Annotated in this window: 57 protein-coding genes (2 of these 57 only partly in view); 24 read left to right on the top strand and 33 right to left on the bottom strand. The window is 62.3% G+C overall.

Annotated elements, in window-relative coordinates; translation table 11 throughout:
- The 3 genes in view from glgX to ligD are tightly spaced (at most 15 nt apart) and all read left to right on the top strand, a layout consistent with a single transcriptional unit that may run on beyond the window.
- Positions 1–1,517: the 3' portion of a glycogen debranching protein GlgX gene (gene glgX / locus GR197_RS22050; RefSeq protein ID WP_164013381.1), read on the top strand. The gene continues 640 nt to the left of window position 1, outside the view; the window shows 1,517 of its 2,157 coding nt (coding positions 641–2,157); the start codon falls outside the window, past its left edge; the stop codon is at positions 1,515–1,517.
- A gap of 15 nt (positions 1,518–1,532) precedes the next feature.
- On the top strand, positions 1,533–2,540 hold the full coding sequence (locus GR197_RS22045) for a DNA topoisomerase IB (protein ID WP_164013379.1): 1,008 nt from the start codon (positions 1,533–1,535) through the stop codon (positions 2,538–2,540).
- Complete coding sequence (gene ligD, locus GR197_RS22040; RefSeq protein ID WP_164013377.1) at positions 2,537–3,433, top strand: non-homologous end-joining DNA ligase; 897 nt, start codon at positions 2,537–2,539, stop codon at positions 3,431–3,433. The genes GR197_RS22045 and ligD overlap by 4 nt, the downstream gene beginning before the upstream one ends.
- Before the next feature lies 1 nt (position 3,434).
- Here ligD and GR197_RS22035 read toward each other — a convergent pair whose 3' ends face one another.
- Entirely contained in the window at positions 3,435–4,160 is a 726-nt protein-coding gene (locus GR197_RS22035) for a glutathione S-transferase (protein ID WP_164013375.1), read from the bottom strand.
- 226 nt (positions 4,161–4,386) lie between these two features.
- On the opposite strand from GR197_RS22035, the gene GR197_RS22030 reads away from it, so the two are divergent.
- Positions 4,387–4,722, top strand: coding sequence for a hypothetical protein (locus GR197_RS22030; RefSeq protein ID WP_164013373.1), 336 nt, complete (start codon positions 4,387–4,389; stop codon positions 4,720–4,722).
- Positions 4,723–4,752: 30 nt separating this feature from the next.
- Here the strand turns inward: GR197_RS22030 and GR197_RS22025 are convergent, their stop codons facing one another.
- The 4 genes from GR197_RS22025 to GR197_RS22015 form a co-directional block, all read right to left on the bottom strand.
- Positions 4,753–4,932, bottom strand: a complete 180-nt coding sequence (locus GR197_RS22025) for a hypothetical protein (protein ID WP_164013428.1) — start codon at positions 4,930–4,932, stop codon at positions 4,753–4,755.
- Positions 4,933–4,936: 4 nt separating this feature from the next.
- Positions 4,937–5,119, bottom strand: coding sequence for a hypothetical protein (locus tag GR197_RS32425; protein WP_246724651.1), 183 nt, complete (start codon positions 5,117–5,119; stop codon positions 4,937–4,939).
- Positions 5,120–5,257: 138 nt separating this feature from the next.
- A complete protein-coding gene (locus GR197_RS22020) occupies positions 5,258–5,512 on the bottom strand; it encodes a DUF2934 domain-containing protein (RefSeq protein ID WP_164013371.1) in 255 nt (84 codons plus the stop codon).
- A gap of 143 nt (positions 5,513–5,655) precedes the next feature.
- On the bottom strand, positions 5,656–6,297 hold the full coding sequence (locus GR197_RS22015; RefSeq protein WP_164013369.1) for a UdgX family uracil-DNA binding protein: 642 nt from the start codon (positions 6,295–6,297) through the stop codon (positions 5,656–5,658).
- Positions 6,298–6,460: 163 nt separating this feature from the next.
- On the opposite strand from GR197_RS22015, the gene GR197_RS22010 reads away from it, so the two are divergent.
- Both GR197_RS22010 and GR197_RS22005 read left to right on the top strand, forming a co-directional pair.
- The gene (locus tag GR197_RS22010) at positions 6,461–7,924 is read left to right on the top strand and encodes a phospholipase D-like domain-containing protein (protein WP_164013426.1); all 1,464 of its coding nucleotides are present in this window, start codon (positions 6,461–6,463) and stop codon (positions 7,922–7,924) included.
- A 94-nt stretch (positions 7,925–8,018) separates the two neighbouring features.
- On the top strand, positions 8,019–8,834 hold the full coding sequence (locus tag GR197_RS22005; protein ID WP_164013363.1) for an endonuclease/exonuclease/phosphatase family protein: 816 nt from the start codon (positions 8,019–8,021) through the stop codon (positions 8,832–8,834).
- Between the two features lie 512 nt (positions 8,835–9,346).
- Here the strand turns inward: GR197_RS22005 and GR197_RS22000 are convergent.
- Positions 9,347–9,625: a hypothetical protein gene (locus tag GR197_RS22000; RefSeq protein WP_164013361.1), complete on the bottom strand. Its 279-nt coding sequence runs from the start codon at positions 9,623–9,625 to the stop codon at positions 9,347–9,349.
- A gap of 348 nt (positions 9,626–9,973) precedes the next feature.
- Between GR197_RS22000 and GR197_RS21995 the strand changes: the two genes are divergently transcribed.
- From GR197_RS21995 to pepT, 7 genes are all read left to right on the top strand, one after another.
- Positions 9,974–10,696: a FadR/GntR family transcriptional regulator gene (locus GR197_RS21995; RefSeq protein ID WP_164013359.1), complete on the top strand. Its 723-nt coding sequence runs from the start codon at positions 9,974–9,976 to the stop codon at positions 10,694–10,696.
- Positions 10,693–11,865: a PLP-dependent transferase gene (locus GR197_RS21990; protein WP_164013357.1), complete on the top strand. Its 1,173-nt coding sequence runs from the start codon at positions 10,693–10,695 to the stop codon at positions 11,863–11,865. Before GR197_RS21995 ends, GR197_RS21990 begins: the two co-directional genes overlap by 4 nt.
- Before the next feature lie 30 nt (positions 11,866–11,895).
- Positions 11,896–13,155 (top strand): ABC transporter substrate-binding protein, encoded by a 1,260-nt coding sequence (locus GR197_RS21985; protein WP_007627513.1) that lies wholly within the window; start codon positions 11,896–11,898, stop codon positions 13,153–13,155.
- A 209-nt stretch (positions 13,156–13,364) separates the two neighbouring features.
- A complete protein-coding gene (locus GR197_RS21980) occupies positions 13,365–14,300 on the top strand; it encodes a carbohydrate ABC transporter permease (protein WP_164013355.1) in 936 nt (311 codons plus the stop codon).
- A 4-nt stretch (positions 14,301–14,304) separates the two neighbouring features.
- Complete coding sequence (locus GR197_RS21975; protein WP_164013352.1) at positions 14,305–15,135, top strand: carbohydrate ABC transporter permease; 831 nt, start codon at positions 14,305–14,307, stop codon at positions 15,133–15,135.
- Positions 15,136–15,139: 4 nt separating this feature from the next.
- Positions 15,140–16,198, top strand: a complete 1,059-nt coding sequence (locus GR197_RS21970) for an ABC transporter ATP-binding protein (protein ID WP_164013350.1) — start codon at positions 15,140–15,142, stop codon at positions 16,196–16,198.
- A 94-nt stretch (positions 16,199–16,292) separates the two neighbouring features.
- Positions 16,293–17,525, top strand: a complete 1,233-nt coding sequence (gene pepT, locus GR197_RS21965) for a peptidase T (protein ID WP_164013347.1) — start codon at positions 16,293–16,295, stop codon at positions 17,523–17,525.
- A 35-nt stretch (positions 17,526–17,560) separates the two neighbouring features.
- On the opposite strand, the gene GR197_RS21960 is transcribed toward pepT, so the two are convergent.
- The 5 genes from GR197_RS21960 to GR197_RS21940 all read right to left on the bottom strand — a co-directional run bounded on the left by GR197_RS21960 (position 17,561) and on the right by GR197_RS21940 (position 22,392).
- Positions 17,561–18,430: a cell wall hydrolase gene (locus tag GR197_RS21960; protein WP_164013345.1), complete on the bottom strand. Its 870-nt coding sequence runs from the start codon at positions 18,428–18,430 to the stop codon at positions 17,561–17,563.
- Between the two features lie 157 nt (positions 18,431–18,587).
- Positions 18,588–19,628 (bottom strand): sulfate/molybdate ABC transporter ATP-binding protein, encoded by a 1,041-nt coding sequence (locus GR197_RS21955; RefSeq protein WP_164013343.1) that lies wholly within the window; start codon positions 19,626–19,628, stop codon positions 18,588–18,590.
- A gap of 10 nt (positions 19,629–19,638) precedes the next feature.
- Positions 19,639–20,511: a sulfate ABC transporter permease subunit CysW gene (cysW, locus tag GR197_RS21950; RefSeq protein ID WP_164013341.1), complete on the bottom strand. Its 873-nt coding sequence runs from the start codon at positions 20,509–20,511 to the stop codon at positions 19,639–19,641.
- Entirely contained in the window at positions 20,501–21,358 is an 858-nt protein-coding gene (cysT, locus tag GR197_RS21945; RefSeq protein ID WP_164013339.1) for a sulfate ABC transporter permease subunit CysT, read from the bottom strand. The genes cysW and cysT overlap by 11 nt, the downstream gene beginning before the upstream one ends.
- A gap of 8 nt (positions 21,359–21,366) precedes the next feature.
- Positions 21,367–22,392 (bottom strand): sulfate ABC transporter substrate-binding protein, encoded by a 1,026-nt coding sequence (locus tag GR197_RS21940; protein ID WP_164013337.1) that lies wholly within the window; start codon positions 22,390–22,392, stop codon positions 21,367–21,369.
- 360 nt (positions 22,393–22,752) lie between these two features.
- Here GR197_RS21940 and GR197_RS21935 point away from each other — a divergent pair, with 360 nt between their 5' ends.
- Complete coding sequence (locus GR197_RS21935) at positions 22,753–23,769, top strand: porin (RefSeq protein WP_164013335.1); 1,017 nt, start codon at positions 22,753–22,755, stop codon at positions 23,767–23,769.
- Positions 23,770–23,818: 49 nt separating this feature from the next.
- Here the strand turns inward: GR197_RS21935 and GR197_RS21930 are convergent, their stop codons facing one another.
- The 9 genes from GR197_RS21930 to GR197_RS21895 form a co-directional block, all read right to left on the bottom strand.
- Complete coding sequence (locus GR197_RS21930; protein WP_164013333.1) at positions 23,819–24,274, bottom strand: PTS sugar transporter subunit IIA; 456 nt, start codon at positions 24,272–24,274, stop codon at positions 23,819–23,821.
- A gap of 41 nt (positions 24,275–24,315) precedes the next feature.
- On the bottom strand, positions 24,316–25,008 hold the full coding sequence (locus GR197_RS21925) for a response regulator transcription factor (protein WP_164013331.1): 693 nt from the start codon (positions 25,006–25,008) through the stop codon (positions 24,316–24,318).
- On the bottom strand, positions 25,008–27,713 hold the full coding sequence (locus tag GR197_RS21920) for a sensor histidine kinase (protein ID WP_164013329.1): 2,706 nt from the start codon (positions 27,711–27,713) through the stop codon (positions 25,008–25,010). The genes GR197_RS21925 and GR197_RS21920 overlap by 1 nt, the downstream gene beginning before the upstream one ends.
- 179 nt (positions 27,714–27,892) lie before the next feature.
- The gene (gene kdpC, locus GR197_RS21915) at positions 27,893–28,462 is read right to left on the bottom strand and encodes a potassium-transporting ATPase subunit KdpC (protein ID WP_164013327.1); all 570 of its coding nucleotides are present in this window, start codon (positions 28,460–28,462) and stop codon (positions 27,893–27,895) included.
- 61 nt (positions 28,463–28,523) lie between these two features.
- Positions 28,524–30,584, bottom strand: a complete 2,061-nt coding sequence (gene kdpB / locus GR197_RS21910) for a potassium-transporting ATPase subunit KdpB (RefSeq protein WP_164013325.1) — start codon at positions 30,582–30,584, stop codon at positions 28,524–28,526.
- Between the two features lie 43 nt (positions 30,585–30,627).
- Complete coding sequence (locus GR197_RS32080; RefSeq protein ID WP_204330329.1) at positions 30,628–30,783, bottom strand: hypothetical protein; 156 nt, start codon at positions 30,781–30,783, stop codon at positions 30,628–30,630.
- Positions 30,784–30,793: 10 nt separating this feature from the next.
- A complete protein-coding gene (gene kdpA, locus GR197_RS21905) occupies positions 30,794–32,497 on the bottom strand; it encodes a potassium-transporting ATPase subunit KdpA (protein ID WP_164013324.1) in 1,704 nt (567 codons plus the stop codon).
- 68 nt (positions 32,498–32,565) lie between these two features.
- Entirely contained in the window at positions 32,566–32,655 is a 90-nt protein-coding gene (locus tag GR197_RS21900) for a K(+)-transporting ATPase subunit F (protein WP_003594574.1), read from the bottom strand.
- A gap of 296 nt (positions 32,656–32,951) precedes the next feature.
- On the bottom strand, positions 32,952–33,311 hold the full coding sequence (locus GR197_RS21895; protein ID WP_164013322.1) for a copper resistance CopC family protein: 360 nt from the start codon (positions 33,309–33,311) through the stop codon (positions 32,952–32,954).
- Between the two features lie 494 nt (positions 33,312–33,805).
- Between GR197_RS21895 and GR197_RS21890 the strand changes: the two genes are divergently transcribed.
- On the top strand, positions 33,806–34,849 hold the full coding sequence (locus tag GR197_RS21890; protein WP_164013320.1) for an NAD(P)-dependent alcohol dehydrogenase: 1,044 nt from the start codon (positions 33,806–33,808) through the stop codon (positions 34,847–34,849).
- 15 nt (positions 34,850–34,864) lie between these two features.
- Here GR197_RS21890 and GR197_RS21885 read toward each other — a convergent pair whose 3' ends face one another.
- Genes GR197_RS21885 through GR197_RS21875 form a run of 3 tightly spaced genes read right to left on the bottom strand, consistent with a single transcriptional unit; the run spans position 34,865 to position 37,293 of the window.
- On the bottom strand, positions 34,865–35,434 hold the full coding sequence (locus GR197_RS21885) for a VTT domain-containing protein (RefSeq protein ID WP_164013318.1): 570 nt from the start codon (positions 35,432–35,434) through the stop codon (positions 34,865–34,867).
- Positions 35,435–35,467: 33 nt separating this feature from the next.
- Positions 35,468–36,835 (bottom strand): FAD-containing oxidoreductase, encoded by a 1,368-nt coding sequence (locus GR197_RS21880; protein WP_164013316.1) that lies wholly within the window; start codon positions 36,833–36,835, stop codon positions 35,468–35,470.
- Complete coding sequence (locus tag GR197_RS21875) at positions 36,832–37,293, bottom strand: DUF4126 domain-containing protein (protein ID WP_164013314.1); 462 nt, start codon at positions 37,291–37,293, stop codon at positions 36,832–36,834. Before GR197_RS21875 ends, GR197_RS21880 begins: the two co-directional genes overlap by 4 nt.
- A gap of 329 nt (positions 37,294–37,622) precedes the next feature.
- Between GR197_RS21875 and GR197_RS21870 the strand changes: the two genes are divergently transcribed.
- Positions 37,623–38,312 (top strand): hypothetical protein, encoded by a 690-nt coding sequence (locus GR197_RS21870; RefSeq protein WP_164013312.1) that lies wholly within the window; start codon positions 37,623–37,625, stop codon positions 38,310–38,312.
- On the opposite strand, the gene GR197_RS21865 is transcribed toward GR197_RS21870, so the two are convergent.
- The gene (locus GR197_RS21865; protein WP_164013310.1) at positions 38,309–39,496 is read right to left on the bottom strand and encodes an acyl-CoA dehydrogenase; all 1,188 of its coding nucleotides are present in this window, start codon (positions 39,494–39,496) and stop codon (positions 38,309–38,311) included. The genes GR197_RS21870 and GR197_RS21865 overlap by 4 nt on opposite strands.
- A gap of 174 nt (positions 39,497–39,670) precedes the next feature.
- Between GR197_RS21865 and GR197_RS21860 the strand changes: the two genes are divergently transcribed.
- A complete protein-coding gene (locus GR197_RS21860) occupies positions 39,671–40,009 on the top strand; it encodes a cupin domain-containing protein (RefSeq protein WP_164013308.1) in 339 nt (112 codons plus the stop codon).
- On the opposite strand, the gene GR197_RS21855 is transcribed toward GR197_RS21860, so the two are convergent.
- Positions 40,010–40,963: a LysR family transcriptional regulator gene (locus GR197_RS21855; protein ID WP_164013306.1), complete on the bottom strand. Its 954-nt coding sequence runs from the start codon at positions 40,961–40,963 to the stop codon at positions 40,010–40,012.
- A gap of 174 nt (positions 40,964–41,137) precedes the next feature.
- On the opposite strand from GR197_RS21855, the gene GR197_RS21850 reads away from it, so the two are divergent.
- The 7 genes from GR197_RS21850 (at position 41,138) to mmsB (ending at position 48,271) form a co-directional block, all read left to right on the top strand.
- A complete protein-coding gene (locus GR197_RS21850; RefSeq protein ID WP_164013304.1) occupies positions 41,138–42,343 on the top strand; it encodes an ABC transporter substrate-binding protein in 1,206 nt (401 codons plus the stop codon).
- Positions 42,344–42,348: 5 nt separating this feature from the next.
- Positions 42,349–43,131 carry an ABC transporter ATP-binding protein gene (locus GR197_RS21845; RefSeq protein WP_164013302.1) on the top strand — a complete coding sequence of 261 codons (783 nt, stop codon included), beginning with the start codon at positions 42,349–42,351 and terminating at the stop codon, positions 43,129–43,131.
- Positions 43,131–43,832 carry an ABC transporter ATP-binding protein gene (locus GR197_RS21840; RefSeq protein WP_164013300.1) on the top strand — a complete coding sequence of 234 codons (702 nt, stop codon included), beginning with the start codon at positions 43,131–43,133 and terminating at the stop codon, positions 43,830–43,832. Before GR197_RS21845 ends, GR197_RS21840 begins: the two co-directional genes overlap by 1 nt.
- A 4-nt stretch (positions 43,833–43,836) precedes the next feature.
- Positions 43,837–44,724: a branched-chain amino acid ABC transporter permease gene (locus GR197_RS21835; protein WP_164013298.1), complete on the top strand. Its 888-nt coding sequence runs from the start codon at positions 43,837–43,839 to the stop codon at positions 44,722–44,724.
- A gap of 1 nt (position 44,725) precedes the next feature.
- Entirely contained in the window at positions 44,726–45,715 is a 990-nt protein-coding gene (locus GR197_RS21830; protein ID WP_164013296.1) for a branched-chain amino acid ABC transporter permease, read from the top strand.
- Between the two features lie 69 nt (positions 45,716–45,784).
- Positions 45,785–47,380: a GMC family oxidoreductase gene (locus GR197_RS21825; protein WP_164013294.1), complete on the top strand. Its 1,596-nt coding sequence runs from the start codon at positions 45,785–45,787 to the stop codon at positions 47,378–47,380.
- 9 nt (positions 47,381–47,389) lie between these two features.
- Positions 47,390–48,271: a 3-hydroxyisobutyrate dehydrogenase gene (gene mmsB / locus GR197_RS21820; RefSeq protein ID WP_164013292.1), complete on the top strand. Its 882-nt coding sequence runs from the start codon at positions 47,390–47,392 to the stop codon at positions 48,269–48,271.
- A 110-nt stretch (positions 48,272–48,381) separates the two neighbouring features.
- Here the strand turns inward: mmsB and GR197_RS21815 are convergent, their stop codons facing one another.
- From GR197_RS21815 to rhaS, 8 genes are all read right to left on the bottom strand, one after another.
- On the bottom strand, positions 48,382–49,161 hold the full coding sequence (locus GR197_RS21815) for an ABC transporter ATP-binding protein (protein WP_164013290.1): 780 nt from the start codon (positions 49,159–49,161) through the stop codon (positions 48,382–48,384).
- Positions 49,162–49,315: 154 nt separating this feature from the next.
- A complete protein-coding gene (locus GR197_RS21810) occupies positions 49,316–50,074 on the bottom strand; it encodes a fumarylacetoacetate hydrolase family protein (RefSeq protein WP_164013288.1) in 759 nt (252 codons plus the stop codon).
- An 89-nt stretch (positions 50,075–50,163) separates the two neighbouring features.
- Positions 50,164–51,543: an FGGY-family carbohydrate kinase gene (locus GR197_RS21805; RefSeq protein WP_164013286.1), complete on the bottom strand. Its 1,380-nt coding sequence runs from the start codon at positions 51,541–51,543 to the stop codon at positions 50,164–50,166.
- Positions 51,540–51,860 carry an L-rhamnose mutarotase gene (gene rhaM / locus GR197_RS21800; RefSeq protein WP_164013284.1) on the bottom strand — a complete coding sequence of 107 codons (321 nt, stop codon included), beginning with the start codon at positions 51,858–51,860 and terminating at the stop codon, positions 51,540–51,542. The genes GR197_RS21805 and rhaM overlap by 4 nt, the downstream gene beginning before the upstream one ends.
- Positions 51,857–52,864, bottom strand: coding sequence for an ABC transporter permease (locus tag GR197_RS21795; protein ID WP_164013281.1), 1,008 nt, complete (start codon positions 52,862–52,864; stop codon positions 51,857–51,859). Before GR197_RS21795 ends, rhaM begins: the two co-directional genes overlap by 4 nt.
- Positions 52,861–53,862, bottom strand: a complete 1,002-nt coding sequence (locus GR197_RS21790; RefSeq protein ID WP_164013279.1) for an ABC transporter permease — start codon at positions 53,860–53,862, stop codon at positions 52,861–52,863. The genes GR197_RS21795 and GR197_RS21790 overlap by 4 nt, the downstream gene beginning before the upstream one ends.
- A 25-nt stretch (positions 53,863–53,887) precedes the next feature.
- Entirely contained in the window at positions 53,888–55,423 is a 1,536-nt protein-coding gene (locus GR197_RS21785) for a sugar ABC transporter ATP-binding protein (RefSeq protein WP_164013277.1), read from the bottom strand.
- Between the two features lie 74 nt (positions 55,424–55,497).
- Positions 55,498–55,871: the final stretch of a rhamnose ABC transporter substrate-binding protein gene (gene rhaS, locus GR197_RS21780; RefSeq protein ID WP_164013274.1), read on the bottom strand. 622 nt of this gene lie beyond the right edge of the window; 374 of the gene's 996 nt are visible here — the last part of the coding sequence; the start codon falls outside the window, past its right edge; the stop codon is at positions 55,498–55,500.

The following is a 55,871-nucleotide window of genomic DNA, read 5'->3' as shown; positions in this document are numbered from 1 at the left end:
TCCTCGATGATCGTTATCTCCTCGAAAACAAGCTGAGGAACTATTGGGGTTACCAGACGCTCGGCTTCTTCGCGCCGCAATCGCGCTACATGTCCGGCGACAAGATCACCGAGATCAAGACCATGGTGCGGAAGTTCCATGCCGCCGGCATCGAGGTGATCATGGATGTGGTCTACAACCACACGGCCGAGGGCAGCGAGAAAGGACCGACCCTGTCCTTCCGCGGGCTCGACAATGCCAGCTATTACATCCTCTCGCCCGATGATCCCCGCCACACTTTCGATACGACCGGAACCGGCAATACGCTGAATGTCGCGCATCCGATGGTGATGCGCATGGTGCTCGACAGCCTGCGCTACTGGGTCGGCGTCATGCATATCGACGGCTTCCGCTTCGATCTTGCCAGCACGCTCGGACGGCAGGATCTGGAATTCGACCGCCAGGGCGCGTTCTTCGGCGCCATCAGGCAGGATCCGGTTCTCTCCGGCGTCAAGCTGATCGCCGAACCCTGGGATATCGGCGAGGGCGGCTATCAGGTCGGCGGCTTCCCGCATCCCTTCCGCGAATGGAACGACAAGTTCCGCGACGACGTTCGCCGTTTCTGGAAGGGCGATGGCGGCATGGTGTCGGAGGTAGCGGCCCGCGTCACCGGTTCGGCGCCGCAGTTCAACCATTCCGACCGGGGCGCCACCTCCTCGGTCAATCTTCTGTCGGCCCATGACGGCTTCACGCTGATGGATACAGTGTCCTTCGACGACAAGCACAACGAGGCGAACGGCGAGGATGGCCGCGACGGCCATTCCGACAATCATTCCGATAATATGGGCGCCGAGGGCGCAACCGATAGTCCGGACATCAATGCCGCACGCGCCCGGCGGCGGCGCAACATGATTGCGACGCTGATGCTCTCCCAGGGCGTGCCGATGATCCTGGCCGGCGACGAGCTCGGCAACAGCCAGGGCGGCAACAACAACGCCTATTGCCAGGACAATGAAATCGGCTGGACGGGCTGGGATGGGCTCGACGATCCCTTCCTCGAATTCTGCCGGCAGGCCATCGCCTTCCGCAAGGCGCATCCGGTGCTGCGGCAGGAGCGGTTTCTGACCGGCGAGACCAGCGAGGACGGGCGCATCGAGATCGCCTGGTACAAGCCGGACGGCAGCTTCATGGATGAGGGGGCCTGGAACGACGATGGATTGCAGGTGCTCGGCGTCTATGTCTCAAGGAGCGCGCTTGCGCCTGAGACCGAGACGATGGACGACCTTTTCCTGGTCTTCAACGCCGGCGGCGATTGTCAGATCCACCTGCCCGAGGTGAACGGGCTGGAAGAGTGGTCGCGGGTTCTCGATACCGGGACGGAGACGGACGCCTTCGAGGTGCACCATGAGGACAATCCAGTCATGGTCTATGCCCAGAGCGTCGCGGTCTTTGCGCCGACGGGCCAGACCGAGCCGCCGAAGGACGCGACAAAAGCCGAGCGGCGCCGCTGGTTCCAGTTCGGGCGCCGGAGCAAATAGCGGGTCGCAGAAAAGATGAATGCCGAAACCATCACCGAACTTGGTCTCGTCTATGTCAGCGACACCGAACCAGGCATCCGCAGACGAAGGAAGGGTAAGGGCTTCAGCTATGTCATGCCCGACGGCACGACGCTTGCCGATGAATTGCAGCGGGCGCGCATCGGCGCGCTCGGCCTGCCGCCGGCCTACGAGAATGTCTGGATCTGCCTCTACGACAACGGCCATTTGCAGGCGACGGGCATTGATGCGCGAGGCCGCAAGCAATATCGCTATCACAAGGAATGGCAGTCTTTCCGCAGTGCCGGGAAATTCCATCAGCTGATCGAGTTCGGTCGAGCGCTGCCGAAGATCCGTCGCACCGTTCTGCGCCATCTCGACACCGGCACCGAGGATGTCCACGGCGTGCTGGCGGCCCTGACGACCTTGCTCGACGAGGCGCACTTACGCGTCGGCAACCAGGCTTATGTCCGGGAAAATGGCACCTATGGCGCAACGACGCTGCTCAAGCGGCACCTGAAGATCGTCGAAGGGCAGATCGAGCTGAAATTCCGCGCCAAGGGCGGCAAACGCGTACAGCGCAGCCTCAAGCATCCGCGGCTGCAGAAGATCCTGGAGGAGATCGCCGATCTGCCCGGCCGGCAACTGTTCGTCTGGAAGGATGAAAGCGGAGCGCTGAAGCCGATCGATTCCGGCAGGCTGAACGCTTATCTGGCCGAGATATCGGGAATTCCAATCTCGGCGAAGACCTTCCGCACATGGGCTGGCTCGCTGGCGGCTTTCGGAGCGGCGCGCGAGGTGATTGCCGGCGGCGCCCGGCCGACGGTAAAACAGATGTCGGAAGCCTCCGCCGAGGCATTGCACAACACGCCGGCGATTTCCCGCTCGAGCTATATCCATCCGTCGATCATCGCGCTCGCAGGCAACGATCATCCTCTGATCGAGAGCGGCAGCGAACCGCTACGGGGCTTGCGGGCCGAGGAAAACAGGCTACTTGATTTCCTCACACGCGAGATCGAGGAATGAGCCCCAAACATCCATCGGCAAGTCATCCGCCGAAATCAGACGTAGCCCTGACCCATCCTGACCGGTTGTACTGGCCGGACGAGGACGTGACGAAGCAGGCGCTCGCGGACTATTATGCGGCGGTCTGGCCGTTCATGGCGCCTTTTCTCGTCGACCGGCCCTTGGCGCTGCTACGCCTGCCGGACGGGATAAAGAGCCATCAGCGGTTTTTCCAGAAGCATGCCTGGAAGGGCATGAATCCTCATATCGAGGAGATCGCCGATCCGCAGGATATGGACGGCGAAAAGCTGCTGCGCATCGTCGATTTCGACGGCCTGGTGGCGCTGGTGCAGTCGGCCGCGCTCGAAATTCACCCCTGGGGCACGACGACCGATCATTGGGAAAGACCGGATATGATCACCATGGATCTCGATCCGGGCGAAGACGTCGCCTGGAGCGCGGTGATTGCGGCAGCGCTTGACGTGAAGGCGCGGCTCGAAGCCCGGGGCCTTGCCGCCTTCGTCAAGACATCGGGCGGCAAGGGACTGCATGTGGTGTCGCCGCTCGCGCCGAAGGCCGGCTGGGCCGAGGTGAAGGATTTCGCCCATTCGCTTGCCGAAAGCATGTCGGCTGACGCACCGGAAAAGTATCTGTCGACCGCGACGAAGGCCAAACGCGGCGGGCACATCTATATCGATTATCTTCGCAACGGCCGTGGCAGCACCGCGGTTGCGGCCTATTCGACGCGGGCACGACCGGGCGCGCCGGTTTCGATGCCGCTCGATTGGTCCGAATTGAACGAGGTCAGCGGCCCGGCCGCCTTCACGCTTGCCAATGTGCCGCAGCAATTGAAGACCCGGCCGAAGGACCCGTGGGGCGATTTCTTCGATGCCGCCGTGCCACTGAGCGGTTAGCTCATTCCTCGCTGTCGAGCTCGGGATAATGCCGGAAAATCCCGTCCTCGTTGAAGGCGAGGCGGCGAGGCGAAGCGATATAGCCGGCGATGTTCGGACGTTTTTCCACTCGATCATGCAGGGCGAGCAGCGCCGGATATTCCGCTTTGCGCCTGGCCATGGCTTTCGGAAAGGCATAGGTCAGGCCCTCGATCATCTGGAAGAGCGACAGGTCGACATAGGTCAGCGCATTTCCCACAATATTGTGGGAACCTGCAGGGTTCTGCCGCAGAACACGCTCGAAATAACCAAGGAATTTCGGAATGCGATCGCGGATGAAGGCGGCGGAGCGGGCTTTCGCTTCCGGCTTCTGGTCCTCGTAGTAGAGCGACGTGTCGATCGGGTGATGCGTATCATGCACCTCGGCGACAAAATCGGTGATGGTGAGCTGCAACCCATTGGCGACGTGGCGAAGGCCTTCGTCTTCAGGCGCAAGGCCAAGCCTCGGGCCGAGGTAAAATAGGATGTTGGCGACATGCGGGATAATCAGGTCGCTGTCCTTCAGGAAGGGCGGGGCGAAGGGGATGTGCGGTTCGCTGTCGCTCTTCATCAGGGTGAACATGGCATCCGTACCGCGACTGGGCTCTCGGGTGATGTCGACATAGTCGGCGCCGGCTTCCTCCAGCGCCAATCGCACAAATTCGCCGCGCCCCTGAAGGCCGTCCCAATAATAAAGCTCGTATGCCATGGTGTTCAATCCCTCGGTTGACGACCGGAGTCTGTTCGCAGTTCGTCCCTGGCGTTTTCAGGGGTGCAGCGCCGCGTGTCGGGCATCGTCACCTCTTCTGCTGCAAAGGGGTCAAACCAGTGCTGCGGCCGAAAGTTCCGGTCATAGGGTCGCTTCAATATCGGAACAAAAGCTGGTTTTATCAGGTTTGCGTGGGAACACCGCCCACAATAAAGGAACCGCGAGCATGGAAAACCAAATCGTCAAAGCCGATGGAAACGGGGCGATCGACGTCAACGGCCAGGTGTCGCCGGTCACCTATACCGTCAGCCTCAAGGAGCACTCCTACGAGGTAGACATCCGCCTGATGGCGCCACGTGACTGGCTGCTGCAAAGAGGTTTCGAGCGGGATGCCGTGCTGGTCAGCCAAAGCGGTGCGCGCATTACTGTCTGTCACGACCGCGGCCGCCTCGATCCCGCCGACACGATCTCAATCGAACTGTCGGCGCGTGATGACAGCTGCGGCAATGAGGTGGATCTGATGCGCAAATATCCCGAATTCGACGGCGCCGGTACTGGCTAAAACGAGGTCGGCGATGGGGCCCGCGAGCGGCTATTTCCGATAGAGTTTTTGCGATGCGGCAAAGGCGCGGCCGATGTCGAATAAGGGCGGCTGCGCCGGCGCGCGGGGATCGCGGAAAACCAGCCCGACGAGATTGTCGACGACAAGGATGAAGCCGAGCGCGAGACCGAGATAGAGCAGGGCGGCGATGACGACGAGCGACATTTCCATCCCTCTAGACGATCGCGGTCGAAGTGCGGCCGCCGGCTGCGACGGGCGGCATAGGGAGAATATCGGACTGGCCGTCATTCATGGCAACTTCCCCGGTTTCGCCATAAACTGCCAGTGGATGTTCTTGTTCCCAACTATGGGGCGAGGGCTCAACTTTTTTTGGAAGCCTCAAAGCTTGCAGCGTCATCCGGCCTCTGTTCACCCCCGCATGGAAGCCCGTCCTCTGCAATTCGATAATGCACAACTAATTCAAGCGTATGACAAACAGCATCAAAGGGCGCCGCAACGACGCCCTTTTTATATCCAGCTCATTAATGTTCGAAATTCAGGGCGCCGCCTTGCGGCTCGCTGTCCGTTTTGGCGCCGATGTCACGACCCCGTTTGTCTTGCTGCCGGCGACGCTACGCTTCGCCTTGGGTTTGACTTCCTTTCCATCAGAAGAGGCAGCCGAGCCCTCAAGTGCTTCGCGCTCGTGTCGTGCCTGATCCCAATGGATGGATTCTCGCCCCGTCGGATAGCCCTCTTCTTCCCAGAGGGCGTATGCACGTTTTTTGATCCACTCGTCCCGAGTTTCTGCCATCGCTGATCTCCAGTCACATGATGCCGTCGTTCGAACGCGATACTGCTTGAATGGTTCCAGAGGAACGGAGCCGTTTCAAGCGAAATCGCCCTGCAACCGGAAATTATTTCGCATTGCAGCATAATAGGGTTGAGAAGAGACGTTCAGCGCGCGCCAAACTCGGCCGCCTTGTGCAGATCTGACACGAACTCCAGGTGCAGCCGGTGACGTTCTGCCTCGTCGCGAATGCGCAAGAGATAAGAAGGGTGGATGGTGACCAGAACAGGCGAATGGTTTGCCGGCTGCAGGATATGGCCGCGCACTGGCGTCAGCTTCACCTTCGGCCCGAGGAGCGCATAAACCGCGCTTGCGCCAAGCGCCACGACGAGCTTCGGTTGCAGGATGTTGACCTCGGCGCCGAGCCACCAGGCGCAACGCCGGATCTCGCCGGCATTGGGTTTTGCGTGCAGCCGCCGTTTGCCGCGCGGCGTGAACTTGAAATGCTTGACGGCATTAGTGACATAGCAGCGCTGGCGGTCGAGACCCGCCTCCTCCAGACAGCGATCGAGCAACTGGCCGGCGGGGCCGACAAAGGGCCTGCCCGTCAGGTCCTCCCGGTCACCCGGCTGTTCGCCGACAAGAACAATCTCGGCTTTCCCTGAGCCTTCGCCGAAGACGATCTGCGTGGCATTCCGGTAGAGATCACAGCGGGTGCAGCCTTCGGCCTGATGGCGCAGTTCGGCAATGTTTGTCGCATTCGCGACGTCGAGCGCCAGCGCGGGACCGACGGTTGCAGCTACGTTCATGACGGCAGTCCTCATTTCTTCGGGATCAATCGATCCGTACCGGGATTGTTCCTGCCTTCGCGTCGGTCTCTGGGGGGCAAAATGATCACGGCGAAAAATTTCGCGTCATGAGAGAGGGTCGGCGCGATTGAACGCTGCCGTTTCGCGGCTATATTGGCCAGCGATGTTCTATCTCCTGTCGACCTACTGGCCGCATATCCTCTTTGTCGTTTCGATCGCCATGGGGGCCGCGGCGGCGATCCATGCCGCCATGACCAAGGAGGAGGTGCGCGCGGCGATCGGCTGGGTCGGCGTCATCATCCTGTCGCCGATCATCGGTGCGGTGCTCTATGCGATTGCCGGCATCAACCGCATCCGCCGCAAATCGCTGAGCATCCGCCGCGACGCGCTGCTGCCGGCGGCCGAAATCGACGAGCTGGAAACGTTCGACGCCGAGGCCGAGACGGTGATCAGCCAGTTTGGCCGCCGCTTTTCCGCGCTCCAGACGCTCGGCGACCGGGTAACGCGCAATCCGCTGACCTCAGGCAATTCGATCGACGTGCTGGAGACCGGCGACGAGGCCTATGCGGCGATGAAATCGAGCATCGACGAGGCGGCGCGCAGCATCCTGCTCGAAACCTATATTTTCGATCGCGACGCGATCGGCCTTCGCATCGCCGATGCGCTGATTGCGGCGGCCAAACGCGGCGTGGCGGTCCGGGTGCTGATCGACGCGGTCGGCGCGCGCTATTCGGTGCCGAGCATTCTCGGCCATCTCCGGGACGGCGGCGTCACCGTCGCCGTCTTCAACGGCAACGTCATCATGGGCTTGCGGCTGCCCTATGCCAATTTGCGCACCCACCGCAAGATCCTGATCGTCGACGGGAAGATCGCGCTGACCGGCGGCATGAACATCCGCGCGGGTTTCAGCGAGGAGGCAACGGGCGAGAGCTTTGCTCACGACACGCATTTCAGCGTCACCGGCCCTGTTGTCGCCGACCTCTTCGACCTTGCCGCCGAGGATTGGCGCTTCTCCACGCAGGAGCTGTTGAACGGCGAGGCCTGGCGCATCGAACCGCCGCAGCGCAGCCCCGGCGATCCCATCCTGATGCGCGTCGTCGCCTCCGGGCCGGACCGCAGCGTCGAGACCAACCACAAGATGCTGATGGGCGCCTTTTCCGTGGCGCGCCAATCGATCCGCATCATGTCGCCCTATTTCCTGCCGGACCGCGAATTGATCAGCGCCCTGGTGACGGCGGCGCGACGCGGCGTCGAAGTCGATATCGTCGTGCCCGCAGTCAACAACCTGGTGCTGGTCGACCGGGCGATGACGGCGCAATTCGACCAGATCCTCAAGGGTTACTGCCGCATCTGGCGCTCGACCGGCAGCTTCAGCCATTCGAAGCTGCTGACGATCGACGGCACCTGGGCCTATGTCGGCTCTTCCAATCTCGACCCGCGCTCGCTCAGGCTGAATTTCGAGGTCGATCTTGAAGTGTTGAACGAGGGTTTTGCCGGCGAGATCGACGAGCATATCGAGGAAACCCTGAAATCGGCAACGCCGGTGACGCTCGACGGTTTGCGCGCGCGGCCCTTCCCGGTGCGGCTGCTCGAGAAGGTGCTGTGGCTGGGTTCACCCTATCTCTGAAGGATTATTTTGGGGTTTGACGTGGCAAGTTCCGCTTGCCCTCCTATACTGCCGAGAGAAGCCTTCTTGATCAACGGAACGATCGCGCCTTCCGATGCACGCCAGAAAAGTCAATTTTCCCGCCACCATTCTCGCCTCGATCAGGAGCAGGAAAAAGCGGCTCGACCCGGCCTATACGGATACCAGGCCGCGCAGCGCCGGGACGCTGATCGCTTCCTACAACGTGCACAAGTGCGTCGGCACCGACCGCCGCTTCGATCCGGAGCGCACCAGCCGGGTGATCCACGAAATCGGCGCCGACGTCATCGCGCTGCAGGAGGCCGATACGCGTTTCGGCGAACGCACCGGCATTCTCGACCTCGGCCGGCTGGAGCGCGAGACGGGACTGATCCCGGTACCGGTCGCCGGCATGGCCAAGGCGCATGGCTGGCACGGCAATGTCGTGCTCTTCAAGAAGGGGCTGGTGCACGACGTGCACCAGGTCAAGCTGCCGGGGCTGGAGCCGCGCGGCGCGCTGGTGGCCGAGATCGAGCTGGAGCAGGGCGGGGTGCTGCGCATCATCGCCGCGCATTTCGGCCTGTTGCGCCATAACAGAGCCCAGCAGGCCCGCATGCTGGTCGACCTCATCAATGACAGACGGGAGATGCCGACCATCCTGCTCGGCGACCTCAACGAATGGCGGCTCGGCGACCGCTCGTCGCTCAACACCTTCCAATCCGCCTTCGGTCCGCTGCCCCCCGCCGTCCCCAGCTTCCCCGCCGGCCTGCCGCTCCTCGCCCTCGACCGCATCATCGCCAACCGCAAGGGCATCATCTCGGAGGTGGAGGCGCATGATACGCCGCTGGCGCGTATTGCCTCGGATCATTTGCCGATCAAGGCGCTGATTGATCTGGGGCAGGTGCGTGGGTAGAACTGTGGTTGAAAAGTGACGCTGCTGGATGTCGCTAGCCTTGTCGTCTCCTTCGGGAGAAGACGGCCTTGGCAACGACCGTGAGACGGCAACCGATGATTTCCCTTCTAACGCATCCTTCGCCACGAGTGATGCTATCGATCCGATCGCCCAGCTTAATACGCAACCATCGCAGTCCACGTTAGCTGACCAGGCGACTAAGGTCAGCGAGACCGCTTGTTCAAGCCGTCGGGCACTTCTTCAAATCGTCGAGCGACGGCTAAAGGTGGCATATCTCGGAACGACTTCAGGTGGACTCGTTCCCAGCCGTCAGACCAGGAAAATCCGACGCCGCGCGGGCCGCCTCTGCGAGCTGTTGTCCTGCCGGACGTCGAGCTTCTTTAGCACGCCTGACGGAACACCACTCGGTGTCCGAGTGGTGGCGATTGGCCAACTATCCGCTCAGGTGACAGGCGAGACACATGGAAATCGCGCCGCTTGCCCTGACCGCGCTAGGGAGCGTTCGCCACTTATCAGAAAGATGACGAAGGGACCACGCCGATCGTTGGGACGGGTGATTTGTGCTCCGGCATTTTGTTTCCTTGCTCGTCGCCGGCGCTTAGGGCCTCGCGCACTTCATCCTCTTCCCAACCCGCCTCGATGGCGGAAGCCACGAGCGTTTCGATTTTCTCGGTTTCCGAGCTGTGCGAGGTCTCGTCGAGGTGGCGTCTGGCGGTCTCAAGACATTGACGGAGGTTCGAAGTGCGGTTGGCGTCGTGACGGTCGTAGCTTGGCGATGCGACGTAGGTCATTTGAAAGATCCCTGCTGATCGAAAGGAACACCTGAAAAGAGAGCCGGTTCCACTGCGTGTCTGCGGTAAGCGCCACCGGGTGACTTCAGGGATGAGCGGCATCTACTGGCGCTGGTCCGCCTGCATCCGCAGCTCTGGTAGACCACCATATCGCGTGCTGGGATTTTCACGACCGATAAGGGACATCGGATCATGTACTTTGAGACCATTTCGGAGGTGCAAAGGGATTTGTGGAGCGGCGGCCCAACTTGCGAACAAACACCTCTTGACGCCTCCCTCGGTTTGAGAAATGCTAAGATGTCAGACCAATTTGGAAGTCTGACTGCCTGACAAGAAAAATGGGGAACCATGAAGGCAAAGCTTAGCGATAGGCCGGTGATCCGGCCGCTTCCCGCCATGGACCGCGCGCGCCAGGTGACTGATGCGCTGGCGGATTATGTCGAGGATGCTAGGCTGCAGGCCGGAGACCGGCTGCCGGCCGAGCGAGAGCTGATGGCAGCCCTTGCCGTCGGGCGTTCGACCATTCGCGAGGCGATCCGTCATTTTCAAGCGCTCGGTGTCATCGAGACGCGCAAGGGCAGCGGTACCTATCTGTTGAAGCCAGTGTCCAGGGCCACGATCCATATGCCGCTGTCGTTTGACGCGGTGCATCTGCGCGACGCGCTGCTGCAGACGCTGGAGGTTCGCCGCGGCATCGAATGCGAGGCGGGCATGGTCGCCGCCCGGCGGCGCACTGCGAATGACCTCGTCGTCATCGAGGAAAAGCTGAACGCGATGGAGCATGTGCACCTGGCGAAGGGCACGTCCGGGCCGGAGGATCTGGCCTTCCATCTCGCCGTTTACGACGCCACCCACAATCCGCTGTTTCGCCAGTTGCTCGAGCAGATGCGCGAGACCTTCGAGCGCTTCTGGGAGCATCCCTTCGACCGGCAGGATTTCGCCCGCCGGTCCTTTCCCTTTCACCGCACCCTTTTCAACGCGATCGCCGCCGGAGATGCCGAAGCGGCGCGCGCGGAAACATTGAAGATCCTCGACATCGTCGAGGAAGACATCAAGGAAATGTCCAAATGAGCAGCGGCGAAGACCCGTTCGATCTTGCCTCCATCATCACCGCCCACGACGACCGCAACTTCGCAGACGCCGTCGTGCCGCCGATCTTCCAGACTTCGCTTTTCACCTTTTCCGATTACGACGAGATGATCACCGTCTATCGCGGCGAGAAGGTGCGGCCGACCTATACGCGCGGGCTGAACCCGACAGTGCGCGCCTTCGAAGAGATGCTGGCAAAACTCGAAGGTGCCGAGGATGCGCTGGGCTTTGCGAGCGGCATGGCGGCGATCTCCTCATCCGTGCTGAGCTTCGTCGAGCCGGGCGACCGCATCGTTGCCGTTAAACACGTCTATCCCGATGCCTTCCGCCTGTTCGGCACCATCCTGAAGCGGATGAAGATCGAGGTGACCTATGTCGATGGGCGCGACGAGGAGGCGGTCGCCAGGGCGCTGCCCGGCGCCAAGCTCCTGTATCTGGAAAGCCCGACGAGCTGGGTGATGGAGGCGCACGATGTCGGCGCGCTCGCAGCGCTTGCCAAGCGCCACGGCGTCGTCTCGATGATCGATAACAGCTGGGCGAGCCCGTTCTTCCAGCGGCCGCTGACGCTCGGCGTCGATCTCGTCATCCATTCGGCCTCGAAATATCTCGGCGGCCACAGCGATGTGGTGGCGGGCATCGTCGCCGGCTCGAAGGAAATGATCGCCCGCATCAAAGCCGAGGCCTATCCCTATCTCGGCGGCAAGCTATCGCCGTTCGACGCCTGGCTCTTGATCCGCGGCCTACGCACGCTGCCGCTGCGCATGCGAGCGCATGAGGCATCGGCGCTCGAGATCGCCCGGCGCCTGCAGAAGCTCGAGGTGGTGGAGACGGTCTGCCACCCGGGCCTCGCCAACCGACTACCCGCCGGCCTCAACGGCACCTCCGGCCTGTTTTCCTTCATCTTCCGCGACGGCGTCGATATCCGCGCCTTCGCCGACCACCTCAAGCTCTTCAAATTGGGTGTAAGCTGGGGTGGTCATGAAAGCCTGATCGTACCGGGCGAGGTGGTGCTGCAGCAGAAGGCACAGCCGAATTCCGCGCAAACCTTTGGCATCCATGCGCGATCCGTACGCCTCCATGTCGGCCTCGAAGGAACCGAGGCGCTGTGGAGGGACATCGAGGGGGCGCTCGCCGCCGCCTTGCAATCCTGAAACCCAAGAACCTAAAAGGGGGAACTGAGCATGAAAAAACTAATAATCTCGACGCTCTTTGCTTCGATGATGGCGGGTACGGCCTTTGCCGATACGACGCTGAAGCTTGTCGAAGTCATCACCAGCCCGGAGCGCACCGAAACGCTGAAATCGATCGTCGGCAAATTCGAGGCGGCCAATCCCGGCACCAAGGTCGACATCATCTCGCTGCCCTGGAACGAAGCGTTCCAGAAGTTCGCGACCATGGTATCGGCCGGCGACGTGCCCGATGTGATGGAGATGCCCGATACCTGGCTGTCGCTCTATGCCAATAACGGCATGCTCGAAAGCCTCGAGCCCTATCTCGCAAAGTGGGAACACACCAAGGAGCTGACGCCGCGCGCGCTCGAACTCGGCCGCGACGTCAAGAACACCGCCTATATGCTGCCCTACGGCTTCTATCTCCGGGCAATGTTCTACAACAAGAAGCTGCTTTCGGAAGCCGGTGTCGCCGCGCCGCCGAAGACACTGGAGGAATTCACCGCCGCTTCGGAAAAGATCTCCAAACTGTCCGGCAAATACGGCTACTGCATGCGCGGTGGTGCCGGCGGCCTCAACGGCTGGATGATCTTTGCCGCCTCGATGGCCGGGTCGAACAAATACTTCAACGACGACGGCACCTCGACGATGAACAGCCCGGGATGGGCCAAGGGCATCGAATGGATGGTCGATCTCTACAAGAAGGGTTATGCGCCGAAGGACAGCGTCAACTGGGGCTTCAACGAAGTCGTCGCCGGCTTCTATTCCGGCACCTGCGCCTTCCTCGACCAGGATCCGGATGCGCTGATCGCCATTGCCGAACGCATGAAAAAGGAAGATTTCGGCGTCATGCCGCTGCCGAAGGGCCCGGACGGCAAGTCCTTCCCGACGATCGGCTATGGCGGCTGGTCGATGTTCTCGACCAGCGGCAACAAGGATCTCTCCTGGAAGCTGATTGCCACCCTCGAAGGGCCGGAAGGCAATATCGAGTGGAACAAGCGCATCGGCGCCCTGCCGGCCTATACGGCGGCCGAGAAGGATCCCTTCTATGCCGGTGACCAGTTCAAGGGCTGGTTCGAGGAACTGGCGGACCCGAACACGGTGCCGACTGTGATGCCGACCTATCTCGAGGAGTTCGCCTTCTTCAAGGATTCGCTGGCGATCAAGACCTCGCAGCAGGCAATGCTGGGCGATATCTCGGCAAAGGATCTGGCCAACCAGTGGGCGGAATACCTGACCAAGGCGCAGCAGAAGTTTCTGACGAAGAAATAGGGGTGACGGGGGCTTCGAGCCAGAAGCCCCCTCATCCGCCCTACGGGCACCTCTCCCCGAGGGGAGAAGGGACTCGTGGCGGCGCCTCATTCCCCTTCTCCCCAGCGGGGAGAAGGTGGCCCGTAGGGGTCGGATGAGGGGGCTCCGGTCTCTCCATTCAGAAACGCCACCAATTCCCAACCGGGTAAGACAATGGAACCTGCAATCTGATGACCATTTCCGCCGATATGCTCGACATGCGTCGCGACCGCAGGCCATGGCTGCGTCGTCTTGCCGATGCTTCGGAGCCTTATCTCTATAGCGCCCCGTCGCTGATCCTGATCATCGCGGTGATGCTGGTGCCGCTGACGGTCGGCGTTTCCTACGCCTTCCGCGATATCCAGCTGCTCAATCCGTTTTCCGGCGGTTTCATCGGGCTTGATCATTTCCGCGAGCTTGCGGGCGATCCGGCCTTCTACGGAGCACTGAGGAACACGCTCTGGTGGACCGGCGCCTCCGTCGTGCTGCAGTTTAGCTTCGGGCTCATCCTGGCGCTGTTGCTCGACAAGCCGTTCCCGGGCCGGGCGATCGCCCAGGCGCTGGTCTTCCTGCCCTGGGCGGTGCCGTCCTTTCTCGCCGGCCTCAACTGGGCCTGGTTGTTCAATCCGGTGATCGGGCCGATCCCGCACTGGCTCTTTGGCCTCGGGCTGATGCATGAGCCGGGCAATATCCTTTCCGATCCGAATTATGCGATGTGGGGGCCGATCGTCGCCAATGTCTGGTGGGGCATTCCCTTCTTCGCCATCACGCTGCTGGCCGCCCTGCAGGCGATCCCGCGCGACCTCTACGAGGCGGCGTCGATCGACGGCGCCGGCTGGTTCCAGCGCTTCCGCTCGATCACCCTGCCGTTTCTGGCGCCGACGATCGCCATCACCGTGCTGTTGCGCACCGTCTGGATTTCGAATTTCGCCGATCTCATCGTGGTCATGACCAATGGCGGGCCGGCCGATCGCACGCAGATCGTCGCGAGCTATATCTTCACCACGGCGTTCAAGCGGCTCGATTTCGGTTATGCCTCGGCGATCGCCCTGGTGCTGCTCGGGCTGCTGCTTGCCTATTCGATGCTGATCATCCTGCTGCGGCAGACGCTGCTGAACAAGGATTGAGCCGATGAGACGATCCGTCATTCCCACCGTCGCGCACCGTCTGGCGATCCTCTGCTATATCGCCTTCGCACTCTTCCCGCTGTTCTGGCTGCTCAAGGTCTCGGTGACGCCGAACGACCTGCTCTATAGCGAAGGCGTGCGCATGTGGCCGTCGCGCACGACATGGGAGCACTATGCCTTCGTGCTGCAGCACAGCGCCTTTCCGACCTTCTTCAAGAACAGCCTGATCGTCTCGACTTCGACGGCGGTGACGGTGACGATCTGCGCCTCGCTCTCCGGCTATGCGCTGTCGCGCTTCAATTTCCGGGCGAAATACTGGATCGTCGCGCTGATGCTGCTAACTCAGATGTTCCCGCTGGTCATGCTGGTGGCGCCGATCTTCAAGATCCTGTCGCCGCTGCATCTGACCAACAGCCTGACCGGGCTCGTCATCGTCTACACCGCCTTTAACGTGCCTTTCGCCACCTTCCTGATGCAGTCCTTCTTCGACGGCATCCCCAAGGATTTGGAAGAGGCGGCGATGATCGACGGGGCGACGCAGTTCACGGCGTTTCGCCAGATCATCCTGCCGCTGACGCTGCCGGGGATCGCTGCGACACTCGGCTTCGTCTTCACCGCCGCCTGGAGCGAGTTGCTCTTTGCGCTGATGCTGATCAACGGCAATGACGCGGCGACCTTCCCGGTCGGGCTTCTCACCTTCGTTTCGAAATTCTCGGTGGATTTCGGACAGATGATGGCGGCGGGCGTCATGGCGCTTATTCCGGCCGGTCTCTTCTTCCTGCTCATCCAGCGTTATCTCGTCCAGGGCCTGACGGCCGGCGCGGTCAAGGGTTAAACAAATGGCATCGATCGATATCCAGAATATCCGCAAAGCCTATGGCCATGTGCAGGTGCTGCACGGCGTCGACCTGGAAATCAAGGACGGCGAATTCGTGGTGCTGGTCGGCCCGTCCGGCTGCGGCAAGTCGACGCTCTTGCGGATGATCGCCGGGCTGGAGGAGGTCACATCAGGCGAAATCCGCATCGCCGGCGCCAGGGTGAACGAGCGACATCCCAAGGACCGCGACATCGCCATGGTGTTTCAGTCCTATGCGCTTTATCCGCATATGAACGTTGCCGGTAATATGAGCTACAGCCTGAAACTGCGGAAGACGGCGAAGGAGAAGATCGCGAGCGCTGTGGCTTCGGCCGCCGCCAAGCTCGGCCTCGATCCATTGCTCGAACGCCGGCCGAAGGCGCTTTCCGGCGGCCAGCGCCAGCGCGTCGCCATGGGCCGCGCCATCGTCCGTCAGCCGAAGGCCTTCCTGTTCGACGAACCGCTCTCCAATCTCGATGCGCGCCTGCGCGAACAGATGCGCGCCGAAATCAAGAAGCTGCACGGCGACCTGAAGGCGACCTCGATCTACGTCACCCACGACCAGATCGAGGCAATGACGCTGGCGGACCGGATCGTCGCCATGCATGGCGGCGTGGTGCAGCAGGTCGGCAGTCCGCTCGAACTCTACGATCACCCCGCCAACCTGTTCGTTGCCGGCTTCATCGGCTCGCCGGGGATGAATTTCCTCGAGGCGAGCTATGTCGAAGGCGGCGTCAAGCTGCAGGACGGGACGATCGTGCCGCTGGCAAAACCGCTGCCGTTGGCCGACGGCGCCAAGGTGACGCTCGGAATCCGGCCGGAGCATGTGCTGATGACAAATGATGGAGCGGGACTTGCCACCGATGTCGAACTCGTCGAACCCACCGGCTTCGGCATCATCCTGCATCTTGCCCTGCACGGCCTGCCGTTCAAGATCTTCACGCTCGATCGCGAAGCGCTGAAGGCGGGCCCGAAGGTCAATGTGGCTTTCCCGGCGCAGTATCTGCATGTGTTCGACGGCGAGGGAAAACGCTTGGAATGAATGGCCAATTCTCGCGCGTTGCGAGCTGAAAAATCTTTTGCCGCATCGCCCAGGAAGATTATATCTCTCGAGTGATCTTGCTAGACTGGATACCATGACCGACACTGTTCTCGACCGCTTTCTCCGTTATGCCGTTATCGACACGCAATCCGATCCTGCCTCGTCGACGCAGCCGACCACCGAAAAGCAGAAGGATCTCGGCCGCGTGCTGGTCGATGAACTGCTGAAGCTCGGCCTGGCCGACGCGCATCTCGATGAACATGGTTATGTCTACGCGACCATTCCTGGAAATAGCGACAAGGCGGTGCCGGTCATCTGTTTCTGCTCGCACATGGATACGGCGCCTGATTTCAGCGGCACGGATGTCAAGCCGCAGATCATCCGCAACTATGCCGGCGGGGATATCAGGCTTGCCGGCGATCCAAGCCGGGTCATCCGTGTTTCCGAGCATCCCGAGCTGAACAACCAGATCGGCAACGACATCGTCACGACCGATGGCACGACCTTGCTCGGCGCTGACGACAAGGCCGGGCTGGCGGAAATCATGACTGCGGCCCAGTTCCTTGTCGATAATCCGGCTATCCGGCACGGGACGATCAAGATCCTGTTCACGCCCGATGAGGAAGTCGGGCGCGGCGTCAACAAGGTCGACCTGAGGAAACTCGGCGCCGACTTCGCCTATACGATGGACGGCGAGACAGCCGGCCATATCGAGGACGAGACCTTCTCGGCCGATGGCGTCGAGATCGCCGTCTCCGGCGTGGCGATCCATCCGGGTTTTGCCAAGGACCGGATGGAGAACGCCATCAAGATTGCCGGCGCCATCATCGACCGGCTGCCGAAGGAGATGGCGCCGGAGACCACCGAGGGAAAGCAGGGTTTCATCCATCCGACAGGCGTGACCGGCTCGATGGAAAAGGCCTCGCTCAGCCTCATCATCCGCGACTTCACCGACAAGGGACTGGTGGAAAAGGAAGCCATGCTCGAAGCCATCGTCAAGGCGGTCATGGCCGGCTATCCCGGGTCGACCTATCATTTCCAGGTCAAGGAGCAGTATCGCAATATGAAGGTGGTGCTCGACCGGCATCCGGAGATCGTCGACAACGCCATCGAAGCGGTGCGCCGGGCCGGCATGACGCCGGTGCGCGGCAGCATCCGCGGCGGTACAGATGGCTCGCGCCTCTCCTTCATGGGTCTGCCATGCCCGAACATCTTCGCCGGCGGCCACGCCTTCCACTCGCCGCTCGAATGGGTCAGCAGTCAGGATATGGAAAAGGCGGTCAAAACGATCGTCGAGCTTGCCAGGGTCTGGGAAGAGCGCGCTTAAGGCGCGCTTTTACTTCATGCAAAACCGAAACTGGTTTAGCCGCCGTTCGCTGCAATGCTGCCGCGCAGCATGACGCTGTCATAGGCAGGGCGCGGGATAGGGATCGCGATCGGCATACCCGGGTCGGGTTCGATCGAGGTTTCCGGTGAGGTCACAGGTGCCGTGATCTGCATCGGCATGGGATTTGCGATGGGCGCCATACGTGCCGTGGGCGCCATATTTATCGCGGACATCGTGCTCGCCGTCGCCATCGAGTCGGGAGCCGGGAGAGGAACGGGAACGGCCGAGGGGATCAGCGCCTCGAATTGCGGCGGCAGCATGCTTTCTCCAGGCACATAATTCATCGCCACCTCATAGGCGGGAAGCGGCGGCGGTGTCTCGAGTGTGCCGTCGGAGTCGCGCTTCTCATAGAAGGCGTTGCCGCCGGCGACCGCCACATAATGCATGTTGTTGTAGGGGAATTTCAGCCCGTCGGTGTGGAAGAACATAGCATCCTTGACCGCAGGATGGCGGGCGCCCTTCAGGATCGCGTCGGCAGCGGTCGCCAGCTCGGTTTCGGCCTGCGGCTTGACTTCGCGCGTCATCACGCCGGGCGCAAACTGTTTTTCCTGGGCGACGACGCCGCAGATCGAAGGAGGATAGGCGCCGGAGGTGAGCCGGTTCATGACGACGGTTCCGACAGCCATATAGCCGTCCTCATCCGAATGCTGCGATTCGAAATACATCGCGCGCTGCAGGCAGTCGCGGTCCTTGGTCGTATAATTGAAGGTGACCTTCGCCGCGTGAACCTGCTTGGTCTTCGCCGACGTTGCCGCCGGTTTCGATGTCGTCGTGCAGCCTGTAGCCGCCAGCCCTGCGAACAAAATCCCGATCAGGGATTTTCCAAAGGAAATCTCCGCCCTCAACGCCAGGTGCCTCCTGTGGGATTAGTCCTACTTTTATCGTGAAAATCTTTTACTCGTACTGTGACTAAAATACAAACAACCATAGATCACAAAAAGCCAAAGGGACTCTCGCCACATGAGAGTCCTGCAAGGAGGCGGGTGATGGCGACAACCTCCATCAGCTGCGGAACAGCTTCCAGCGGGTCGGCTTGAAGGCCACGCGGTTGCGGTCGAGCCTGTCGGCCTCGCTCGGCGGCAGCTCGATCTCGATATGCGGGCGGTCATTGCCGATATCCAGTTCGATATGGCGGGTACCGGCCACGCGGCGGCTGGAAACCGGCTGGCCGGCGATACAGTTTTCAGCCGATTCGCAGAGCCTGACGTCATGCGGTCGGAAGTAGAGCTGCGCAAGGCCTTCCGGCTCGCCCTCGGCATTGAGGCCGAGCGAGCGGCCTTCAAAGCGGATGTCGCCATCGGAGATTTCGACCTGCAGGCAGTTCGACTGGCCGATGAAACCGAAGACGAAGGGAGAATTCGGGTTGTCGTAGACCTCATCCGGCGTGCCGACCTGTTCGATCGCACCCTGGCTCATGACGACGACGCGGTCGGCAAGCTCCAGGGCCTCATCCTGGTCGTGGGTGACAAAGACGGTGGTGTGGCCGGTGCGGTCGTGGATATCGCGCAGCCACTTGCGCAGATCCCTGCGCACCTGGGCGTCGAGCGCCCCGAAGGGCTCGTCGAGCAGCAGCACGTTCGGCTCGACGGCCATGGCGCGGGCGAGAGCCACACGCTGGCGCTGGCCGCCGGAAAGCTGGGCCGGGTAGCGCTTCTCCAGACCGGAAAGCTGGACGAGGTCGAGCAGTTCCAGCGCTCGCTTGCGGATATCGGCCTTGGCGGGCCGCCGTGCGCTGTTCCTGACCTTCAAGCCGAAGGAGATATTGTCGAGTACCGTCATGTAGCGGAACAGCGCATAGTGCTGGAAGACGAAGCCGATATTGCGCTGCTGCACTGTTTTTCTCGAGGCGTCCTCGTCGCCGAAGAAGATCTGCCCCTCCGTCGGGCTTTCGAGGCCGGCGATCAGGCGCAGCAATGTCGTCTTGCCGGAGCCCGAAGGGCCGAGCAGTGCGATCAGCTCGCCGGAGCGGATGCCGAGCGAGACATCGTGCAGCGCCGGGAAACGATCGAATTCCTTGCGGATGTTTTGAACACGTACTTCCATTCCAAATCCTTCAGTGCCGCCGGCTAGCGGCGATTTCAGCGCTATAGCGCATTTCCAGCAGCGTCTTCAAAACAAGCGTGACGAGCGCGAGCATGGCGAGAAGCGTGGCGACGGCAAAAGCGCCGGTGAAATTATACTCGTTATAGAGGATCTCCACCTGCAGCGGCATGGTGTTCGTCTGGCCGCGGATATGGCCTGACACCACCGAGACGGCGCCGAATTCGCCCATGGCGCGGGCGTTGCAAAGCAGCACCCCGTAGAGCAGGCCCCATTTGATATTCGGCAGCGTCACGTGCCAGAAGGTCTGCCAGCCGCTGGCGCCGAGCGAAAGGGCCGCCTCTTCGTCAGCCGTTCCCTGTTCCTGCATCAGCGGGATCAGTTCGCGGGCGACGAAGGGGAAGGTGACGAACATGGTGGCGAGGATCAACCCCGGCACCGCAAACAGGATCTTGATGTCGTGAGCGCTGAGCCACTGGCCGAACCAGGTATTGGCGCCGAACAACAGCACGAAGACCAGGCCCGATATGACGGGTGAGACCGAAAAGGGCATGTCGATCAGCGTCGTCAGAAAGGCCTTGCCCTTGAACTCGAATTTGGCGATCGCCCAGGCGGCGGCGACCCCGAAGACGAGATTGAGGGGAACGCTGACGCCGGCAACGATCAGCGTCAGGCGGATCGCCGAGAAGGTCTCGGCGTCTGCGAGCGCCTGGAGGAATGGGCCGGCACCCTTGCGGAAGGCCTCGACGAAGACGGCTGCGAGCGGCAGCAGCAGGATCAGCAGCAGGAAGACCAGCGAGACGACGATCAGCGTCAGGCGGGCGATCCGGTTTTCGGTGGTCACCGAACGCAGCTTCACCGGTTGAGCGGTTGAATCAGGCGCCATAGCCGTACCTCCGCCTGCTCCAGCTCTGGATGAGGTTGATCACGAGCAGCATGGCGAACGAGATGATCAGCATGATCGCCGCAATACCGGTCGCTGCCGCGTAATTATACTCTTCGAGTTTGATGATGATCAACAGCGGCGCGATCTCCGATTTGAACGGCAAATTGCCGGCGATGAAGATGACCGAGCCGTATTCGCCGACGCCGCGGGCAAAGGCGAGCGCAAAGCCGGTGAGCACGGCGGGCGCCAGCCCCGGCAGCAGCACGCGGAAAATCGTCTGGAAGCGATTGGCGCCGAGCGTTGCGGCAGCCTCCTCGACCTCCTTGTCGATTTCCTCCATCACCGGCTGCACCGTGCGCACCACGAACGGCAGGCCGACGAAGATCAGCGCCACGACGATGCCGGCCGGCGTAAAGGCAATCTTGATGCCGAGTGGCGTCAGAAACTGGCCGATCCAGCCGTTCGGCGCATAAAGCGTCGTCAGCGCGATGCCGGCAACGGCGGTCGGCAGCGCGAAGGGCAGGTCGACCATGGCATCGATGATGCGCTTGCCGGGAAAGCGGTAGCGCACCAGCACCCAGGCGAGGATGATGCCGAAGACGGCATTGACGATTGCGGCGATGAAGGCGCTGCCGAAGCTGATGCGCAGCGCGTTCAGCGTGCGCGGATCGAGCGCGATCGACCAGAATTTCTCCCAGCCGAGCGCGCTCGACCGGACGGCAAGGCCCGAGAGCGGGATGAGGATCAGAAGGGTGAGCCAGGTCAAGGTAAAGCCGAGCGCCATTCCGAAACCCGGAATGACACTCGGCCGCCTGAACCGCCACCGCGTGGGGCTATGTGCTTTCATGAAGTCTATTATTGGGCCGGCTTGTAGATCTGGTCAAATACCCCGCCGTCGCCGAAGAATTTCGGCTGTGCTTCTTTCCAGCCGCCGAAGTCGTCGATGGTCGCGAGCGTCAGCTTCGGAAAGCGGGCGATGTCGGCAGGATCGGCGGCTTCCGGCTTGATCGGCCGGTAGTAATGCTTGGCAGCGATCTTCTGGCCTTCGTCCGAATAAAGGTAGTTGAGATAGGCTTCGGCGACCTTGCGCGTGCCCTTCTTGTCGACATTGCCGTCGACGATGGCGACCGGCGGGTCGGCGCGGATCGAGAAGGTCGGCGTGACGATCTCGAACTGGTCGGGACCGAGTTCCTCGAGCGAAAGATAGGCTTCGTTTTCCCAGGCAAGCAGCACGTCGCCGAGGCCGCGCTGGACGAAGGTGGTCGTGGCGCCGCGCGCGCCGGTATCGAGAACCGGAACGTGCTGCAGCAGTTTGCCGACATAATCCTGCGCCTTGGCTTCGTCGCCGCCATTGGCCTGCTTGGCCCATGCCCAGGCGGCGAGGAAGTTCCAGCGGGCGCCGCCCGAGGTCTTCGGGTTCGGCGTGATCACCTGCACGTCGTCCTTGACCAGGTCGCCCCAATCCTTGATGCCCTTCGGGTTGCCCTTGCGGACGAGGAAGACGATCGTCGACGTATACGGCGTCGAATTATTGGGGAATTTCGTTTTCCAGTCGGCCGGGATCTTGCCGGTCGCCTTGGCAATGGCGTCGATATCGCCTTCGAGGGCCAGGGTCACGACATCGGCGTCGAGGCCGTCGATGACCGAGCGGGCCTGGGCGCCGGAACCGCCATGCGAGGCCTGGATCGTTACGGTTTCACCGCTGTCCTTTTGCCACTTGGCAGTAAAGGCAGCATTGAAATCCTTGTACAATTCGCGAGTCGGATCATAGGAAACGTTAAGCAGCGTCTGATCCGCGAAAGCAGGAGCAATGCTCCCGATCGCGAAGCTGCCCGCCATGACCGCGGCCGCTAGGAGCCGGGTGAACCGTTGTGTCTGCATGGGAACCCTCCTGTTTTCTGTCTTAACTCTATCAAGTCAGTCGTATAATGAAACAAAGGTTCTTTCGGATCCGGCCCTGCCGTTAGAATGTCATTCCATTTGAGCGGTGATTTTGAAATAGACGTGCCGAAGTTGGCCGCGGCCAATTCCGTGCCGTCGCCGCCTAACCGCGGGGCCCGTGTTTTTTTGGCCACAGTTCCTCCACGAAAGCGCCATGGTGCTGCTGATTTTTGCCCAGATTTTGCCGCGATGCCCCTTGCGGATTCCTATATGGCCCCCGTGCGGTCGTATTCTCCGACCGCTACGCGGGGGCATCCTTGAAATGCGCCTCGCATTCCAAACCTGTTAGGGCCATTCAAAATGAATATCAGAACTATCCTTTTTGCCTCCGTTGCCGCCCTTGCCGCGGCCTCCGGAGCCCGCGCAGCCGACGCCATCGTGGCGGCGGAACCCGAGCCCGTGGAATATGTTCGCGTTTGCGACGCCTACGGGACCGGCTATTTTTATATTCCGGGGACGGAAACATGCCTTTCGGTCGGCGGCTACATCCGTACCGAAGTGCGCTTCGGTGAGCAGATCTCCGGCGATTCCGACGTAAACTTCTGGACTCGCGGTCAGGTCACCTTCCAGGCCAAGAACGACACCGAGTACGGCACGCTCACCGGCGTCATCACGCTGCGTTACAATGCCGACAATGCCTCCGATCAGGAAGCTCTGCTGGATGAAGGCTATATCGACATCGCCGGCTTCCGCGTCGGTAAGCTGTACAGCTGGTGGGATGACGACATGAGTGGCGAGACCGATACGCTCGCCAGCAACGAGACGACCCACAACTCGATCCGTTATCAGTACGAGTCCGGCGCGTTCACGGCCGGCCTCTCGGTCGACGAACTGGAAGAAGATTACGCCACCAAGCCGGACGACGGCCCGAACAATTTTGGTGTCGCAGGCCAGGTCTCCTACAAGGCCGGCGCCATCAGCGCTTACCTGCTTGCCGGTTATGACACCGACACCAGCGAAGTCGCGGTTCGCGGCATCGTTTACGCCGACATCGGCCCGGGCACCCTCGGCATTGCCGGCGTGTGGGCAAGCGGCGCCAACTACTACTACGAAGAGTCCGAATGGACGATCGCAGCAGAATACGCCTTGAAGATCAACGACAAGTGGTCGGTCACCCCCGGCTTCCAATACTTCGAAAACATCGCTCTCGACGCTGACGGCAACGGCTTCAGCGGCGGCAGCGCCTACACCACCGGCGTCACGATCGACTACCGTATCGTCGACGACCTCAGGACGAAGCTCAGCGTGCAATATCACGATGAGGACGAAGGCGACGACGAAGTGTTCGGCTTCCTGCGCTTCCAGCGCGATTTCTAAGATAGCCTGATTACAGACGAGCGGGCGCGACCTTCGGGCCGCGCCTTTTTTATACCCGCGAGTCGGCGATGAAGTCGGAATAAAATTCGTCGACCGTCCGTGCCTTGCGCATGGCGGCAAGCACGCCGTCCGATTGCAGCCGCCGGGCGATGGCGGACAAAACGTTCAGATATTCGCCGCGATTGTTTTCCCCGAAAAGCAGCACGAAGGCGATGTCCGTCGCGATATCGTCGATTGCCTCGAAATCCAGCGGCTGGGCAAAGCGGAGGAGAAGGCCGCGCGGACTGGTCATGCCGTCGATCGCCGCATGCGGAATGGCGATACCGTTGCCGATGCCGGTGGAGCCGAGCTTCTCGCGCGCTTCGAGCGCCTTGAGGATGGTCTGGCCATCGACGGAGAAGGCCTTGGCCGCCTTATCCGCTATACCCTGCAGCGCGCGCCATTTCGTCGGCGCCGACACGCCGATGAAGGTGTGTTCCGGCCGGATGATGTTTGGAAGGTTCATGTCATTCTCAATACTGTTCGGGCGGCGGGAGGGAAGGGCGGTCAGTCCGGTTCCCTGAGCCGGTAGCCGACGCCGGTCTCTGTGGTGATATAGTGCGGCTGGTCGGGAATCTGCTCGACCTTTTGCCGCAGCTGCCTGATGTAGACGCGCAGATACTGCACATCCGCCGCCGGCCCCCATACCTGCTTTAGAAGAAACTGGTGTGTCAGCACCTTGCCGGCGTGTTGGGCGAGCACTCGCAGGATGTCGTATTCCTTCGGCGACAGTTTTATGTCCTGGCCGTCGACCTTGACGATGCGCTTGACCAGATCGATCGACAGTCCGCCCGTCTGAAAGATCGCCTTTTCGCCCTGCTGCTGCAGGCGGTGGCGCAGCGCCACGCGAATGCGGGCGCCGAGTTCGTTGACGCCGAAGGGTTTGCTGACGTAATCGTCCGCCCCGCTTTCCAGCGCCTTGACGATGCCGGCCTCGTCTGTGCGGCTGGACAGGATGACGATGGGCATGGAATGCCCTTGGTCGCGCCACTCCTGCAGCAGGTCGTGACCTGATGTATCGGGCAGGCCGAGGTCGAGCACGATGAGGTCGGGCATGGCGTCGGCAACTGACTGACGGGCGCTGGCGGCGTTGGCCGCCTCTTGTACTTCGTAACCCTGCGCGGTCAGGCCGACGCGGAGCAGCTTGCGGATCGGAGGCTCATCGTCGACGACGAGGATTTTGACGGTTGAACCGCTCATCAAAGTTCATCCAGTTTCGGAATGTCGTGGGGTTTCGGCAGGCGGATGGTGAAGACGGCGCCCGGACGGCCCGTCCGGTTGCCGGCGGTAATCGTGCCGCCCATCGCCTCGATAAAGCCGCGGCAGATGGAAAGGCCAAGCCCGGTGCCGGCGCGCACCTGATCGCCCTTGCGCACGCGGTAGAAGGTGTCGAACACACGGTTGAGATCGGCCGGCGGAATGCCCGGGCCTTCGTCGGAGACCTGCAGAACGACGTAATCGGCATCGGCCCAGCCTCCAATGTCGATCACCGATTCCTCGGGCGCATATTTCGCGGCATTGTCGAGCAGGTTGAACATCACCTGCTCGAACAGCACAGGATCGACACGCACCATCGGCAGGTCGGCGGGGATATGCATCTCGGTTTTATGGTGTTCGAGGATCTTTGCCGCACGGCGGAGCGCGGTGCCGGCGATATCGCCGGCATAATGCAGGGCGTGGTTCGGTTCCATCGCGCCGGATTCGATCTTGGTCATGTCGAGCAGGTTGGCGATGAAGCGGTTGAGGCGCTCGGATTCGTCGACGACAGTGGCAAGCAGGTCGCTGCGATCTTCCTCCGGCATCGAGGCGAAATAATCGCGCAGTGTGCCGGCGGCGCCGAGGATGGCGGCAAGCGGGGTCTTGAGGTCATGCGAGATCGAGGTGAGCAGCGCCGAGCGCAGCCGGTCGGCTTCGGCCGCGAGCCTTGCCCGGTCGACATCGGCGACGAGCTGGACACGTTCGATGGCAAGGGCCGCTTGGTCGGCCAGTGCATCGAGCAGCCGCTGCTGCTCCGGCGTCAGCAACGGCCCATCGCGACGGTCGCTGTCGAGGCCAATGACGCCGACCGCGGTGCGCCCGGTCCTGAGTGGCACGTAAAGGCGCTTGGCGCCGGGCAGGGTATCGGCGCCGCGGCCGGCGGCATGATTGTGCTCCCAGGCCCAGCGGGCGGCGGCGATATCGGCATCGTCGAGCGTGTCGTCGGGCGGATAACCGGCCTTGACCGCGATGCTGCCCTCCTCAGGCAGCAGCAGCACGACACGGACCTTCAGCATCGAGGCAAGCTGGAAGGCGGTCGCCCAGAGCACGTCGTCGAGCGTGCCGGTGCCGGCGAGCTTTTTCGAGAAGAGATAGAGGTCTTCGGTGGTGCGCGCCCGCTGCCTCGCGGCGGCGGCCTGGCGCTGCACGGTCGCGGTCAGATTGCTGGCGATGATGGCGACGCCGAGAAAGAAGAACAGGGCAAGCACGCTTTCCGGATCGCTGATCGTCAGCGTGTAGCGCGGCGGCAGGAAGAAGAAATTGAAGGACAGCGCGCTGAGAATGCAGCTGTAAAGCGCCGGCCGCAGGCCGTGAAGGACGGCCGAGGTCAGCACCGCCATCAAAAAGACCAGGGCGAGGTTGCGCACGTCGAGCACCTGGTCGAGCACGACGCCGACGCCGAGTGCGATGGCGACATAGGCGGTTGCCAGCAGGTAGGTTCTGAAATCCAGTGGCGGCGCGGTGGCGGCCGCCCTGACCCCGCGGGCGGTGGTGCCATCCTTCTCGCTGCCCGAGATGACATGGACGCTGATCTCGCCGGTCTTGCGGATCAGCTCGTCGGTGATCGAGCGGTTCCACCAGTCGCGCCAGGTCGGCTTTTTCGGGGCGCCGATGACAATGTGGGTGACGTTGTTGGCGGTGGCGTGGCGGACGAGTTCTTCGGCCACCTCGCGGCCGGGAAGGGTGATCGCCTCGCCGCCGAGCTGTTCGGCAAGGCGCAGGGTGGCGGCGACGGTATCGCGCTCGGCCTCGCTGAGATTGATCGAGCGGTTGGTCTCGATATAGACGGCCGCCCAGGGGGCGCGCAGCCGCGAGGCCATGCGGGCTGCGTAACGCACCAGCGAGGCGGAGCGCGGGTGGTGGTCGACCGAGACGAGGACACGTTCTCCCGCCGCCCAGGGACCCGATATGGCGTGGGCCTGCATGTGGGTCAGCAGCTGGTCGTCGACGCGCTGGGCGGTCTTGCGCAGCGCCAGTTCCCTGAGTGCCGTCAGGTTGCCGGGGGTAAAATAGTTGGTCAGCGCCCGCTCGGCGGTGCGCGGCATGTAGACCTTGCCGTCGTGCAGACGCTTGATGAGATCATCCGGCGTCAGATCGATGATCTCGACGTCATCGGCAATGTCGATGATCGAGTCCGGCACCGTCTCGCGTACGCGGATACGGGTGATCTGCGAGACGACGTCGTTCAGGCTTTCGACATGCTGGATGTTCAGCGTCGTATAGACGTCGATGCCGCGATCGAGCAATTCCCTGACATCGAGATAACGTTTCGGATGGCGGCTGCCCTCGGCATTGCTATGGGCGAGTTCGTCGACCAGCACGAGATCAGGTTTCCGGGCGAGGATGCCGTCGAGATCCATCTCCTCAAGCGCGCGGCCCTTGTAGTCGATTTCGACGCGGGGGATGATCTCGAAACCGCCGACGAGCGCCTCGGTCTCCTTGCGGCCGTGCGTCTCGACGACGCCGATGACGACATCAAGACCGTCGGCGATCTTGGCGCGGCCGGAGATCAGCATCTCGTAAGTCTTGCCGACCCCCGGGGCAGCGCCGAGAAAGATCTTCAGACGGCCGCGCGTTTCCGCCCGGGCTTTTTCGAGAAGCGCATCGGGCGATGGCCTGCCGGCCTGGTCGCGATTGTCGTCTGGCATGCGCGTGGTCTTTCCTGTCGGCGAGGCTTGCTCCACTTTCCCTCATCCCTGTGCTCGTCACAGGGATCCAGCAGCGTCGCGTCCGCGACGCTAAGGACTCTTTTCACGCGAAAGACTTCGCGTGGCTGGATTCCTGTGACGAGCAAAGGAATGAGGGCGAGGTTGTGGCCCGCCTACCTTCACTCAGTCATAGAAGCATCAAGCCGCTGATTCAACGCCAGAACATTGACGGTGGGCTCGCCGAGAAGGCCGAGCTCTCGGGCCTGGACGGCGCCGTCGACGAGCGCCTTGACCTTGGCCTCATCAAGACTTCGCGCCTTGGCGACACGGGCAACCTGGAAATAGGCCGCCTCGGGCGAAATGTCGGGATCGAGGCCGCTGCCCGACGCCGTGACGAGGTCGGCGGGCACGTCCGAATTCGGGTTATCCGCCTTGGCCGCATCGTAGTCGCTCTTGACGCGGTCGATCAGTTTCTTGCTGGTCGGGCCGAGGTTCGAGCCGCTGGAGGCGGCGGCATTATAGCCGTCGCCGGCAGCCGAGGGACGGCCGTGGAAATACCTGTCTGAGGTGAAGGCCTGGCCGATCAGTGTCGAGCCGACCACCTGGCCGTTCTTCTCGATGAGGCTGCCATTCGCCTGGGTGGGGAAGAGGGCCTGGGCCGCACCGGTCATGGCGAGCGGATAGAGAAGGCCGGTGATCGCGGTGGTGGCGACGATCATGACGACGGCCGGGCGAAGTTCTTTCAACATTGTTGTTACTCCTTGGAGTGTTCACGCGGAGACCGGTTCCGGCGAGGAACCGGGTCTTCCGCTAGGCGAGGCCGAGGGCTGCGACGGCCATGTCGATCGCCTTGATGCCGATGAAGGGGACGATGATGCCGCCGAGGCCGTAGATCAGCAGGTTGCGCGACAGCAGCGCGCCGGCGCCGATCGGGCGGTAATGCACACCCTTCAGCGACAGCGGGATCAGCGCGACGATGATCAGTGCGTTGAAGATGATCGCCGAGAGAATGGCGCTTTGCGGCGTCGAAAGCCCCATGACGTTCAGCACGCCGAGCTGCGGGTAGAAGGTCAGGAACATCGCCGGGATGATGGCGAAATACTTGGCGATGTCGTTGGCGATCGAAAACGTCGTCAGTGCGCCGCGCGTCATCAACAGCTGCTTGCCGATCTCGACGATCTCGATCAGCTTCGTCGGATCGCTATCGAGATCGACCATGTTGCCGGCCTCGCGGGCGGCGACCGTGCCGGTGTTCATGGCGACGCCGACATCGGCCTGGGCAAGCGCCGGCGCGTCGTTGGTGCCGTCGCCGCACATGGCGACGAGCTTGCCCTTGGCCTGTTCCTCGCGCATCAGCGCCAGCTTCATCTCCGGCGTCGCCTGGGCAAGGAAATCGTCGACGCCGGCCTCGGCGGCGATGGCGGCTGCCGTCAGCGGGTTGTCGCCGGTGATCATCACGGTGCGGATGCCCATGCGGCGCAGCTCCGTGAAGCGCTCGCGAATGCCGCCCTTGACGATGTCCTTCAGCTGGATGACGCCGAGCAGCCTGCCGTCGCGGGCAACGGCCAGCGGTGTGCCGCCCGATTTGGCGACCTCGTCGGCGATCGCCTGCAGTTCGCGCACGACCTCGCTGCCGTTCTTTGAAGGCGCGTCGCCATTGACATAGGTCAGCACGGCATCGACCGCACCCTTGCGGATCGAGGCGCCTTCAAGATCGACGCCGCTCATGCGGGTCTGGGCGGTGAAGGGCACGAAGGTGGCCCTGAGGCTCGCCATGTCGCGACCGCGGATCGCATATTTTTCCTTGGCAAGCACAACGATGGAGCGTCCCTCAGGCGTTTCGTCGGCCAGCGAGGCGAGCTGGGCGGCATCGGCGAGATCCTGTTCTGAAATGCCGCGAACCGGGCGGAGGCTCGTCGCCTGGCGATTACCGAGGGTGATCGTGCCCGTCTTGTCGAGCAGCAGCGTGTCGACGTCGCCGGCGGCTTCGACGGCGCGGCCGGACATGGCGAGCACGTTGAAGCGGACCAGGCGGTCCATGCCGGCAATGCCGATCGCCGACAGCAGCGCGCCGATCGTCGTCGGGATCAGGGTGACGAAGAGGGCGACGAGCACGATGATCGGGATCGAGCCGCCGGCATAGATGGCAAAGCTCGGGATCGTCGCGGTGGCGAGCACGAAGATCAGCGTCATGCCGGCCAGCAATATGTTGAGCGCGATCTCGTTCGGCGTCTTCTGGCGCTCCGCGCCTTCGACCAGCGCGATCATCCGGTCGATGAAGGTCGAGCCGGCCGCCGCGGTGATGCGCACGCGGATCCAGTCGGACAGCACCTGGGTGCCGCCGGTGACCGCCGAGCGGTCGCCTCCGGATTCGCGGATGACGGGGGCGGATTCGCCGGTGATTGCCGCCTCGTTGACCGAGGCCACCCCTTCGACGACTTCGCCGTCTGAGGGAATGATATCGCCGGCCTCGACGAGCACGAGGTCGCCGACCTTAAGGCTGGTGCCCGGCACCATGCGGTAATCGCTGCCATTATTGCCGGTCAAGAGCTTGGCCTGGGTTTCGGTGCGCGCCGTGCGCAGCGAATCCGCCTGCGCCTTGCCGCGGCCTTCGGCGACGGCTTCGGCGAAATTGGCAAACAGCACGGTAAACCAGAGCCAGAGATTGATCTGGAAGGAGAAGCCGAGATTGCCGTTGCCGGCTGCGAGGTCGCGCAGGAAAAGCACGGTGGTCAGCACCGAGACTGTGGCCACGACGAACATGACCGGGTTTCTGGCGAGTGCTCGCGGGTCGAGCTTCTTGAAAGCGGCGCCCACGGCCGGAATGAGGATGCGACTATCGACGATACTCGCGGATTTTGCCTGGCTCATAAGAGACTCCAGCTTGGAAAGAGGATGGCGAACCGGATGCCGGTCAGCCCTGTAAAATCTTGAGGATCGCCGCGCCGACGAGCAGGCCTGCCATCATCACCAGAATGATGTCGGAGGCTTGGGGCCTTGGGCCATTTCCACGGCCCGGCGTACCGGGACGTGGATGAAGAGCGCTGCGAAGCCTGTGACGGAGGATCATGGCATCACCCTCAGAAGGTCTGGCCGGCGATCGTCACCAGGTGCTCGACGACGGGGCCGAGCGCCAAGGCCGGGAAGAAGGTCAGGCCGCCGACGATCAGGATCGTGCCGACGAGCAGGCCGACGAAGAGCGGACCGTCAGTCGGGAAGGTGCCTGCCGAGGCCGGGACCGTCTTCTTGGCGATCAGCGAGCCGGCGATGGCAAGCGCCGGGATGATGACCAGGAAGCGGCCGGCGAGCATGGCGATGCCGAGCGTCACATTGTACCAGGGCGTGTTGCCTGTCAGTCCGCCGAAAGCCGAGCCGTTATTGGCCGCAGCCGAGGTATAGGCATAGAGGATTTCGGAGAAACCGTGCGGACCGGCGGTGCCGATCGAGGCGACGGCCGACGGCAGCACCGTGGCGATCGCGGTGAAAACAAGCATGGCGAGCGGCAGGCAGAGGATGGCGAGAACGGCCATCTTCATTTCTTTCGCCTCGATCTTCTTGCCGAGATATTCCGGCGTGCGGCCGACCATCAGGCCGGCAACGAAGACGGTGACGATGATGAACAGCAGGATGCCGTAGAAGCCGGCGCCGACACCGCCGACGATGACTTCGCCGAGCTGCATGTTGATCAGCGGAACGAGCCCGCCGAGCGCGGTGAACGAGCCGTGCATCGCATTGACCGCGCCGCAGGAGGCGGCGGTGGTGATGACCGCAAACAGCGAAGACAGGGCGAGGCCGAAGCGGACTTCCTTGCCTTCCATATTGCCGCCGCCAAGACCGAAGGCGTGCATCAGCGGATTGCCGGAGGCTTCCGCCCAATAGGTGACGGTGACGCCGGCGAGGAACAGCACACCCATCGTCGCAAGGATCGCCCAGCCCTGGCGCTGGTTGCCGACCATGCGGCCAAAGACGTTGGTCAGCGCCGCGCCGATCGCGAAGATCGAAACCATCTGGATGAGGTTGGAGATCGCATCGGGGTTTTCGAACGGGTGGGCTGAGTTGGCGTTGAAGAAGCCGCCGCCATTGGTGCCGAGCATCTTGATCGCAAGCTGCGAGGCGACGGGGCCGACGGCGATCGTCTGCTGCGCGCCTTCGAGCGTCGTTGCATTGACATAGGGTCCGAGCGTCTGCGGCACGCCGAGATAGACGAAGACCAGCGTCAGCACGATGCAGATCGGCAGCAGCACATAGAAGGTCGCCCTCGTCATATCGACCCAGAAATTGCCGATCGCCTTGCCCGAAGCGCGCGAGAAGGCGCGGATGAAGGCGAGCGCAATGGCCATACCCGTCGCCGCCGAGACGAAGTTCTGGACGGTGAAGCCGGCCATCTGGGTCAGATAGGACATGGTGCTTTCGCCGCCGTAGTTCTGCCAGTTGGTGTTGCTGACGAAACTGACGGCGGTGTTGAACGAAAGATGCGGCGGGACGGCCGCCATGCCGGCCGGATTATAGGGAAGGCCGGCCTGCAGGCGCAGCAGCGCATAAAGCACGATGACGCCGAGAAGGTTGAAGAGCAGCATGGCGAAGGCATAGGAGGTCCAATGCTGCTCCTCGCGCTCGCCGGTGCCGGCCATGCGGTAAAGTCCGCGTTCGATCGGAACGAGGACGGGTGAGAGGAATGTGCGCTCGCCGCTGAAGACACGCGTCATGTAACCGCCAAGCGGTTTGACGAGCACGAGGACGATCCCGCAATAAAGCAGGATCTGAAGCCATCCGTTGAGGGTCATGGAGGTAAACTTTCAATGCCGGCTGCTTGTCGGTCGCGCATGCGCGACCTCAAAAGCGCCGGTTCTCTTCAGAAGCGTTCCGGGCGAAGCAGAGCGTAGGTGAGGTAGACGGTGAGAAACACGGTCACGGCACCGCTCAAGATATAATCGAGGGTCATCGTCGTTTCTCCGTCAAAGCCTGTCGCAGGCTTTTGTGTAGGCAAAGCACAGCGCGAAAAATAGGATCGCGGTGCCAAGCAGAATGATATCCATCATGATCGTGACTCCTGTTGTTCTTGTTGGAGTCAGACAAGACAAAGGGCGCACACCTTGAGGGGTCGCCTTTCATGCTTTCTGGCGTGGAGATGATCGTTCGATCTCTCGGCGATGAATATGGAGCCGAAGGGCATAAAGGTTCGAGACGGGCAAGCGGCCGTCTATATAAAAATCTTATAAATGCTTTTCAGTGAGCGCGCTAAGGATCGACCCGGAACCGGTATTGGCCTTGGGCGCTGCGGCCGTCCACGGAGTGGACACGCCAGTCGATGGTATAGAGGCCGGGCGCCATGGCAGGGTCGAGAGGGACCTTAAAGATCGATCCTTCAGGACCGGAGAGAAATGGCTTGCCCGTCGGAAGCGCCATACCCTCAGCATCGAGCAGGATGGCCGTCGAGCGGGCAAGATCGACCGGGCCGGTGAAGGTGAGCTCGAGATTGGCGGGCACCAGCCTTTCTTCCTGCTGCGGCGGGAGCGATGCTTGTTCGAGGGCCGCAGACGCCTCACTTGCGGCAAAGAGAAGGGAGACGAACAGACAGAATGACGCGATCGACTTCATGATGGTCTTCCTTATCTTGCCGATCCGCATGTGCCCGGAGTCGTCATGCTTCCGTGGCGCTGTGCCGGCGCACGGCTAATAACGCTGCCGATGGTGATTTCGATCCCTCGTCTCGACGGCAACGCGCACTGGCTGCGGCTGCCGGCCTTTCGGCAGTGCGACAATCGGGTCCACAAGCCGGCGCCAGAATTCCCGCAATGACCTTGATATCGTCGGGCCGCAAGACCGATTTCCGCCGATATTATCGTAATCTTTCTTCATCTCTCTGCCTGCTTCCTGGACGGGATCCCGAATGAAGAATGTACTCCCCGACGGCCTCGGCTGGAATCATACAGAGGTCTTGGAAGGCAAATCTTTCGGATTAGAGCAATGGGCATTTCATCACATGTTGAGCAGAAGCTTGATCTGTACGATTGAAGTGCCGGCCCTTCCAGTCTTATAGTCGCTTCAACGTCACTCGATGAACCGAGGGGCCATAGGGAAGGAAACCGACAATGACCAAAGTCCGCGCGCTTGTCCTCGAGCGCCAGCATGAGCTTGCGCTTCGTGATATCGATCTGCCGCTCGAAACCGGCCCGGGCGAGGTGAAGATCAGGATCCATACCGTAGGTGTCTGCGGTTCCGACGTGCATTATTACACGCACGGCAAGATCGGCCCCTTCGTTGTCAATGCGCCGATGGTGCTCGGCCATGAAGCGGCAGGCACGGTGGTCGAGGTCGGGGCCGGCGTCACGCATCTGAAAGTCGGCGACCGTGTCTGCATGGAACCCGGCATTCCCGATCCGAATTCCAAGGCTAGCCGGCTCGGCATGTACAATATCGACCCGGCCGTGACCTTCTGGGCGACGCCGCCGATCCATGGCGTGCTGACGCCGGAGGTCGTGCATCCCGCCAATTATACCTTCAAGCTGCCTGACAATGTCAGCTTCGCCGAGGGCGCCATGGTCGAGCCCTTTGCCGTCGGCATGCAGGCGGCCAGCAAAGCCAAGATTACACCAGGCGATACCGCCGTCGTCCTCGGCGCCGGGCCGATCGGCACGATGGTGGCGATCGCCGCTCTTGCCGGCGGCTGCGCCCGGGCGATCGTCGCCGATCTCGCCCAGCCGAAGCTCGATATATCAGCGCAATATCAGGGCGTCATCCCGGTCAATATCCGCGAAAAGAATCTGAGCGAAGAGGTCGTCCGGCTGACCGACGGTTGGGGTGCCGACGTCGTCTTCGAATGCTCCGGCTCGCCGAAGGCCTGGGAGACGATCATGGCGCTGCCGCGCCCGGGTGGCGTCATCGTCGCCGTCGGCCTGCCGGTCAACCCGATCGGTTTCGATGTCTCGACGGCATCGACCAAGGAGATCCGTATCGAGACGGTGTTCCGCTACGCGCACCAGTATGAGCGCTCGATCGCGCTCCTGGCATCCGGCCGCGTCGATCTGAAGCCGCTGATATCCGAGACCTTCACATTCGAGGAGTCGATCAAGGCCTTCGACCGCGCTGTCGAGGCGCGGCCGAGCGACGTCAAGCTGCAGATCGTCATGGAGTAGGGCGCCGCACCACTTTTACGAGTGCCCGGCACTCGGCCTCATCTTGCGAAAGGCAAGGGCCGCGGCGGCGGCGACAGCCGCGGACCCGAACGCAATCAGCAGATGGCGGTGAAGGGAAAGGTGGCCCAATATCTGCTCGATGCCGTGCCCGAACAAATAGCCGAGCGCGGTGAAAAGCTGCCCCCAGATCAAAGCGGCGATGGTGTTCAGGACGACGAATTTTCCGGTCGATATCCGCGTCGTCCCGATGACGATGGGACTGATCGTCCGCAATCCCACGAGGAAACGAAAGGCAAGGATGAAGCCGGTCGGATATTTTTCCAGAAGTTGGGTAACGCGGGCGAGCGCCGGCTTTTCCATCAGCCGGCGGACGAGGCTCCATCGGGCCGCGTAACGGCCGGCAAAGAACCAGAACTGATCGCCGGCGAAGGATCCGGCCATGGCCGCGAGCGACGCCGACCAATAGGGAAGCAGCCCGCGATGAGCGACCACGCCGCCGAGAAAGGCGGCCGTTTCGCCTTCGAAGGCCGCCCCCAGAAAGATCGCCAGCAGGCCGTAATGCTCGATCAGCAGTTCGATGGACACGCGGGTTCGCCTCCAGCTCTTTCCGAGGTCAGGTCACGGCTGAACCGGCTTCAGATCGCCAAGCAGCGTCGGGATCAGCTCCGACACCGTCGGATGGATCGGCACCGACCATTGCAATGCGGGATAGGTGGTCCCGGCATTCATCGCATCGATCAGGCCGTGGATCACCTCGTCGCCCTCGATGCCCAATATCGCCGCGCCAAGAATCTGCTTGGTCTCGGCGTCGGCAATCACCTTCATGAAGCCTTTGGTCTCGCCGCGCTCGTTGGCGCGGCCGACCCGGCTCATCGGCCGGGTCGAGACCATGATCTTGCGCCCCGACTGCCGCGCTTGTTTCTCCGTCATGCCAACGCGGCCGAGCGGCGGGTCGATGTAGAGCGCATAGGCGAGGATGCGGCTCGAGAGCTTGCGGTCGTCGCCGTCGAGGAGATTGGCGGCGGCGATCTCGAAATCATTGTAGGAGGTGTGGGTGAAGGCGCCGTGGCCGTTGCAGTCGCCGAGCGCGAAGATGCCCTCGACATTGGTGGCGAGCCTGTCGTCGACGGTAATGAAGCCGCGTTTATCGGTGATAACGCCGGCGGCATCGAGGCCGAGATCGTCGGTGTTCGGCGTGCGGCCGGTGGCGATCAGCACATGGCTCGCATCGATTGTCGCCGCGCCTGCGGTGACGCTTACCCCGCCGCCATTTCCGGCAAAGGCGATGTTGCCGGCATCGGTGTGGACGCCGATGCCTTCGGCGCGCAGGATCTCGGCGATCGCATCGGATATATCCTCGTCCTCGCGCGATGCGAGCTTCGGCCCGTGTTCGATGACGCTGACTTCGGCGCCGAAGCGGCGATACATCTGCGCAAATTCCAGCCCGATATAACTGCCGCCGATCACCGCCAGATGCCGCGGCAGCGTGTCGAGCTGGATGATCGAGGTGCTGGTGAGGTAATCGATATCATGGATACCCGGCAGCTCGGGGATAACCGGCCGCGCGCCGACATTGAGGAAGATGCGCGGCGCAGTCAGCGTCTCGCCGTTGACGCTGATAGTCTTCGGGCCTTCGAAACGGGCTTGGCCGTAGATTACGCTCATGCCGTCCATGCCGGTGAGCCAGCCGATCAGGCCATTGCGGGCGTTCATCGTTACGGTTTCGGCGCGGGCCCTCACCACCTTCATGTCGATGGCGATTTCGCCGGGGATATTGACGCCGTAGGCGGCGCCGCTTCTGGCGACATGGGCGGCGCGGGCGCTGGCGACCAGCGTCTTGGTCGGCATGCAGCCGGCATTGACGCAGGTGCCGCCGAGGAATTTGCGCTCGATCAGCGCCACCTTCATGCCCTTGTCGACCATCCGGGCGGCAAGCGACGGGCCGGCCTGGCCGGCACCGATAACAATAGCGTCGAAGTTTTTCATGCGACGGCCCCCGCAATCAGCACCGCGCCGATGACGGCGACGGCATCCTCGATAAGGGCGGCCGGCAGGTCCTTGCCGAAGGAGACGGCAAGCCGGCTGCGGGCGGCAGCGCCGCCATAGGTGCCGATGACGGCGCCGATCACGCCGGCGATCAGCCCGCCGAACAGCAGGCCGCTGGCGGCCCCGATCGCAGCACCCGACAGCGCCCCCGAGACGATGCGGGCACCGAACTGCATCGGCACCTTGCGCGACGGCGTCGACGGCAGCTGGTCGGCGACCAGCTCGGTGACCGCGAGGATCGTAAAGATCCACGACGTCCAGCGGTAACCCATGAAGGCAAGCGGCGTCTGCGACACGTCGAACCAGCCGAGCGCCGCGCCCCAGGCGACGGCGGCCGGCGCCGTCATGGTGCGAAGGCCTGAAATGACACCAATCAGCAATGCAAGAAGCAGAAACATGCGCGACCCCTCATTGCCGGCTTTGTGCCGCGAGAGGGAAGGTTGCACATTGTCAGGCGCGTGGCAATTCGCCCTTCGCCGACGGGCTAACGCGCGTCATGTCAAATCGGAATCATGCGACGCGCTTTAAGTCTCTGTTCTATGCATGTCGTTGTCCCAAGCGGCTGCACAATTTTGGCCGGCATGCATGAGGGTGGCAATCTGTCAGGAGGCCGCGTGTTGGTTCCAAGGGCGAATTTTCGCGCTCGGGATTGACATGGATGTCGCCATTGGGCAAGTAATACACCTGCATCAACCAAAACGCGTGTGGCGCGACCACCGCTTTCTCGATGAGTTCCGATTTTTCTGCATACGCCACCGATGATCTGCTCCGAATGATAAATGATGGAGAGGATCGTGGGAAAGACTTTGCCTACCATGCACTATGGACCGTGTTTAAACGATGGCGCAAGGGGATCGACCTGGAGCCGCTCATCGAACTGCTTCAATCGGAGAAATCAGGCGAGCGGGAACGGGGGGCTTGGTATCTCGATGAAGCTGACCCGCCTGCGGACCTTATGGCCGACTTTATTATCAAGCTAGCCGATGACCCGGTGGGCCACTGCCGATGGCGGTTTGTGGCTTATGTGAGAAACTCCAGGCTCTATAGCGATGCCATTGCGGATCGTCTCGCCGCCCGCCTGCTGGACCGCGATCTCTACGTGAGAGCGGAAACGATCTTCTGGGCGGTGGTCGTCAACGACAAGTATTTTGCTCACTTTTCGGAAGCAGTCCTCGCCGGCGCCGGCACAACGCCGTTTAAGTTCAGAAATCCCGAGACTACCGCATTTTGGCGGGAGTCGGAGCGCAAGCGTGCGGCACGAGGAATCGAAATCGCGCAGCGCCTTCGCGCAGGGGAATCGGTGACGAGCATTCGTGAAAGCATGCCTGAGGAAGACAGTTTCAGCTTCGATAAGCTGGCCTTTCTTAGTCATGCAATAAAACGCGCCGTCGAGCGCAGAGTTGCAAAAAACACCTAATTCGCAAACGCGGCGATGCCGGTGATCGCCCGGCCGATGATCAGCGCGTGGATGTCGTGGGTGCCCTCATAGGTGTTGACCACTTCGAGGTTGACGAGATGGCGGGCGATGCCGAATTCGTCGGAGATGCCGTTGCCGCCGAGCATGTCGCGGGCCGCACGCGCAATCTCCAGCGCCTTGCCGCAGCTGTTGCGCTTGAGGATCGAGGTCAGCTCAACCGGCGGATGACCTTCCTCCTTCATGCGGCCGAGCCGCAGGCAGCCCTGCAGGCCGAGCGAGATCTCCGCCGCCATATCGGCGAGCTTCTTCTGGATCAGCTGATTGGCGGCGAGCGGCCGGTTGAACTGCTTGCGATCCAGCGTGTATTGCCGTGCCCTGGCATAACAATCCTCGGCAGCACCGAGCGCGCCCCAGGCGATGCCGAAGCGCGCCGAATTCAGGCAGGTGAACGGCCCCTTGAGGCCGGTGACGCTGGGCAGGAGATTTTCCTCGGGCACGAAGACCCCGTCCATCACCACTTCGCCGGTGATCGAGGCGCGCAAGCCCACCTTGCCGTGAATGGCGGGAGCCGAAAGCCCTTTCCAGCCCTTTTCGAGGATGAAGCCGCGGATGAGGCCGTCCTCGGTCTTGGCCCAGACGACGAAGACATCGGCGATCGGGGCGTTTGAAATCCAGGTCTTCGAGCCGGTGAGGCTGTAGCCGCCGTCGACCTTTTTCGCGCGCGTCGCCATCGAGCCGGGGTCGGAACCGTGATCGGGTTCGGTCAGGCCGAAGCAGCCGATCCATTCGCCGCTGGCGAGTTTCGGCAGGTATTTCAGCTTCTGTGCTTCGGAGCCAAAGGTGTCGATCGGCACCATGACCAGCGAGGACTGCACGCTCATCATCGAGCGGTAACCGCTATCGACCCGTTCGACTTCGCGGGCGATCAGGCCGTAGGCGACGTAACCGAGACCGGCGCCGCCATACTCAGGCGAGATCGTCGGGCCGAGCAGGCCGAGTTCGCCCATTTCGCGGAAGATCTGAGGGTCGGTCTTTTCATTGCGAAAGGCGTCGAGAACGCGGGGCGCAAGCTTCTCCTGCGCATAGGCATAGGCCGTATCCTGCACCATACGCTCCTCGTCGGTCAGCTGCTCCACCAGGCGGAACGGGTCGGCCCAGTCGAAAACTTCGCGCGTATGCTGCATGTCGGCGTCTCCTCACCTTGAATTCAGGCCTGCCTCGCTCAAGGTCGCATAGACCCGCCAGGCGACCGCGTCAACAGAAGGCGGTCGTATCGAAAAGACAGCGTCCGCCATCTTTTCAAAAGCGTCGGCATGATCCACTTTGCCGGCGATCGATTCTGGAACGAGGAGACGGAAATGTCGTCAAGCGATCTGTTCGTATCGGCCGAAAGCGCCGAATGGGTCAACCCCGAGCCCGGCGTCGTCAGGCGCATCATGACCTATCTGCCTGAGATGATGATGGTGGAAGTGGCCTTCGAAAGCGGCGCCGTCGGTGCTGCCCATTCGCATCCGCACATCCAGGCAAGTTATGTCGCCGAGGGCAGCTTCGAAGTGACGATCGACGGCCGGACCGAGGTGCTGCACCAGGGCGGCAGCTTCATCGTGCCGCCCAATCTCGTCCATGGCGTCAAGGCGCTGGAAAAGGGCAGGCTGATCGATGCCTTCACCCCGCATCGGGCCGAGTTTCTCAAATAATCAGGTTTCGGCTTCTGGCCGGCGCGGCGCGCCCGCTGGAGTGACGTAGGGCGGTACGAAGCGCGCATCCTCGCCGCGCACTGCCTCACGCAGGAAGTCGATGACGGCGCGCACGCGCGGCGCCTGTTTCAGGTCGCGATGGCAGGTGATCCAGTATTGGCGCTTGAGGTCGATTTCCTCGGGCAGCACGCGCACCAACTCCGGATAGCGGCTGGCGAAGAAGTAGGGCAGGATGCAGAGGCCGAGGCCGTTTCGGGTGGCGGTGAGCTGCGCGAAGATGCTGGAACTCTGGAACTGCGGCTTGATGCGCGGATGCACATCGCTGAGATAGTCCAGGCCCGGCGCGAAGATCATTTCCTCGATGTAGCTGACGAAGGGATGGCCGAGCAGGTCTTCGCGGCAGGTGATCTCAGGCGCTTTTGCCAGATAGTCGCGCGAGCCGTAGATCTGCAGGTGATAGTCGGTCAGCTTCTCGGCGAAATAGGGCCCGCCCTTCGGCTCGTCGAGCACGACGGAAAGATCGGCCTCCTTGCGCGACAGCGACATGATCTGCTGGATCGTCACCAGTTCCAGCGCCAGGTGCGGATGCTGGGCGGCAAACCGCGGCAGCACGGTCGCGAAGAAGAAATTGGCAAAACCTTCCGGCGCGCTCAGGCGCACGAGGCCGCGCTGCGCCATCGAGCCGTCGGCGAGGTCGGCGCGCAGGCGCTCGGTCTCCTGCTCCATCCTCTCGGCTGTCTCGATGAAACGCGTGCCCATGGCGGTCAGCACGTAGCCGCGCGGATTGCGCTCGAACAGCTTGACCTTGAGGGTGAATTCCAGCCGGTCGATGCGGCGCGAGACCGTGGCATGGCTGGAGCGCAGCTGGCGAGCCGCCGTCGAGAGCTGTCCAGTGCGGGCGACGGCTAGAAAAAACTGCAGATCGTCCCAAGTAAACTGCGGTGGATTGTTCATCGCGATCCCCTCTGTTCAAAAATGAACAGATACTGTTTGGAATTAGTTGTAAACCACCCGTTGCCTCAAGGCTGAATTTCCTTGATCGTAAGCTAAGGGTCGGTCGCTCTGAGGAGTGCGGCTGGCCAAATCTGAACAGATCCGCAATCTGGCCAATCTCTGGGAGGAGAGAATATGCGTATGAATCTCATTGCATCAGTTGCATTTCTGCTTGCAAGCAGCACTGCGGTGCTCGCGCAGAGCGCGACCGACGGCAAGGTCAAGATCGGCATCCTGAACGACCAGTCGGGTGTTTATGCCGATTTCGGCGGCAAGTCTTCCGTCGAGGCCGCCAAGATGGCGGTCGAGGATTTCGGCGGCAAGGTGCTTGATGTGCCGATCGAGATCGTCGATGCCGACCACCAGAACAAACCGGATATTGCCTCGAACATCGCCCGCCAGTGGTACGACACCGAGCAGGTGGATGCGATCATGGAATTGACGACCTCGTCGGTGGCGCTTGCCGTGCAGGCGATCGGCAAGGAGAAGAAGAAGATCGACATCGTCACCGGTGCGGCGACGACCGATCTCACCGGCAAGGCCTGCTCGCCCTACGGCTTCCATTGGGCCTACGACACGCATGCGCTCGCCGTCGGCACCGGCGGCGCTCTCGTCAAGCAGGGCGGCGACAGCTGGTTCTTCCTGACTGCCGACTATGCCTTCGGCTATTCGCTGGAGCAGCAGACCAGCGATTACGTCAAGTCGAGCGGCGGCAAGGTCGTCGGCGCCGTCCGCCATCCGCTGTCGATCCAGGACTTCTCGTCCTTCCTGCTGCAGGCGCAATCATCAGGCGCCAAGGTGATCGGTCTGGCCAATGCCGGCCTCGACACCTCGAACGCCATCAAGCAGGCGGCCGAATTCGGCATCACCCAGGGCGGCCAGCATCTGGCGGCGCTGCTCTTCACGCTCGCCGAAGTGCATGGTCTTGGCCTCGAGGCGGCACAGGGGCTGACGCTGACGGAAGGTTTTTACTGGAACCGCGACGACGAAAGCCGCGCCTTCGCCAAGAAGTTCTTCGCTCGCACCGGCAAGATGCCGAACATGATCCACACCGGCACCTATTCGGCAGTGACGCAATATCTGAAGGCGGTGCAGAAGGCCGGCACCGACGAAACGGAAGCCGTCGCCAAGCAGCTGCATGAAATGCCTGTTGACGACGTCTTCGGCCGCGGTGGCACGGTCGGCGCCAATGGCCGCATGATCCACGACATGTACCTGCTGCAGGTCAAGAAGCCTTCCGAAAGCAAGGAGCCGTGGGATTACTTCAACGTGCTTGCCACCATTCCCGGCAAGGAAGCCTATATCGATCCCGCCAAGAGCGGTTGCGATCTGGTGAAGTGAGCGCAATGGCGGTTTCCGCAATTGAAACTCAGGAAAAGCCGCGGGTGGTATTGTCCGCCCGCGGCCTGCGCCGCGATTTCGGCGGCTTCACGGCCGTCAAGAACGTCGATCTCGACGTGCATGATGCGAGCGTGCATGCGCTGATCGGCCCGAACGGCGCCGGCAAGACGACGGTCTTCAACCTTTTGACCAAGTTCCTGCAGCCGACAGCAGGTACGATCACGCTTATGGGCACCGATATCACCAGGACGCAGCCCGACAAGGTGGCGCGCATGGGATTGGTACGCTCCTTCCAGATCTCGGCGGTCTTTCCGCACTTAAGCGTTCTCGACAATGTGCGCGTGGCGCTGCAGCGGCCGAACAATCTTTCCACCCAGTTCTGGCGGCCGCTCTCGGCGCTCGACCGGCTGAACGCGCGCGCCGAGCAACTGCTTGCCAGCGTCGGGCTTTCCAAGGAGCGCGATCAGATCGCCGCCGATCTCTCCTATGGCCGCAAGCGCGTGCTGGAGATCGCCACCACGCTGGCGCTCGATCCCAAGGTGCTGCTGCTCGACGAACCGATGGCCGGCATGGGGCTTGAGGATGTCGCCGTCGTCTCATCCATCATCCGCGACGTCGCCCGCGACCGGGCGGTGCTGATGGTCGAGCACAATCTCTCCGTCGTCGCCAATATCTGCCAGCATGTCACCGTGCTGCAGCGCGGCGAAATCCTCGCCGAGGGTGACTACGCCACAGTCAGCCAGGACGAGCGCGTGCGCGTCGCCTATATGGGCACGGAGGAGCATTGATGGCCGCTCTCCTCGAAGTCCAGGGACTGAACGCCTGGTACGGCGAAAGCCACGTCCTGCACGGTGTCGACATGCGGGTGGCCGAAGGCGAGACGATCACCATTCTCGGCCGCAACGGCGTCGGCAAGACGACGACATTGCGCACCATCACCGGCATCGTGCGGTCCCGCAAGGGCAGGATCAGCTTTGCCGGCAGCGACATGATGCAGGTGCCGCTGCACAAGACGGCCCACCGCGGCATCGGCTTCGTGCCGGAGGAGCGCGGCATCTTCTCGACGCTGACCGTCTCGGAAAACCTGCTGCTGCCGCCGGTGGTGGCGAAGGGCGGCATGACGCTTGACGAGATCTACGAACTCTTTCCCAATCTCTACGAGCGCCGCGGCAGCCCCGGCACCAAACTTTCCGGCGGCGAGCAGCAGATGCTGGCGATCGCCCGGATCCTGCGCACCGGCGTCAGGCTGCTTATTCTCGACGAACCGACGGAGGGGCTTGCCCCCGTCATCGTCCAGCGTATCGGCGAGGTGCTGCAGACCCTGAAAGGCCGCGGCATGACGATCCTGCTGGTCGAGCAGAACTTCCGTTTCGCCAGTCGTATTGCCGATCGCTTCTATCTGATGGATCATGGGCAGATGGTGTCGGAATTCCCGGTCGGCGAACTGCCGCAGCGCATGGATACGCTGCACAAGGTTCTGGGAGTATGACCAGATGATGATGATCTTCGGCATTCCCCTGCAGGCGCTGCTCGGCCAGCTGCTGATCGGCCTGATCAATGGCTCGTTCTATGCGCTGCTCAGCCTCGGCCTCGCCATCATCTTCGGCCTGCTCCGGGTGATCAACTTCGCCCATGGCGCGCAATATATGCTCGGCGCCTTCGTCGCCTACCTGCTGCTGACTTATGCCGGCATCGGCTATTGGCCGTCGCTGATCGTGGCGCCTGTCATTGTCGGCCTTGCTGGCGCCATCATCGAGCGGCTGTTCCTGCGCCGGCTCTACGATCTCGATCCGCTCTACGGCCTGCTCTTCACTTTTGGGCTGGCGCTCGCGGTCGAAGGCACCTTCCGTTATCTCTACGGCTCCTCCGGCCAGCCCTATGCGACACCGGCAGCCCTAGCCGGCGGCGCCAATCTCGGCTTCATGTTCCTGCCGATCTATCGCGGCTGGGTGGTCGTCGTCTCGCTCGTCGTCTGCCTCGGCACATGGCTGCTGATCGAGAAGACCAAGCTCGGCGCCTATCTCCGCGCCGCCACCGAAAACGCGGTGCTGGTGCAGGTCTTCGGCGTCAACGTGCCGGTGCTGTTGACGCTGACCTATGCGCTTGGCGCCGGCCTTGCCGCCTTTGCCGGCGTGCTGGCGGCGCCGATCTATCAGGTCTCGCCGCTGATGGGCTCGAACATGATCATCGTCGTCTTCGCCGTGGTCGTCGTCGGCGGCATGGGATCGATCATGGGGGCGATCATCACCGGTTATGTGCTCGGCATCGCCGAGGGCCTGACCAAGGTGTTCTATCCCGAGGCTTCCAACATCGTCATCTTCGTCATCATGGCGATCGTGCTTCTCATCAGGCCAGCGGGCCTCTTCGGCCGGGATGCCTGACATGACCGACATCACCGACACCATCCAAACGGAAAAAAGCCGAACCGCCCTTTCGGTGCAGGCGGGTTTCCTCACGGTTGGGCTTTTGCTCCTGCTGCTGGCGCCGTTCTTTTTCTATCCGATCTTCCTGATGAAGTTGCTGTGCTTCGCGTTGTTCGCCTGCGCCTTCAACCTGCTGCTCGGCTATACCGGCCTGCTGTCCTTCGGCCATGCCACCTTCTTCGGCGGGGCCGCCTATTTCACCGCCTATACGGTGAAGGAATGGGGGCTGCCGCCGGAACTCGGCATTCTGATCGGCGTGGCGGGTGCGGCGTTTCTCGGCTTGGTGATGGGCTTCTTCGCCATCCGCCGCCAGGGCATCTATTTCGCGATGATCACGCTGGCGCTGTCGCAGATGTTCTTCTTCTTCTGCCTGCAGGCGAAGTTCACCGAAGGCGAGGACGGCATCCAGTCGGTGCCGCGCGGCAATCTCTTCGGCTTTATCGATCTGAACAGCTCGACCAACATGTATTATTTCGTGCTGGCCGTTTTCATTATCGGCGTGCTGATCATCTGGCGTTTCATCAACTCGCCCTTCGGCATGATCCTGAAATCGATCCGTGAAAACGAAAACCGGGCAGTTTCGCTCGGTTATTCCGTCGCGCGTTACAAGCTCGGAGCCTTCGTGATGTCGGCCGCGCTTGCGGGGCTGGCGGGCGCGGTGAAATCGATCGTCTTCCAGTTCGCAACCTTGACCGACGTCGCCTGGCAGATGTCGGGCGAGGTGATCCTGATGACGCTGCTCGGCGGCATCGGCACGCTGATCGGCCCGCTCTTTGGCGCCGGGCTGGTGGTGGCATTGGAAAACTACCTCGCCACCTCGGAATTTCCGGTGACGATCATCACCGGCATCGTCTTCATGGTCTGCGTGCTGATCTTCCGCCGCGGCATTATCGGCGAATTCTACGCCTCGCGGCTGGGGCGCAAACTGGGCTTCGTCTATCGCCGCTGAACGGGCGGACCTCTTCGCGTCCCGCGGGGAGAGGAAAGCGGCAAGCATCTGAAGCTTCGTGTGGGGCACATGGATCGTTACGACTATATCATCATCGGAGCAGGCAGTGCCGGCTGCGTGCTTGCCAACCGGCTGTCGGCCGATGGCAGGAGCCGGGTGCTGCTGCTGGAAGCCGGCGGCAGCGACAATTACCACTGGATCCATATCCCGGTCGGTTATCTCTATTGCATCAACAATCCGCGCACCGACTGGTGTTTCACCACGGCGCCCGAAGCCGGATTGAACGGCCGGGCGCTGAGCTATCCGCGCGGCAAGGTGCTCGGTGGCTCCTCTTCGATCAACGGCATGATCTATATGCGCGGCCAGGCGCGCGATTACGACCTCTGGCGGCAGATGGGCTGCACCGGCTGGGGCTGGGACGATGTTCTGCCCTTCTTCCGCAGGTCCGAGGATTTTTATCGCGGCGAAGACGAGATGCATGGCGCCGGCGGCGAATGGCGCATCGAAAGGGCGCGCGTGCGCTGGGCCGTGCTCGACGCTTTCCAGCAGGCGGCGAGAGAAGCAGGCATTCCCGAGACGGCAGATTTCAACCGCGGCAGCAATGAAGGGTCCGGCTATTTCGACGTCAACCAGCGTTCCGGCATTCGCTGGAACACCTCGAAGGCTTTTCTGCGCCCGGCGCGGAAACGCTCCAATCTGACCGTCCTCATCAAGGCGCAGGTCCGGCGGCTGCTGGTGGAGGAGGGGGTGGTCGCCGGCGTCGAATTCCAGCACGATGGCGTGGCGAAACGCGCCTATGCGGGCAAGGAAACCATTCTTTCGGCCGGGTCGATCGGCTCGCCGCATATTCTGGAACTCTCAGGCGTCGGCAGGGGCGAGGTTCTCCAGCGGGCGGGCGTCGATGTCATCACCGAAGTGAAGGGTGTCGGCGAAAACCTGCAGGACCATCTGCAACTGCGGCTCGCCTACAAGGTGACGGGCGTCCCGACGCTGAACGAGAAGGCGACGAAGCTGATCGGCAAGGCGGCGATCGGGCTCGAATATCTCGTCCGCCGCTCCGGGCCGATGGCGATGGCGCCGAGCCAGCTCGGCATCTTCACCCGCTCGGGTCCGGACCGGGAAACGCCGGATCTGCAATATCATGTGCAGCCGGTCTCGCTGGAGAAGTTCGGCGATCCCGTCCATCCTTTCCCGGCGATCACCGCGAGCGTCTGCAATCTGAGGCCGGAGAGCCGCGGTTCGGTGCACCTGTCGAGCCCGGATTTTGCCGCGCAGCCGACGATCAGCCCGAAATACCTCTCGACGCAACGCGATCGTGACATAGCTGTCCGTTCAATACGGTTGACGCGCAAGATCGTCGCGCAGCCTTCCTTCGCTCGGTTCAAGCCGGAGGAATTCAAGCCGGGACCCAGCTATCAGACCGAGGCCGATCTGGAGCGGGCGGCGGGCGAAATCGGCACGACGATCTTCCATCCAGTCGGCACCTGCCGCATGGGCGCCGACAGAGACAGCGTCGTCGATCCCCGTCTGCGCTTCCGGGCGCTCGGCAAGCTCAGGATCGCCGACGCCTCGGTGATGCCGTCGATCGTCTCGGGCAATACCAATTCGCCGACGATCATGATCGCCGAAAAGGCGGCAGCGATGATCCTCGAAGACAATCGATAGGAGAAGACCATGGCAAGGATCGCATTCATCGGGCTTGGCAATATGGGCGGGCCGATGGCGGCCAATCTGGTCAAAGCAGGTCACGAGGTCCTCGGTTTCGATCTCGCAGCCTCCGTGCTGAAGGCGGCCGAGGACAGCGGCGTCAAACCGGCAAGCCATGCCAGCCAGGCGGTCAAGGACGCCGACATCGTCATCACAATGCTGCCGCAGGGCAAACACGTGCTGACGGCCTGGACCGATATCTTGCAGACCGCGGCGCAAGGCACGCTGGTCATCGATTGCTCGACTATCGATGTCGACAGCAGCCGCAAAGCGCATGAGATGGCTAAGGCCGCAAGCTGCCTGTCGCTTGACGCTCCAGTCTCCGGCGGCACCGGTGGGGCGAGCGCCGGCACGCTGACCTTCATGGCCGGTGGCTCGGATGAGGCCTTCGCCAGGGCGAAACCGATCCTCGAGGCGATGGGAAAGAAGATCGTCCATTGCGGCGAGGCCGGCGCCGGCCAGGCGGCGAAGATCTGCAACAACATGATCCTCGGCATTTCGATGGTCGGCGTCTGCGAGGCCTTCGTGCTTGCCGAAAAACTCGGTCTCTCGCATCAGGCGCTCTTCGACGTCGCCTCGACCTCATCCGGTCAGTGCTGGTCGATCAATACCTATTGCCCGGTGCCCGGACCGGTGCCGACCTCGCCCGCCAATAACGGCTACAAGCCGGGTTTCGCCGCCGCCCTGATGCTGAAGGATCTCAGGCTTTCGCAGGAGGCGGCGCTGGCAAGCGGCGCGTCCACGCCGCTCGGCGCCGAAGCGGCCCAGCTTTATGCGCTCTTCGAAAAACAGGGTAACGGCGGACGGGACTTTTCCGCCATCATCGAGATGTTCCGCGAGAAGCTATAAGCGACGAAGTAGAGTGGTTCAGCTTTTGATGAACACGCAGAACCACCCTAAGCCTTTGTTTTAACGCAATTCCGGACGGAAAACCGCTTCGCACTTTTCCTGGAATTGCTTTACAAGAGATAGCTGACCGGCTCGTTTCGAACCGGATGCGGAAAGACGCCCATACCGACGCCGAAGATCGACTGCAGCGTTTCGGCCTGCATGATCTCCGTGGGCGTGCCTTCGGCGGTGATCCAGCCGCGATTGAGGGCGATGATCGCATCGCCGTAGCGTGCGGCGAGGTTGATGTCGTGCAGCACGATGATGACGGTCAGCCCGCGTTCATGGCTGAGCTCCTGCACCAGCGAGAGGACGCTTGCCTGATGGGCAAGGTCGAGCGCCGATGTCGGTTCGTCGAGCAGCAGGCAGCGGGCGTCCTGGGCGAGCATCATGGCGATCCAGGCACGCTGGCGCTCGCCGCCGGACATGTTGGCGACGAGACGATCGGCAAAATCGTCAAGCTCGGTGCGGGCGATCGCCTCCTCGACCATGTTGCGATCGGTCGCGGTGAAGCGGCCGAGCGTGCCGTGCCAGGGAAAACGGCCGAGCGCCACGAGTTCCCGCACGGTCATGCCGTCGGTCGCCGGCGTGAATTGCGGCATGTAGGCGACGTGCCGGGCAAATTCCCGGGCGCCCCAGTCCCTTGCCGGTTTGCCGTTAAAGGCGATGGCGCCGGATTTCGGCGCGACCTGGCGGGCGATGATCTTCAGAAGCGTGCTCTTGCCGGAGCCGTTTGGCCCCACGAGACCGTAGATGCGGCCCTGGTCGAGCGTCAGGTCTATGCCATGCAGGATGGATTTCGGCCCGATGGCATAATCGATTCCCGACAGGGCAAGGAAAGGCGAAGGCATGATCTGCTCCAGGTTCGGCGCTGCGAACGGGCTCGGGAGGGCGAGCCCTTCCTTTCCCTGCAAAACTAAACCCGGATTGTCAACTTATGCTTTCCGCTCGGCACCATTCGACGCGCCGATTGGATGCCCTTGTCGAAATCCTCCAGGCGTCAACTCAAGCCTTCGACACCGAGAAACTGAGCCTGGTGTCGCCGAACGAGATGTCGATCTCACCGGGTTCGGTCAGTTCGACCGCGCCGCTCAACGTGCCTGTGGTGATCAGCGCGCCTGCCTTCAGCGATGTCTCGGGGCGCTGACCGTCATTGGCGTAGTCGACGAGCCAGGTGAGGACGTCGCCCTTCGGATGCTGCGCCGGACCATCATAGATCGAGCGGCCGGCATGGGTGACCTTGAGCTGCGTACCGCCGGCGGTGTCGACCACGCTTTTTTCGAGCTTCGGGCCGAGCACATAACCGCTATTGCCGAGCCGGTCGGCGGTAAACAGCAGGAAGGAAACGCCGCCGCTCTCTCTCACGGCGCTGACCAGCAGTTCGGCGCCGAGATAGGCAGCGGAGATCGCCTCGACCACCTCGGCGCGGCTATAGGGAGCACCTGAGCGGATCGGCAGGTCCTTGCCGAGACGGACGGCGATCTCGGTCTCAAATTTCAGACCGGGATACCAGGGGATGCTGGCGCCGGCGGCGGCCTCGGAGTAGGGATGCAGCGGAGCGGTAACCGCCTGGCCCTCAGGCGAGACCGTCACTTTCCAGGCGTTGCTGGAGATACCGTCTGCGGCGGCGAGGAAATTTTGCGTCTCCATCGCCTGATGCAGATCGGTTGGCAGGGTGAAACTGCCGGTTTCCTCCTGCTTGCCGGCCTGGCGCAGGCTGTGAAACCTGGCGGCGACCGCGCGCGGATCGAATGCCTCTGTCATGCTGTCTCCTCGAACTGATTGTCGAGGTGCACACTAACGGCAAGGCAAGAACGAACAAGACCGTTCTTGGGTCGTTGTTGGAAAAGCTCTTATTCCATCGCCGCATACCAGCGATCGCGATAAGCTGCCAGGCCTGCGATATCGGTCGGCGGAACATGCGTCGCGGCACCCGATAACGGCCGGATGCCGGTGAGAAGGGCCGCGCCCTGGCTGGTGCCGGTTGTGCCGGGAACGGCCAGGACCTCGCGGCCGGCAAGGGCGGCAAGCAGGGTCAGATAGGTCTCGTTCAGGGCAAAAGGCCCTTCGACGATAATGGGGCCCTTTGCGCCGATCAGCCCGAGGCAGGCGTCGGTCATGAAAGCGAGATAGAGGCAGGCCGTGGCATAACGCTCCTCGCGGCTTGCTTCCTGCGCGCCGATCCAGCGGCTTGCCTTTCCGGGAAAGGGTCCGGAACCGGCGGCGATATTGGGCAGCAGCATCATGCCCTTTTCGATGACCGGGCCGATCGCCGCTTGGGCGGCTTCATCGTCGACAGGACCGATCTCGGCCGAAAGGATTTCGAATTCCCGCCCGCCCATGAAACGCGAGGAGGGAACGGCCCGGCCATAAGCATCGACATTGGCGAGCGCGTCGCGTTTTTGATCGAGATGATCGAGATCGCCGCCGACGCCGAAATTGATGACCCAGGTGCCTGTGGAGACGACGGCGAAGGGTGCTTTCCGATGGACCAGATGCGGCAGCAGCGAGGCATTGGAATCGTGAATGCCGCAATAGACTGGTACCGGTGCTGCAAGGCCGAGCTCGGTTGCGATCTCGGGCAGGACCGGGCCGAGTGCGTCGAAGGCGGAGCGGATCGGCGCCATCAGGGCGCGGATGCCAAGCCTGTCGACGAGCGAGGAATAGTCGCCGGCCTTCGGGTTCCAGAGGTCGGTGTGGCAGCCGAGCGAGGTGAGCTCATTGGCGGCGATCCCTGTCAGCCGCGCCGTCCAATATTGCGCATAGGTGAGGATGGTCGCCACCCCAGCGAATTGCTCGGGAAAGGCGGTCTTCTGATAGTGCAGCTGCGCCCCGATGTTGAGGCCCATCGCGAGGCGCGGCGAGAAGGTTTCGTCGAAGGCGGGACGCAGTGCCGTATAGACATCACGGATTTCCGCGGGATATTCGTGTTCGTAGTCGATGACCGGCATGGCGAGCGTACCGTCCTCGCCGAGCAGCGCGGCGGCGGCGCCGTGGGTGGTGACCGAGATGGCATCGAAACCCGTTTCCCCCGCAAGCCTCTTCAGCGCGTCGAGGGCGAAGGACCAGAGCGCCTCTATGTCGTAGTGCGGGTAGGGACCGGTTTTGATTGCCATGTTCGGCCGCTTCAGGACGGCGATCTCGGCGCCCGTTTCGCTGTCGAGCACGACGACTTTCGCATTGGTCTTGCCGATGTCGAGAACGGCGATGCGGCGATAGGAGGTGGTGTTCATAGCATATGGAAGAGGGTGACGAGGTCGCTTTGCACCGGCGAATTGTCGGGGTTGGTCGCCATGATATCGGCCATGTGCGCCCACCATTTCTTCATGACCGGATGCTCGGGCAGGCGCGCCATAGTGTGATCGGCCGGCCGCGTCAACACGCCGAACAGCGTGTTGGTGTCGCGGTCGAGATAGATGGAATAGTCGCTGGCGCCCGACTGATGCAGGAGATCGACCAGTTCCGGCCAGATCTCGTCGTGCCGCTTGCGGTATTCGGCTTCCATGCCAGGGTTGAGCTGCATCTTGAAGGCGTGTTTTTCTGTAGTCATCGGGAGCTCATGAGCTTGACGCGGCGGGCGATGATCGGGATGGCGATGGTGATGATCAAAAGCAGGCCGATGAAGATCGACATGACGATGCCGGGCACATTCAACAGGCCGAGGCCGAAGGTGACGAGGCCCATGACGAAGGCGGCGATGACGACGCCGCCGATCGTGCCGGAGCCGCCGAGGATCGAGATGCCGCCGAGCACGACCATGGTGACGACTTCGAGTTCCCAGCCCTGAGCGATCGACGGCCGGGTCGAGCCGAGGCGCGAGGTCAGGCAGACAGCGGCGACACCGCTCATGATGCCGGTCAGCAGGAAAAGGATGAATTTGACGCGCTCGACCGGGATGCCGGAGAAGCGGGCAGCAAAATCATTGTTGCCGATCGCATAGACCTGCCGGCCGAAATTCGTCGCATGCAGCAGGATGGCGAAGAGGATCGCCAGCACGAAGAACAGCACGAATTCGAAGGAGAATACCCAGCAGACGTAGCCCTGGCCGAAATAGGCGAAATCAGCAGGGTATTTGCCATAGGCCTGGTCGCCGAGCACGATATAGGAAATGCCGCGGAAAAGGCTCATCGTGCCGATGGTGACGACGATCGACGGCAGTTTCAGCACCGAGACCAGCACGCCGTTGAAGGTGCCGCAGGCAAGGCCGGTGCCGATGCCGATCAGAACCAGGCCCGGTGTACCGACGCCAAGCTGCGCGGCTGCTCCCATCGCCGTCGAGGCGAGCGCGATGATCGCGGCGACCGAAAGGTCGATCTCGCCCGAGATGACCAGTAGCGCCATGGCAAAGGCGATCATCGCCTTTTCGGTGAAGTTGAAGGTGGCGTCCGAAAGATTCCAGGCGTCGAGGAAATAGGGCGAGGCCAGGGAATTGAAGATGAAGATCAGGATCGCGACGGCAAAGAGCAGCACTTCCCAGCTCGCGGCGATGCGGCGGAAGGGTGTGCCGAGCCGGTCTGGGATGACCCGCTTTTCGCGTGTGGACACGGTGCTCATGCTGCGGCCTCCGTTCTGATCTCGGCTGCGGCGCGGTCGCGCAGGATGATGCGGCCGCGGTTGCGCTCGCGCCTGGCGTTGAAGGCGACGGCGAGAATGATGACGGTTCCGGAAATCGCCATCTGGGTGAAGGGTGAAATGCCGATGACCGGCAGCGCATTCTTGATGACGCCGAGGAAGAGTGCGCCGAGCACGGTGCCGGCGACCGAGCCGACGCCGCCGGCAATCGAGATGCCGCCGATGACGCAGGCCGCGACGCTGTCGAGCTCGAAGCCGTTGGCGATGTCGACATAGGCGACGGCATAACGCGACACCCAGAGATAGCTTGAAAGCCCGGCGAGCGCGCCTGACAGCACGAAGGCCAGGAATTTCGTCCAGCCGGTATCGATGCCGGCATAGACGGCCGCGGTCGGATTGCCGCCGGTCGCATAGGCCGAGCGGCCGAACTGGGTATATCTGAGCAGCACATAGATCAACAGCACGATGACGATGCCGACCCAGCCGAGGACGGGGAGGCCGAGGATCGGCGTGCGCGGTACCGACAGGAAGACCGGCGTCATCTGATGAGCGTTGACCCAGGCGCCGCCCGAGAGCACGAAGGCCATGCCGCGATAGATGGTCAGCGTGCCGAGTGTGACGACGATCGGCGGGATTTCCAGCGCCCAGACGAGAAAGCCATTGATGGCGCCGAGGCAGGCGCCGATGACGATCGCCGCAAGGATCAGCACGACGAGCGGCAGATCGGGATAGGCGGCATTCATCATCGCGATCGCCATGCCGGTGAAGGCGAGATTGGCGGCAACCGACAGGTCGATCGACTTCGTCAGGATGACTGTCATCTGCGCCAGCGCCAGGATGATCAGGATGGAGGTATCGTTGAAAATGCCGGCGAGATTGTCCGGTGTTGCGAAGTCCGCAGCCCGCGTCGAAAAGATCGCAATCATCACCACAATGATGAGAAACAGCAGGGTTTCGCGTTTTCTGATCAGTCTTGCCATGCTCTTACCTTACGCATTGTGGGCCTCACGCATTGCCGGTGGCGGCGCGCACAAGCGCTTCCGGCGTCAGCTCGGCGCGTTCGAAAATGCCGGCGGCCAGGCCTTCCTTCATCACCAGAACGCGGTCCGACATGCCGATGATCTCCGGCAGCTCGGACGAGACCATGATGATCGACAGGCCCTCGGCGGCGAGTTCGCTGATGAAGCCGTGCACGGCCGCCTTCGAGCCGATGTCGATGCCCTTTGTGGGTTCATCGAGGATGATGACCTTCGGCGACGTCGCCAGCCACTTGCCGATGACGACCTTCTGCTGATTGCCGCCCGACAGCGTGCCCACCGGCACGGAAAGGGCGGCAGCCCGCAGATCCAGCCGCTCGGCATATTTGCGCGCCAGCGCAAACTCTTCTGCCGCTCTGAGAAAGCCGCGGCGCGAGGTGCGGGTGAGCGACGGCAGCGTCATGTTCTGGAAGATCGGCATCGGCAGCGCCAGCCCGTGGCGGCCGCGCTCTTCCGGCACATAGACGATGCCGGCCCGGATGGCGTCCTGCGGCGAATGGATCGCGACCTCGCGGCCTTCGAGCATCATCGTGCCGGAGAGCGGCCTGGTAATGCCGAACAGCGATTGCGACAGTTCCGAACGGCCGGCGCCGATCAGGCCGTATATGCCGAGAATCTCGCCTTTGCGCAGGGTGAAGGATATGTCGCGGAATTCGGTGCGATGGCTGTAGTTGCGGATCTCCAGAACCGGACCGCCGATGGCGACATCGATCTTCGGAAAGGCGTTCTCGACGTCGCGGCCGACCATCATCCGAACGATCTCGTCCTGCGGCGTCTCCTTGAGACGGCCCTGGCCGATGGCACGGCCGTCACGGAAGACGACGAAATCATCGGCGATTTCGTAAACCTCGTCGAACTTGTGGCTGATGAAGAGGATCGCCTTGCGCTGTTCCTTCAGGCCCCGGACGATGCGGAAGAGATCGTCGATCTCCTTGCGGGAAAGGGCTGCCGTCGGCTCGTCCATGATGACGATGCGGGCCTCGATCGACAGAGCACGGGCGATCGCCACCAGATGGCGCTGCGCAATGGAGAGGTCTTTGAGCCGGATCGTCGGGTCGATATTGCTTTCGAGCGCGATGAGCAGCGCCTTCGAGCGGCTGTTCATCGCCTGCCAGTCGATGGTGCGTAGCCGGGTGCGCGGCGCATGGCCGAGGAAGATGTTTTCGGCAACCGTCAGCTCGTCGAAAAGCACGGTTTCCTGATGGATGGCGGTGACGCCGGCATCGATCGCCGCCTGGGCGCTGGCAAAGGTCACCGGACGGCCGTCGACCAGGATCTCGCCTTCGTTCGGCCGGTAGATGCCGGTCAGGATCTTGACGAGCGTCGATTTGCCGGCGCCGTTTTCGCCGATCAGCGCGGTCACCGTGCCGGGGTGGAGGGCGATGCTGACATTGTCGAGCGCCTTCACGCCCGGAAAGATCTGGGAGATGCCGCGCATTTCCAGAATGGCGGGCGCATCGCCGGTTTTGCTGTCCGTGGCGGTTTGTTGAAAGGCGGCGTTCATCAGATTTCTACCAGTGTCGAATGGGAAATCCCGGCGGCTTGAAGGCCGCCGGGTTTTTCTGTGTTTGCTCCGGATCAGAAGACCTTGGAGAACTGGTCGATGTTCGAGGCATTGTAGACGAAGGGATCAGCCATGGCGGCTTCGCCGTTGTCGCCGATCTTGATCTTGCCCATGCGGCCGGCAGTGATTTCGCTGCCCGGCTTGCCGTCGGCGTCACCCTTGACCAGGTGATAGGCGATCTGGGCTGCGGAATAGCCGAGGTCGATCGGGTTCCAGATGGCGAATTCCTTGGTGGCGCCCGACTTGATCGCGCCGGCCATTTCGGACGGCAGGCCGAGACCGGTGACGTAGACCTTGCCGACAAGGCCCTTGTCTTCGACGACCTTCGAAGCGGCGAGAACGCCGACCGTCGTCGGAGCGACGATGACCTTGACGTTCGGGTTCGACT

Source organism: Rhizobium phaseoli, assembly GCF_010668805.1.
GTDB classification, from domain to species: Bacteria; Pseudomonadota; Alphaproteobacteria; order Rhizobiales; family Rhizobiaceae; genus Rhizobium; species Rhizobium phaseoli_A.
Note: the sequence above shows the minus strand (reverse complement) of the source record. Positions and strands in the feature narration are given on the sequence as shown.

Coding starts and splice junctions, on each gene's coding strand:
- GR197_RS22005 (WP_164013363.1), top strand. CDS start 8,019: ATGCACGCCAGAAAAGTCAATTTTCCCGCCACCATTCTCGCCTCGATC.
- GR197_RS21875 (WP_164013314.1), bottom strand. CDS start 37,293: ATGTTTCTGCTTCTTGCATTGCTGATTGGTGTCATTTCAGGCCTTCGC.
- ligD (WP_164013377.1), top strand. CDS start 2,537: ATGAGCCCCAAACATCCATCGGCAAGTCATCCGCCGAAATCAGACGTA.
- GR197_RS21790 (WP_164013279.1), bottom strand. CDS start 53,862: ATGGCAAGACTGATCAGAAAACGCGAAACCCTGCTGTTTCTCATCATT.
- GR197_RS21880 (WP_164013316.1), bottom strand. CDS start 36,835: ATGAAAAACTTCGACGCTATTGTTATCGGTGCCGGCCAGGCCGGCCCG.
- GR197_RS21940 (WP_164013337.1), bottom strand. CDS start 22,392: ATGCAGACACAACGGTTCACCCGGCTCCTAGCGGCCGCGGTCATGGCG.
- kdpA (WP_164013324.1), bottom strand. CDS start 32,497: ATGACCCTCAACGGATGGCTTCAGATCCTGCTTTATTGCGGGATCGTC.
- GR197_RS21805 (WP_164013286.1), bottom strand. CDS start 51,543: ATGAACACCACCTCCTATCGCCGCATCGCCGTTCTCGACATCGGCAAG.
- GR197_RS21995 (WP_164013359.1), top strand. CDS start 9,974: ATGAAGGCAAAGCTTAGCGATAGGCCGGTGATCCGGCCGCTTCCCGCC.
- GR197_RS32425 (WP_246724651.1), bottom strand. CDS start 5,119: ATGACGCTGCAAGCTTTGAGGCTTCCAAAAAAAGTTGAGCCCTCGCCC.
- GR197_RS22025 (WP_164013428.1), bottom strand. CDS start 4,932: ATGGAAATGTCGCTCGTCGTCATCGCCGCCCTGCTCTATCTCGGTCTC.
- GR197_RS22000 (WP_164013361.1), bottom strand. CDS start 9,625: ATGACCTACGTCGCATCGCCAAGCTACGACCGTCACGACGCCAACCGC.
- mmsB (WP_164013292.1), top strand. CDS start 47,390: ATGGCAAGGATCGCATTCATCGGGCTTGGCAATATGGGCGGGCCGATG.
- GR197_RS22015 (WP_164013369.1), bottom strand. CDS start 6,297: ATGAACGTAGCTGCAACCGTCGGTCCCGCGCTGGCGCTCGACGTCGCG.
- GR197_RS21795 (WP_164013281.1), bottom strand. CDS start 52,864: ATGAGCACCGTGTCCACACGCGAAAAGCGGGTCATCCCAGACCGGCTC.
- GR197_RS21860 (WP_164013308.1), top strand. CDS start 39,671: ATGTCGTCAAGCGATCTGTTCGTATCGGCCGAAAGCGCCGAATGGGTC.
- GR197_RS21845 (WP_164013302.1), top strand. CDS start 42,349: ATGGCGGTTTCCGCAATTGAAACTCAGGAAAAGCCGCGGGTGGTATTG.
- GR197_RS21985 (WP_007627513.1), top strand. CDS start 11,896: ATGAAAAAACTAATAATCTCGACGCTCTTTGCTTCGATGATGGCGGGT.
- GR197_RS21840 (WP_164013300.1), top strand. CDS start 43,131: ATGGCCGCTCTCCTCGAAGTCCAGGGACTGAACGCCTGGTACGGCGAA.
- GR197_RS22035 (WP_164013375.1), bottom strand. CDS start 4,160: ATGGCATACGAGCTTTATTATTGGGACGGCCTTCAGGGGCGCGGCGAA.
- GR197_RS21920 (WP_164013329.1), bottom strand. CDS start 27,713: ATGCCAGACGACAATCGCGACCAGGCCGGCAGGCCATCGCCCGATGCG.
- GR197_RS21810 (WP_164013288.1), bottom strand. CDS start 50,074: ATGACAGAGGCATTCGATCCGCGCGCGGTCGCCGCCAGGTTTCACAGC.
- GR197_RS21870 (WP_164013312.1), top strand. CDS start 37,623: ATGAGTTCCGATTTTTCTGCATACGCCACCGATGATCTGCTCCGAATG.
- GR197_RS21925 (WP_164013331.1), bottom strand. CDS start 25,008: ATGAGCGGTTCAACCGTCAAAATCCTCGTCGTCGACGATGAGCCTCCG.
- GR197_RS21930 (WP_164013333.1), bottom strand. CDS start 24,274: ATGAACCTTCCAAACATCATCCGGCCGGAACACACCTTCATCGGCGTG.
- GR197_RS32080 (WP_204330329.1), bottom strand. CDS start 30,783: ATGATCCTCCGTCACAGGCTTCGCAGCGCTCTTCATCCACGTCCCGGT.
- GR197_RS21850 (WP_164013304.1), top strand. CDS start 41,138: ATGCGTATGAATCTCATTGCATCAGTTGCATTTCTGCTTGCAAGCAGC.
- GR197_RS22020 (WP_164013371.1), bottom strand. CDS start 5,512: ATGGCAGAAACTCGGGACGAGTGGATCAAAAAACGTGCATACGCCCTC.
- GR197_RS21855 (WP_164013306.1), bottom strand. CDS start 40,963: ATGAACAATCCACCGCAGTTTACTTGGGACGATCTGCAGTTTTTTCTA.
- GR197_RS21865 (WP_164013310.1), bottom strand. CDS start 39,496: ATGCAGCATACGCGCGAAGTTTTCGACTGGGCCGACCCGTTCCGCCTG.
- GR197_RS21890 (WP_164013320.1), top strand. CDS start 33,806: ATGACCAAAGTCCGCGCGCTTGTCCTCGAGCGCCAGCATGAGCTTGCG.
- rhaM (WP_164013284.1), bottom strand. CDS start 51,860: ATGACTACAGAAAAACACGCCTTCAAGATGCAGCTCAACCCTGGCATG.
- cysW (WP_164013341.1), bottom strand. CDS start 20,511: ATGGCGCCTGATTCAACCGCTCAACCGGTGAAGCTGCGTTCGGTGACC.
- GR197_RS21990 (WP_164013357.1), top strand. CDS start 10,693: ATGAGCAGCGGCGAAGACCCGTTCGATCTTGCCTCCATCATCACCGCC.
- GR197_RS22030 (WP_164013373.1), top strand. CDS start 4,387: ATGGAAAACCAAATCGTCAAAGCCGATGGAAACGGGGCGATCGACGTC.
- pepT (WP_164013347.1), top strand. CDS start 16,293: ATGACCGACACTGTTCTCGACCGCTTTCTCCGTTATGCCGTTATCGAC.
- GR197_RS21980 (WP_164013355.1), top strand. CDS start 13,365: ATGACCATTTCCGCCGATATGCTCGACATGCGTCGCGACCGCAGGCCA.
- GR197_RS21935 (WP_164013335.1), top strand. CDS start 22,753: ATGAATATCAGAACTATCCTTTTTGCCTCCGTTGCCGCCCTTGCCGCG.
- GR197_RS22010 (WP_164013426.1), top strand. CDS start 6,461: ATGTTCTATCTCCTGTCGACCTACTGGCCGCATATCCTCTTTGTCGTT.
- GR197_RS21975 (WP_164013352.1), top strand. CDS start 14,305: ATGAGACGATCCGTCATTCCCACCGTCGCGCACCGTCTGGCGATCCTC.
- GR197_RS21970 (WP_164013350.1), top strand. CDS start 15,140: ATGGCATCGATCGATATCCAGAATATCCGCAAAGCCTATGGCCATGTG.
- cysT (WP_164013339.1), bottom strand. CDS start 21,358: ATGAAAGCACATAGCCCCACGCGGTGGCGGTTCAGGCGGCCGAGTGTC.
- GR197_RS22045 (WP_164013379.1), top strand. CDS start 1,533: ATGAATGCCGAAACCATCACCGAACTTGGTCTCGTCTATGTCAGCGAC.
- GR197_RS21815 (WP_164013290.1), bottom strand. CDS start 49,161: ATGCCTTCGCCTTTCCTTGCCCTGTCGGGAATCGATTATGCCATCGGG.
- GR197_RS21830 (WP_164013296.1), top strand. CDS start 44,726: ATGACCGACATCACCGACACCATCCAAACGGAAAAAAGCCGAACCGCC.
- GR197_RS21900 (WP_003594574.1), bottom strand. CDS start 32,655: ATGACCCTCGATTATATCTTGAGCGGTGCCGTGACCGTGTTTCTCACC.
- kdpC (WP_164013327.1), bottom strand. CDS start 28,462: ATGTTGAAAGAACTTCGCCCGGCCGTCGTCATGATCGTCGCCACCACC.
- GR197_RS21785 (WP_164013277.1), bottom strand. CDS start 55,423: ATGAACGCCGCCTTTCAACAAACCGCCACGGACAGCAAAACCGGCGAT.
- GR197_RS21825 (WP_164013294.1), top strand. CDS start 45,785: ATGGATCGTTACGACTATATCATCATCGGAGCAGGCAGTGCCGGCTGC.
- GR197_RS21835 (WP_164013298.1), top strand. CDS start 43,837: ATGATGATGATCTTCGGCATTCCCCTGCAGGCGCTGCTCGGCCAGCTG.
- kdpB (WP_164013325.1), bottom strand. CDS start 30,584: ATGAGCCAGGCAAAATCCGCGAGTATCGTCGATAGTCGCATCCTCATT.
- GR197_RS21955 (WP_164013343.1), bottom strand. CDS start 19,628: ATGGAAGTACGTGTTCAAAACATCCGCAAGGAATTCGATCGTTTCCCG.
- GR197_RS21895 (WP_164013322.1), bottom strand. CDS start 33,311: ATGAAGTCGATCGCGTCATTCTGTCTGTTCGTCTCCCTTCTCTTTGCC.